We start from the raw sequence: 57,671 nt of genomic DNA, 5'->3' as shown, positions 1-57,671 counted from the left end.
GACTGGCCAACGCACGACCAGAAGACGATGGGCTGAGTATCAAGGAGTGGTTGGTTGCTGATATTCAGGCGGATCTGAAAATTGCGAAGACGCGTAAGGTCGACAGCGATCTATCGGTCACACCACTAAAAACCTTTTCTGCCAAAGGCATGTTTGCGCGCAAACGCAGTAAAGGGCGAAACTTCAGTTACGAATTTGGTCGCTTGCCGAAGTCGGTTCAAGAGGCGTTAGATGAAGCCGTGCACTCAGTGTTGCGCGACTACCAATCGGAAGACTGATAAACAACTCCCCTTAAAGGGGAGTTTTTTATGGGCGGTTGTCAGGTGGCTTTTCCCTCCCCTATTTTTGAACGCATGCTGCATTCGCCCTAAAGCCATAATGTGTGATTTTAAGAGTGACAATGTCACATTTAAGATGTGCTCCTGTCGACACGCCATTTTCATTTTGAGCACGCCGAGTAACCTATGAGTGCATTACATTCAAAGGGTGGTATCCCCTACTGGCGCGATGTATACGTGTCTTGTTGTTACTCATCCATGGCATCTGCCATGACTGATGACTTGTATTTCTATTCCGGTATTCGTAATGGACCATATTTAGGTGACCGAGAGCGTAGTGTGTCGCGAGACGGATGTCGGTGAGGGCGGACTACCTGTTTCGTTGCTGTACGGCCGTTAAGGAGACTCCTTTTATTGGTAGTATCGTTCAGTTCTCACCCTATATTGAGGTGAGCGTGATTTTCATTTCAAGCGAACAAATGTTTGCCATTGGTCTGATGGTATCGCTGCGACGCGTTTATAATTTTAGGACTGCGACTCCCCCTCCCCTCCCCTCCCCTTCCCTTATGACGCCCTCGACTCTACTCTCCTTAGCGCGCATTCTCGACGACTTAATGTATTCCATTGGTTGAAATCACAATGCCATCATTTTTGGGTGACAACGTTCATCTTGTCTGGTTAATCCCGGTTTCTCAAGAGCACACCCGACTAACAGGCTCGACGGAGTTTCTCACTTTACGAGTGTTACCACTAAGTTTGTATCAGTCCTGCGAGCGACTTGCTCTATTCTCAAATAGGTTCACTTTGGCTAACCTTGTGTTTGTTAGATACAGAGAGGGTTATCCGGCTTTCGCTCTATTTGTTTTTAGGTAACTCCCAGTGCAGCCCGTATTGTAAGGAGAGCTTATTTTCTAGAGTGCGTATTCGGCTCAGAGAATTCGTGTGTCTGACGTTGACGAGTCACTGATTTGGTTGGAGAGGGGGTCACCTTATTAAACTCCGGAATTCCCCCTACTGTTGTCAATACTCAGGCTGAGCATCGTTCCTAAACTAGCGGCTCATTGGATTAGCGGGATAGCTGTGATGTGTAATTCACCTATTTAAACCTCAGGACTATCCCTACTGTTGTCAACGCTCAGGCTGAGCATCCTACCCAAACTAGCGATTCACTGGATTGGCGGGATAGCTTTGCTGTGTAATTCACCCTATTTAAACCTCAGGACTATCCCTACTGTTGTCAACGCTCAGGCTGAGCATCGCGCCTAAACTAGCGACTCACTGGATTGGAGGGATAGCCTTGCTGTGTAATCCACCCTATTTAAACCTCAGAACTATCCCTACTGTTGTCAACGCTCAGGCTGAGCATCGTTCCCAAACTAGCGGCTCACTGGATTGGAGGGATAACCTTGCTGTGTAATCCACTTTATTTAAACCTCAGAACTATCCCTGCTGTTGTCAATGCTCAGGCTGAGCATCGTTCCCAAACTAGCGACTCACTGGATTGGAGGGATAGCGGTGATGTGTAATTCACCCTATTTAAACCTCAGAACTATCCCTACTGTTGTCAACGCTCAGGCTGAGCATCGTTCCCAAACTAGCGACTCACTGGATTGGAGGGATAGCGGTGATGTGTAATTCACCCTATTTAAACCTCAGAACTATCCCTACTGTTGTCAACGCTCAGGCTGAGCATCGTTTCTAAACTAGTGACTTACCGCGTTAGATTATCTTGATGAGCTGCTCTCCAGGCCTATTGTCGTTAGCGTTGTACGTGATGGTGGCCTAACAAAGCTCTTGTCAGCGGTAGACGAGAACAGACGCTAAGAAAAAACACAATTAATTCCTAATAAAACATAATGAATATTAATCTACCGTCAGCGTGGATATTATCTCTCGGTACTTATAACCATTAAAACCTTGTTTACGAAGGGAGAGCAACATGCAATTGGACCATGAACAACAACCAACATTCGCGTTCAAGATCAAGACAGTTGAGCCTATCACCCTGCTTCCAAAAGCACAGCGAGAAAATGCATTAGTACAATCAGGCTTCAATCCATTTGGTTTAAAAAGTAGAGATGTTTACATTGATCTTCATACGGACTCAGGCACTGGCGCTTTAAGCCAAGATCAATGGGCGGCTTTAATGATGGGAGACGAAGCCTATTCAGGGAGCCGTAGCTTCGAAGCGTTAGCGGATTCGGTGAAGTTGGTGTTTGGGTACCAGAACTTTGTGCCGACCCATCAAGGTCGAGGTGCTGAAAAGATTCTGCATCCGTTGTTGGTCAAACGTTGGAAGGAAACTCGCGGACATAATCGAAGTGACAGCAAGCCGATATTTGTCTCTAACTTCCACTTTGACACGACAGCAGCGCATGTCGAACTCTCTGGAGCTCGAGCAGTAAACATTGTGGTAGATGAAGCGTATGAGATGGAGAAGGAATATCCTTTTAAAGGCAACGTGTACTTGTTTAAACTGCAACATGAAATCCCAGTGGTGATAGACTTCGCTCGTTTTGCTGAAAACACATACTTTATTAAGCAACGAGAAGAGGGCTATCAACAGCGAACCGTGCAAGAAATTGTACGTGAAATGTATGAGTACAGTGATATGCTGACACTGTCTGCAAAAAAGACCCAATGGTTAATATCGGTGGTTTACTCGCGGTGAAGGACAATGGTGATCTGTTTCGTCAGGTCGAGATGCTCTGTATCGTTAACGAAGGATTTGTGAGCTACGGAGGCTTAGCGGGCAGGGATGTAGAATGCTTGGCAGTCGGGCTGAAGGAAGCCGTGGATGAGAACTATCTAAGCGCGCGTATTTCTCAGGTGGAGTACTTTGGTGAGCTACTGAAAGAGGCGGGGATCCCGATCCAAACTCCTGTCGGTGGACATGCCATTTTTATTGATGTGGGGGCATTACTGCCGCACATTCCAGCACACCAATTTCCGGGTCAGGCGCTGGCCAACGCGCTCTATATTGAGGGTGGGGTATGTAGTGCGGAAATTGGCTCGTTTTTATTGGGAAGAGATCCAGATACGGGGATACAGAAAGAGAGTGAAATTGAGTTGACTCGTTTGGCTATCCCTCGCCGAGTTTATTCCAATGAGCAGTTAACTTATGTGGTTGATGTATTGAAACGGATTAAGGCTGACGCTGCGAATATTCCTGGTTATGAGTTTGAATATGAACCTCCTGTACTGCGTCACTTCTTAGCGAAACTGAGACCTGTTACTAATAAACATTAATAATTTGAGTGCAGGCCGTAGAGCACTACACTTTGGCTTGAGAGCAAATTGTGTAGCCAACAATTGAGCCCTTATTTCAAGCCTAATATATAAAGTATTGCCCTCTCCGGAGGGCTTTTTTGATCCCGAGGGAAATAATAATTAGTGATCGTCGTTTGGGGACGAGCTAAAGATATCAGCTCATTCTTGCTCTCCGTGCCGTGTTTCATCATTTTCTTTCAAAGTGATCCATTACGCTTTTTTAGCGATGAAAAAGTGTTTCGTTGAAGCGAAGTCCGATCCGATAACCTTTCCTATGGCATGTTTCTATCAATGGTTGTTTGATCACGTTGTTAATCTTTTTTCTAGTCCGAAAAATTAAGACACGCAGCGAACTCTGATTGTCAAGGCTGTCGGCTCGAATCGCGCGTGAAATGCTCTCGATCGATTTCGGTTCATCGGTGTGAACAAACAGATACGCCAGCAAATCGAATTCACTGGCGGTAAGAAAGACACGCAGATGGTTGTAGACCAAACTTCGAGAATGAAACTGCAACGTTAGTTTGCCATAACTGATTGAGTGGGCTCATAGCAATTTGCCCACTGACCTACGATATCATGAAGTGTCTGGTTAAGTGCTTCGGTTGAGCAGGGTAGGGATATCCATTGGATCAATGTTTGGCGTTTGACCTTGGATTGAGGGTGCTGAATGGTAGTGAGCCAAATGATAGGGGCGGTAAAATAGGGAATTTGATCTTGAGTTCGCGTAAGCCACTAAGTCAGTGACGAAAAGCTCTTGCCATAAACAATGGCTGAAAATTGGGACAAATGTTCATAATTTGAAAAGTGGCGCTTCTCATGCGTATGGATTACGTCGATGTCCAAGCTCGAGAGTTGTTGTGTGATAGCCTCGGTATGGGTGTTGGTTTCATCGGTGATCAAAAGAAGTTTAATGCGCATCATTAGCTCATATATCTAAAGGGCAGGAGAGAGTTTATGTCAATAAGCAACCTGTTTCTCAATTTATTAGTTATTTTTAAGTCAATGAAACTCAAGGATAAGATTGAGTGAGCATTAGATTTTTATTGTGACAGTGTCACGTAATGTGCGCGATTTTGATGAAGATCGAGGGTTGATAATAATAAGATACCTAACGTTCAGTTAGGTTAGATTTTAATGTGCTGATGAAAATAACGCCGTGTTCTATCTATTATATTTTTGAGACTAGTTTCAGAATCATGAAAAATAACAAGCTTTGTTTCACTTCTAATAACGACCAATTATCTATGAAACAAAGTTAGGACACATTTATCTTTCTATTAATTAAATTGTAATAAAAAATTTTAATAAATTTATGAATTATATTGGTTTTTTACTATAAATTATTACAAATAGAGGGGAAGTCACATCAAGGGGGATTTGAGTCCATGTTGGATATCGAGTGCAAAAAAGTGTCATATGCGCTTTGTCGCGAAGTGAGACTAATTGAGCAAATTGTTAGCTTAAATATAAGATCGAGTAACGGAAAAATGTTTGTTGTTTCTCCATCGGGTCGAATAGGTTGCAGTTATAATGCGATCCGCGCGCTATGTTATTTGTGTCAGAAAAAAGATTTCCTAGTCAGCAAATCAGATTTAGAAGATTACGTTTGGCAAGGTGGTGTCGTCTGATTGAGGTGGGCAATACATTGATGACAGGCAGGGTGTAATGTCGGTTTCTAGGATGCTTGATGGAATGTCATCAGGCGAAGCAAGCTCGTTATGGTCGAAGAGTGTCTGCAATTCAGATTGCTCATTCCACCTGAGATCGACCAAAATCGCTTCATACGGTTGGCTGTGTGCCGTCATCAGAGCTTGGATGGATTGTGTACCTTCGTGGAGGTTTGCTAGGGTGAGCATGGTGACGAGAGCCTCATGAGGTTTCTGTTTTAACTCTTCACTATCTCTATGTTCATCAACATCGAGCATTCGTCCAAAATGAAAGAATTTGAATTTGTTTCTTGAATCAGTTTCCTCAGAACGATCATAAGCTCTAAATATCCAGTGCTCACCGTCATGCAAAATGTTCAAAGGTACAATCGTTCTACTCGAATGGTTCGCACTGTTTTTTGAATAGTATTTACATTGGATAGCGTGGCCGCAACTGATTGCTCGAGTAACACACTCGACATGACTAATGTTCATCTGATGGGGAAGCGTGTTTATTTTCTCGTAGGGTAAGATGGCCTTATCCGAGTCGGTAATTTCATTCTTGCTGAAGAAAGATTTATCAATAGAAGAGAAAGAGGCAGCGTCGAACCGTCTTAAGAGAATGAGTAACAGGTTGTTTATTATGACTATTGTTCTTCCGCTCTTTATTCCAGGAGCGTTAACTATAATCTTCACTGGTGTAATGAGACTCTCGGATGTTAGGGTTGAATTTGCAACTGTGTATAACAAAGAGCCTTACAATGTTTACGCTAAAGAATTTGGTATTCAGGGTGATACTAGTAGTTTTTGGGATAGCTTCATTAAATTTGAAAAAGCCCAAGTGCTATTCAAAGGTATCGGTAGTAATACTGTTTTATCATGGGGGAGCGAGTAAAAATGGTTACTCCAACAGCATCGCTGCACATGCTCCCGAATTAATATCGCCATTTCGATTCGTGTTAAAAGAGGCCCAGCACTGCTGGGCTTTTTCTTTAACAAATATTGGTCTTTTACTATACGTAAACACCCATCCAAAAGGCCTCAAGCTGCGCTTCGACTTCATCTATTTTTACACCATTATGAGTGCGTGTGATAGCCATGATCAACGCGTCGTGTTTTTCCTCTTTTATGTTGATTAGAACTTGCTGGGTGGCATCAGTTAGCAGATCTTTCAAATCAAAACCGAGTAGAAAGGCGGCTTGCTTTTGTACGTCATAATCGAGTTCTTCACTGGGAATATAATCTTCCCACAAACGCCCGTCGTGAATGAGCTCATACTTAGATAACACGGTATAAAAGTCGGTCGCATCTTTATAGCTTTCACCACCTCGTTCGTTCCAAGCCATCAGTTTAAGCATCACGATACCAGGTAACGATGCCACCTTTAGTTCATGATCTTGTAGTTGAACGGTCAGAGCATTTTCGTAAGCTTCCTGAAAACCCACCACTGACATGGTGATGTCATGGCTTGGTGGCCATTGGATTTGACCGTCTGTGTCGGCTAGGCCTCCAAAAGGAATAATATCTATAGGTAGCCCGCTATCGGGTTCTTTCATTCGATGAGCTTGGTCTGTGGCTTCTAACCCTGCTGAGAGCAACCCTTGTTTGATGGTTTCAAATTCATCCCAATTTGCAACAAGTAGTGCCGTATCAATATCGTGAGTCGCGCGAATCGGTTCATGCCCAAAGATTCCGTGTAAAACTATATCTCTCGCGGTAGCACCTGCTATGAAGTATGGCACATTTAACGGGCTCACTGCGTGAGTGACTTTGAGCAGAGCTTGTTCAAAAACGGGATTGAGGGAGTTGCTTAAGGTGTAGATATTGGTCATTGATGATCTCTGCGACTTCTTGGTTACGGCTGTCGTGACTTGCCAGCAATTCAGCGGTACTTAATAGGGCCTGAGCAAAAGGCGTGATATCAAGTGGCTCACCCCAAAATGGGGTAGCTATGGTTAGATTGCCACGTTCGTCCGGTCTTGCGCGATATTGACGGATTTTTTGCTGCAATGGTAAACGTGTGTACAGTAACGCATGCTCTGGCTTTAGGTAGTCGGTGAGTTTGCTTGCGGCTACCTCTCCTCCCCATAAGTCGCCAGATTCGAGTGGCAGTTTTTCCCATGCTTGTGGGGAGCTTAGTCTCATCATTTTGGTTTTGGAGCGCAATGTTACGCTGTAAGCGTTTAGCCATTGATACGTGAGCGCCAACTTGTCGAGCAATCTACGGTTTTCTTTGCTCTCTGGGATATGGTTGTTATCGATGAGGTATTTGATTGCTTTGCTGACCATGCCCAGAGAGATGTTCGATTTGCTCGCGATCTCACTGTATGGCTGGCTGATTAGCTCTTCGTCGACCAGTAGGGCGAATAGGCATTTCATAATGCCGACACTCATCATGGAAGTTTTGCTTTGAGCCGGTTTAGGTTTATTCCCTTGAACTAAAATGTAGATGCCTTGGCCAACAATCCGCGCGTTGCCTGATTCATCAATATAATTGATGTGGTTTTGGTGGCAGTACTCTCTTAAGAAAGTGCTTAGGCCATTACAAATCAGTATGCGTTGGCTCGCCTCAATTTTGGTTGAGAAATGGTTCAAACTTTCTTTGCGGTGAATGGTTTTGCACTCGATGTGAAATTTTGTGGTTCGCTCGCTCAGATTAAGAGCAAGGCAAGTGTCCTCAAAATTTGAGTTGCCGCCCACTACAACAATACTTCCTTTCAGCTCTTCAGGGAGTTGGTTCAGTGCCCTTTCCAATAAGCGGTTATCTAAATTCACGACTTAAATTTTTTCATGATTCATGAAAAAATTATATCCGTGAAGTTAGGTGTTGTAAATAGCTCTTCCATCTAAGCCTTAGGCGGACACTTGAACTCGACTTCAATGCCTGTTTCTCCGCTAGCGCCTATGACGTTTGCTGTTGCCCCAGCTGTGCGTCGTGGCATTCCCTTTACTGTAAAGGTCGATAGCGCTGTGCGCTTTCATGCCTTGGCGGTCTGATACACGGTAAGTAAGATGACTTTACTGTTGCTGTTACCGGCTTTTTCACTGAGTGAGAGCAGTTCATTCGCACTCATTTTGTTTGCGTTATCGACTAAAATAATGTCCTTGTTGGTCAGCGGGTGCTTAGAGTTAAGTAGACCTTGTAAGGTATGACGCTGATCATCTTGAAATAAATGCTTAACCCAAGTGGCAAAGGTGTGGCTTTCTCAGGGGATGTTTTGTTGATTATGGCGGTGGTGTTGGGCAATTTTGGTTCTAGTTTGGTAAAGTGTTTACGTTGGTTAGTTTAAGTGTCGTGTTTGAGTTGCTAGCCGCTTAGCAGAGCGTTATACGTTCAAAGAAGGAACAGTGGATGAAATCAAAGAGCTTTTGAACTGTTCCCCCCCCTGATAAGTCTGACTTTTACTGCGCAGAGTGTAGATGCAGTCGAAACTAAGAAAGCACTAATTAAGGCTCTTTTTACAAATATCGAAGCTCAACTTGGGATTTCACCTGTAAACTATTAAAGAGTAACCGCCACATTGTCGGGGCTTTCGTGGAATGACAGGTGGTGATGTCACCGACCTAACATACAAGGTTAATGTTTAGAGGTGTGGTATGAGTAAAGTAATTTTATCGGGATATATCGAAATCCCAGAAAGCGAACTAGAAACAGTGACTACAGCGCTAGATATGCACATCGAACTAACTCGAGAAGAGGCCGGCTGTTTAATCTTTGAAGTTACTCAAAGTAACGATAACCCAAATCGGTTTTTTGTCTTTTCGTTATGTAAAAAAATGCAGGCCGTTAGGGATACCTATTGCACATAAACATTGTGTAGTTTGGATTATTTAATGATTATATTATTTAGTACTATTCTTAAAGTTGCATAAGATATTGGCGCTTTTATCCACGCGAAGTAGTGAAAGCCGCATTATTTCGCAATGCCGCTGCGGTTATCTTCTACCACAATCGCCCTTCTGGCATTGTGGAATCTAGCCAGAGTGACCGCAGATTCACTCGCCGTCTTATCGATGCATTGGCATTGTTTGATATCCGAGTGTTAGACCACTTCGTTATCTCTCACGAAGTGGTAGTTTCATTCGCTGAAAAAGGATGGATTTAAACGGCTTCGGCCGTTTAATTCCTGAACACTTGTTCAGGCTGCATTCTGCTTTACGTCTAATGGATGCAGAACTAAGTGAGCATGGCCTTTGTCGCCATTCCACTCTTTTATTTCACAAATGAACCAGTGTTGTTGGTTGATTGTGTCAACAAGCAAATTTGGCTCTGATGTTTGGATAAGCATCGATACCGGAGCTATTTGCATTTCATTATTGTCGAAACAATGCTCTATGTGGGATTCCAGCATGTAAAGAATGTTGGGTTGAGTCTCTTGGCCTTCTTTGTACACCTTTGAGTCAATATTCACTTCGTCATTCAGGTAAACAAGTAATTCAATGAGTTTGGCCAAGTCCGTAGGCTTATGGTTTTTCGACAGCCTATTGAGTTCATACAGTCTTTGCTCCAAGTTGCCTTGCTTAGATTTAGCGATGTTTAACATCAAGCGAATGTCTTTTTTGAGGTTAGAAAAGGCTTTCTCTTTCAGTTTTGGCTTCTGGTATTTGGTCAGTATTTCATTGCGTTTTGATACGGGGATAAAACGGTTGCTCATCGATACCGTGGTAAGTAAATGGAGCAGGGCATTTGATATGAGTGTATATCCTTACGTTATATGGGGGATGGTTGGTTGTTTTTCAATCATTGAATCTCTTAAAGGTCTGTTCCTCCTATATGTGTTTCGTTTAGATAAACAAGGATGGGTTTCTCTTGCCACTGAGGAGGGAAGCTTTGGCGCACTTGCCAAAGGTCGTAAGGTGTCCAACCTTGCAGTGGAGGAGAAAAGCGAGCAAGGTGGCGACCGTCAGGGGATTGAATTTTAAGTAGGCTGAATCTGTGTTGAGTGAGGATGGTTTTGGCTTGCTTAGAATCGGTGTCAGTGATGAAGTTCATTGTGTTCCTCTGCGTTGAAATGCATCCCTTTAATGCACTCATTCGATAAGCTTAGGAATCGACCTATCTTCTCTTCTGTTGAGTAAGAGGGAGTAAACGCATGTTCTAATTCTCTACTGAGAAGTTGGTTAATGTCGTCGATAGAGGGGTCACCCTCGATGATTTGGAAATGAACGATATCGACATTTTGATTTAAAGTACTGGTATTAATTACATCTGTGATTAACAGGATCATGGGAAATCTCATTTGATGATTATTTTGTCCACGCAGAGCGTGATACTTCTTTTTTCTCAACAAGAGCTTCGCACCTTATTGCAGTTAAGAGCTAATGCCAACCTCAAGTTAAAGAACCCTCGTGACTAAAGTTGAACGATGATTGTTAAGAAAGGATAATAAGGTCGCTGGGGATAAAGGTCTGTAAGATATTTCTTTCTTTTTGGAGATTATTTTCCGTTGAAAAGAAGTAAAGGTTAGGCCATCGAGCTTAAGTTGTTAGCACTTTTTTATAGCTCATTCATGAGCTTTTGAGCTCCGAGCTCATTGTTGTAGTCACACGCTTATGATCTCTGTGGATTCCGTGGGAGGGTGAGACAAAGCGACACAAAGTGCTCAATATTAATTAGTGCTTATGATGATAGGGGAATACTCTTTAGGCAACTACCTAAACATCATGGAGAACGATTGATTTATGTTAAGGCTGATGGCTCTAATTAGGTAGAACCATCTTCTTTTTATTTTGGAATAGGTTTCATCCAAGTGCTAGGAAGAGTCCGCATTAACCATTTGATAGCGCCTCGCTTTCTATTAAGTCGATAAATCGAGAAGCTAAGCATTAAGTGTGATGAATAGAAAAGAAAACTTGGTAGTTAGTGGAACTGATGAGCCACCTTAGCCTAAATGATACTTGGTTGTATACTCATAGTTAAAGCTCAATAGACTAAGGACAATCCCACTTTTTATACTAAAGACCAACTAATTACTTGACTACAGTATAGAGTACAACGCCAAAAACCGAATAAAAGTGATATATAACAATTTCCTAACTGGTCAATCAGCGTGTATATTAGAGATCGTCGACATTAAGTTTATGATCAACTGTTCATGTAAAGCAATTGGTGAGAGTTTTAAACTCTTGAATTTTTTCTCTCCCGACGTTAATTTTTATCACTTGATGTGATGCCTCCAAGGCTTATCCATAACTGAAATGTTCCAGCCAATAGTGGAAGCATTATAGATATGGTTGAAGCTCCATTAATACCTAATAATAAGGTTATAATGTATAAAAATACAGAAGAAGTTAACATTAGTCTCTGAAGGTTTGTCATAACATACTCCAAGTATAAGTTATTAAATGTTGATTAGGTCGTTGTGAATATCGTTCTATCTATATACTTTAATGTATTTTAGAGAGTATGCGTGTTTTTTCTCAAGGTGTCACTAGTTATATAATAACAATAACAACCTAGTTTAATTTTTCATCTGAATTTCAGAATATCACCTTAATAAAGATCGTTTCAGATTAGAGCTAGGAGCTTATACCTCCAAGGTAATATCCCTTACAAGCATGAAGTTGCTTTCCATTCCAATGCCATTGTTGAGCAACGGCATATAAATAATGTTTGTTCTTCACGAGTACATGGATGATGCGCTCTGGCTTTACTCTGTTATCTTCGTATTGAAATGTACCCTGCGTCGGCTTTCCTCCTTGTTTTTTACTTAGAACGGCTCTAACTTCATTACGTAAAAGTCAATCTTCTTTGTTAGGTGAGCTGAGGTATTGAGCGTCAACATTAAACGAAGGTATTATGATTCAACGATTAGACAAACCTTTCCCATTGAGTTGGGGTATATTCAGTGGTACTTAATGACTCTTTATTAAAAGAATCAATTGTCTTCTGCATAATCTCCTTTGTGTGTAAAATAAACCCATTTAAATAATGGGAGAAAGTTATTTCATCTAGATCTTCAATCTTACGCTGTGTAAGTAAGTATACTTGGTTATTACGCAGTGAAAACCAAGTGCCTTTCATGTCACTTACATTAAAGTTCATCGTTAACAAGGTAGAATAGACTGCAGAATCTTTGATATTTGATAAAGTACTTATATGACTATGTAGTATCAGTACATCGCTATTGGGAGGAACTTCAAGTACCATTACTAAATCACCTTGCTCATCACAGATAGCACAGACGCCTCGTTCGAGAGTAAAGCAAGAAGAATGTGATTGGCTAAATACTTGTAAGTATTTGTTTATTTTCGTATGTATTGGTTCCAAAATAGACCTCTGTTAGGACTTGTTAAACGATAAACATCAGGGTTTGTTCGCTCTGGAATGCACTCCCAAATTTTTTATTAATTTGGTACTTAAGTGCAAACCAGAATCTTCTTTTGGTTTAAAGCTTACGTCTTTCCATCGGCTAGTATGTTTTTCCCACCATGGTTCGACGAGTTGTTCCAGATAACGCTCTAAGCAAAGTCGTGCCGAATTAAAGTTTGCATCAGACTTTTCAACATGAAAGCTATTCATCGCATTAAAGAAAGCTTCTTTTTGGGAGGTTATTTTTAGTTTCTCTGTTTCTGTAACCGCTCGATCTTTCAGTTCTTGAAAGAAAGTTAATATTTCCTGTTTCATTCCTAGAGAACAGCCGGCTGTTCCAAGATTGTCAAACATCTTTTGGTAACCGGATTTATTTTTGTCAAAAAAATTGTTCCAGTTCTCATTATTTACGTTCTTGTCAGCACTTCGATAGAAGCGATTAAAGCGCACAGTCGTATAGGTAAGGTCGTTAGTACCAATTTCCTCACCTATTAATGTTGTTTTACTCTTGTTTGCTCCTAAAGTAATGCCGGAATGGATACCTGGTGATAACATTCCAGAAATTCCCCCATTTAAACCGGCTGAAAAGTTTTTTGTTATACGTAAGAACTGTTTTCGATAGCCGCGCTCTCCAGAGTAATGCTCATCTTGACTGTATTTAGGTTTAAAAAAACGAAAAGTGTATGATCGAGAAGGTCCTGCTTCAATATCAAGAGGAATATCTATATCTGCAGGAAACGTAGCACCGCATTTTTCCGCTAAGTTTTTAATGGTTGCGCTAGGTATTGTTTGTTGTAATGACCCTATTGCTGAGCCGGATATGGTAACATCAATATAACTGCCTTCACGGACTCTACTTGGGTGAATTCTGTCTCTGACAAGTACGCTAATTTGGCCATTGAATCCACTAAATGAAATATTGCTACTGAAAAGTGTATCAGAGTTTTTTAAATAAATTTCTTTCTGAAAAGTTGCGATATCATTTAACCATTTTTTGTTATGTTGGATGCTAGGGTTTCTTAGCAAATCAGACGTTTTATCAATAAGTTCATTTATCTTTGACTCCTCCTCAATGCTTATATCATCAGCAAGTTCCCCATCAGGCATTAAAGTGCTTGTAAATAAAGCGTGGGACGCTGCCGCAAATTGCAAAAACTGGTGTCGGCCCACTGCGTTCCATCTATCTTCAATGGTTTGCTTCTTACCATGTAACCTGTTTAGCTCAGCTTTATCATGATTTGGGGAGGCTTTGAAAGAGTCATAGTTTTGAACGGTATTAATATAGCATTCTAGGTCAGTTTGTAATTGCTTTAATGCACCAATCGCTACTCTAGGTGTATTAATCTTATCTAATATGTGTTGTGCATGTTTGGTGAACTTTGAAGGGAGTTCTGTAATCCTTTTATTATTCTCTTTTACGGCATCTAAAAACTGAGTAGGGACGAATTCATAGATATTGGTGGTACTTTTTGTAATACTAAAATTAGCTCCTGTCCCTTGAAGCAAATTAATAAAAGGTGTGTTAATGTTTATACCGCCATCGAAATCAATAGATGCAGATGTAGTATTAAAAAAACCATATAAAGGCTGAGCTTTCGCCGGCGGTGGAGCGAATATTTTAGCATCAATATTAAGCTCTGATTTTAGTAAATGGTTAAGGCGGTGCTGGTTATCAGTGGACCTTTGCAGCTCTTGCGGTAAGCGTTTTAGGTTGGAGTCGGTTTTACCTGAAATTTTTGTTTTGATTCGTTTAGTAAAAGAATATTGGCTTTCAGTGTTGTTTCTCTGGGTCACCAGTCGATGCCCTTCTTGTTTAACATAGCTTTCCGCATTATCATATTCCTTAAATTTAGTCTTGCTACTTTGCCCATTGGCAGTAACACTGAAGTGGGCGCTTGCCACATTATCTAAGCCTACTTGTATTCCGCCTTTTAGTTTTAGTTTTCTAGCATGAGTCTTTGAAGAAAAATACAACCCTTCATCATCTGCATCTATTGTTGAATTGTTCTTTACTCCAACAGTACCTGAAAGGTAAGGGCCAAGATGGCTATTTACTGTGCTTAATAAACTCCCCGCTACATTCATATCTACATTGAAAGCTGTTGACTTTCCTGTTCCTGGTTCACCGAATTTTTCATACTTTTTTAATTGACCTTCTTGTAAACGAACGCATTCCATTTGCATCCAATCAGATTTGATATGTTGTGACAATAGTCCAATTAGTACTTGCATGTTTCCTTTAGGGGATTGCTTAGCCAATTTTTGGAGCGCGTTGTATAAACGAGCCGTATCATCAAGCGATAACGTTTCTTTCTCATTTAAGTTTGCGTGATTCAGTAAGGGATAAATATCTTTAATAAGGGTATCAAGTTGTGCATATAAGGTTTTAGCCTGAGCGTTTAACTTTGATTTACTTGAAGTATTTTCAGTCTGTGCACATTGAAATTTATGATCAGCTTCCTTTTTAATTTTATCATGTAAGGCGTTGTAAATGACACGAATATGTTTGGTTATGATCTGTTTTTGCTGAGGTTTTTCTTTATTTAATGCACTCAATGTCAAGGAAAGGTGGGAGTTCGCACCTATTTTCTCTAATGATTGAGTAGGTGATTGAGTTGCGGGCTCTCCAGTTCTTTGCCTGAGAGGGCTCGATGATGGTTCTTCAATGGAATGTGGTGTAGAAACTCTAGTCGAGCTTTGGTCGGATTGTATTATACTTGTATTGTTATCAATAGACATAGTGCCTCCTTTGTATCTTACGGTTTGATTTCTTAGGAGCTGGTTGAAGGACAAGAGCGGTCAATGAAACCGCATCGATGAATTTATTCAACTATCTTGTTAGGCCCGTGTGATATTTTTAGAGGTTTGAATGGCCGCAGTCAGGATTTTTTCAAGCTTATCCTTACAGTCTCTTAACATATCTCTGTAAAAATCTACTCTAGCCCTTTCATCGTCCATCGCGGATTCATGGAGTTTTTGATCTGCTTCAAGAAGTTTCCCATCTGCTAAAGCTTGTTTAGCCTGATAATTGAGTTGAGTTGATGCAAACTGTCCAATAGCTGTCATAAGATGGCTAGTACCATTAGTTGCATTGTTAAGAGTTTGTAACTTTGATGAGTTTCTCTGAAGTTGATTCATGAGTAAGTTCTGGGTTACAGAATCTTGACTGTCGTTTACTTTCATTTCAATTTGCTTGGACTCTTTAAGTGTGTGGAAACCTTTAATGGAACCAGCCACTTCTAATGTACCGCTAATCAAAGAAAAGCTAGCGGACATCAATCCAGACAAGCGTTCTTTAGAAGCTTGCTCTCTGATTTTATCTGCTTGCCCTTCAAAGGAGGCTTGTATAGCGTCTCTCTCTGCATGACGAGCTTCCTTAGAAAACTCATATTGAGTAAGAGCAAACTGGTGAAGTAGTTTCATTAGTTGACCTAAATCAACGGCAACACTCTCAGTTTCAATTAAATGATTGAGTTCATGAACAGCATCGTTACTCATCGGAGTATGAGGCAAATCTAGTTTTGGAGGTTGTAAATCCTCCCTAGTAGGGAGGGGAGCATTATGTAGTTTGACTGCGTGAGTTTCGGACTTACTTTTGTCATTGCTAACACTCTGTATAACGTGTTGAGTGTCAACAATGGGGTGATTTGTTTTTGTTGGTTGTATTTCCATGGGGCACCCTTAAGCTCGAATGTTATTGTTAATTAGTTGATTAGATTGAACATTGCTATTTAAGATGGCCATGACATTTGAAGCGCTATTCTGAAGCCTATCGAGTATTTCTTGAATACGTTCTGTATTTTCATTCATAATTGCTTGCATTTTTGCGAGCAATCCTGCTAATTCTTTCGCATCCGCTCGATAGAGATCCGCATCATATTTAGCTTCTGTACTAATAATCTGGCTGGTTCCTTGTCCAACTAGAGCCACACCAGAGGTAAATTTTGCGCCTTGACCGATTATATCTGCGGTCTGGGTGATTTTTGATGTTGAATGTGTGGTTGTGGTCGTTACGTTTTTTGATTGCTTCATCAGGGTTTTCGCCGCGGCTACTGCCACATCATCAATCATATTACTCGTTGCTTTTATTAAGTTAGCTGATGACTTGGCAGCATTAATACCTGCATTCATCAAAGACTTGACCATATTTAGTGCGGTCTTAGAGGCGTTGCTTATAGCGGAGGATATTCCAGAGCCGCATGACAAAGCTATGATAGCCACAGCAAAAGCGATATCTGCAATCATTTGTGCAGCCTTCTCACCGACTAAAGGTTCGAGAAGCTTGGCTATTTCTCCAGTCAGGGAGACGCCGCACTCTGCAGTAATTTGTTGAGTTAGTGTTAATGCTGCGGCAGCAAGGATAGGAGCTGCTGCTCCGCCAGATACGACAGTAGCAACTGCACCTACGATTAAACCAGCAATAGCAGCGATCCAACCAAAAATTTTTGCAAACAAGCCACCTTTGTTTGCTTGTTCCATTTTTTCGATGGTTTCTTCGAGTGCTGAGATTCTTTGTGCATGAACTGCTTCATTTTTCAGGCTGGCAGCTTCGATGTCATTTTTTGAAAATTCCAGTTGTTGCTGATTCATTTTGCTTTGTGCTTCCATTAACGCAATGACAAAATCGACGACAGCTTCTTTTGGCGTATCCAGTACGGGAGGAGCGTTAACAACTTTGTTGCTACCTATCTGGTTAATAACAATAACATCCTGCTGATTTTGCTGTCCCTTTATAAGTTCTTTTTCTACTTCTTTAGTACTGAGTTCAAGCAAGCCGTTCAAGGCTTGTTGTGGGGTGAGATTTAAGATTTCCATACACTTATTCCTGTAACCTTCGATGCCGCATTGCGGCATCGAGACATAAATTGTCAAACTGACTATGTTTTCCTTTATGTAAACTTGCGGCATAAAATCCACTTGATGCTTCTTTTTTTCTCCCTAGCATAAGTTGACATTCCGCAGCATGATAGGGAAACCTTGGGTCATTGCTATCAATCAAACTAGCGTAACTATATGTGTCTATTGCTGTCTGATATTGTCGCTGCATCTGTAGGCATGAGCCGAGCGCAAAAAAATGCTTAACTGTAAAATGATCGAATGTACACAAAAAACGAAAGATCTTTTCAGCATCTTTGTAACTTCCGCCATTATAATATTGATACCCTGCCTGATAGAGTGTTTCCAAAGTCGTCGGACTAAGATCATATATCTCTGCTAAGGTGCCGCCGCCATTAAAAAATTGCATGATTTCTTCTGAAATATCATCATTCTGTTTTGGATTTTCCATGTAGAATACTTTATCTCGCTTATGCCATGTTACGAGTGATAGTCCCTGTTGTACCTGCCATTTTGCTGATGAGGTTGGATAACCATTCAATACTTTGTTCGTACTTTCCCATAACAGATTGCAGGTTTACCATGTCAAGTTGGGATACAGAAGAAAGAGAGTCAGCTTTGCCTTTTAAATTTTCCAGTTGAAGTTCCATATCTGCTCTTTGGTATGTACCATCCTTACTTTTTTCAAAGTCGCTAAACGTGGCTGCGAGGTAAGATTCTACTTCGGGAGATATAGCTCCAGTATCATCAGCCTCTGTACCAATTCCAGTTAGATCATTGCGGAGCTGTGCCATCATTTCATTCAAATCTGCCAATTTGTCATTGTTGTTCTGAACTGCATTTAGTTGATCACGCACTTTTGATTCCAACAGGTTCGATCGCTCTGTCAAAGCAATAATGACTAATCCTCCTAAAGGTAAGTTTTGTGCGTTATTGAGTTGATCAAAAGTGCTTGATGAAACGTTTGCTATTTCAGTCATGCTATTTTCCTTCAGTAATGTTGAGTTGATTCTGTTTAATGATTGTCTCGATTAGTTATTTCCGAATTTTGAAACAAGGGTTGATCCTCATGTTCAAAGCTATTTCGCAATGCTTTCAATTCGCGTTGTTGAATAGGGGATACCTTAGGCTCTAATGTCTTAGCAAATTGAGTGAGTTGATAGTTGTGGACCGTATTACAAATGTTTTCAAACTTGCGACGAAACAAAATAATTAATTGAGCGTTTTTGCGGCATACTTCTACTGGGGTTAGATTTTTATTCACTTGAATACCTCTTATGCCATATTCCGAGTTAGTGTTCCTGTGGTACCTTGGAATTTGCTGATTTCGTTTGATTGCCACTCAATACCTTGTTCAAGCTTGCCCATTAATGATTGAAGCTGAACCATTTCTAATTGGGAAACAGAAGATAAGCTGTCGTTAAATCCTTCCATATTAGTGATAATGCTCTGCCAATCTTCAACAGAGAAAGCTCCTGAACTATTGGTCCTGTCTGGGTAGGCTATACCGTTATCATCGAGGAACTGTTTCATGTCATTACTCATTGTTGGAATGTCTTCATCTTTTTCGTTTATGGTTTGGTTATTACTCATTGCTTGATTGCTTGTGATCTCTTGACCACTAGCAGTGTTCCATTCACTAGCGTTATCGCCCATGTAGAAGATCTGACCGTCATTAGTAGCTGCATCGAGTTCGATACCTTGTAAAGAGACATCTCCAATACTAGGGGAGTTATTTGCAATACCGGATACTTCGATAGCTTGATTTCCTTTAGTGATGGTTAATGAATCTGTAACAGTATTGCGTGCTCCGATATCTTTAGTACCTACGGTAATAGTTGTGCCATCACCTAGTACAAAGCTAACGTCTTCCTTGAAATCCCAATCGATTGAGCCATCGTTATTTTCGTCTACATGTGGGTCTCCCCAGATACGAGTTTCATTACCATCGGGGCCGGTAATTGTCCAAGCCTGTCTATCACCTTCTATATTGATTGAGTAGCCGTTATCTAAATTAATAGTGCTCCCTTCTACTTCCCATGTAGCTTCATCTACAATATCGACAGAGCCAGTCATTGCTGTTCGGGCTTCAGCGAGGTATTGCTGCATGTCTTGCATTTTTTTATTATTAGAATCTACCTGAGATAGATTATCGCGAACTTGGCCATCCAATAGCATATTACGTTGTACCATTACTGCTGTGTAGACGGCTTCCAATGAAACACTAGACATATCTGTTGGTGTATTTACGTTAGTTGGGAATAGTCCATCAATCATGCTCATTATGTTTTCCTTCTTATAAACCTTAGTTAAATTAATACACGGCCAAATGTATGACGTATTGGTTGTTTTCGTAATGTCTCTTCTGAGTCCTCAGAACTTAGCCACTTCAAGTCGTCGTCAAGTAGTGACATGTTTTCTAAAACAAATTTTTTAGCTTCTTCATGAGAAGTATTAATTTGTGTTAAGCTCAATATATTCTCACTATTACTTAAAATATCCTTTGCTTTTGATATCAATATATTTGATGAATCTAATATATCTTGGGAAATATTAGGTTTAATATATGCGGCATCGATAGGCATGTTCACCTCTCTAGTTACTATCGTTTGGTTAAAGTCAAATGTTGGCTTTTAATTTAAGCATGTTATTTTGAAGAATAACTACTGTTTAATCGTTTTTTTATGTTTTTTTTATTGAAAATATAAGGTTCTTTATGTGGCGTAAGTTTGAATTTCTATAGTTAATACTTTAAATGTAAACTATCGATAGAAATCATGTGAACCTCTTTTTTTTCTTCATCTTCTATTTCAACATCTTCATGAAATTTCCCCTCTTCTATAATGAGGTTGGGGAAGGCTTTTTCTACATCCGATTTATACATAATAGGTACGCGTATAACTAAATTTTGCTTTTTTTTAAATGATCTCAGAGCTTGTCGAATTAAAGAAATGGTCAATTCTTTATTATTGTATGTCTTTAATATCTCGTTGACGGCACAAGTGATGATCATCTCGAGCCTTTCTTCTAGTTCATGCAATGTTCTTTTCCAATAAAGCCTTTGTGAATTTTCTAGATTAAGGCTTTTTATAACTTTTCTTGATAATGCTTCTTCTAGAATAGACTCTTTTTCTTTAATTGCTTCAGATATTATTTTCTCAGCATTTATTTTCGCATTTTTAATTTCTAGGTGATCTTCATTATTTTTGTTGATTTTTGAATTTTCAAGTTTAATGTAATTTTTAAACTCTTCAAGAGTGATAATCTTTTTTTGCATAAGTAAGCTAATTTCTTGATCGCTTAATTCTCTGAAAATTTCTCGTGCCATTTGGGAGATACCTTTTCTAAGCAAATTAATAATGTTTGTGTTATACGAGGCTCCAGAAATAAATATGAATCTCTTATCATCTTTTCGTTAATTGTTGATATGTTTTTAGGTGTTTTTAACCTTATAAGATCTTTGTATATATGAGGCCAATTTTCAGATAGTGAGTATACGCCGATTATGAAAGTATCTATGAAATATTCATTTATTAATGAGTTTAATGTAATAGGAGTTTTGTTATCTATTTCGAATAATTTATTTTTTATATCAATCAAATTATTTTTAGGATGTTCATATTTAAATTCGTTAGGTAAAATTAACCATTCATAATTTTCTGATAAGCAATTTTTTATGATGCTTATCTCATTTTTTCCTATGTATTTGATTAAGTCTGATGAGAATATGCAAGCTGACCATAATGTAAAGACACGATCTAATACATCGCAAGGTAGTAATGCTAAATGTGTTATTGGCCAAGGAGGAGCAACTGTTTCTAATACCTGAATACTACCAATATTGAGTTCAAAATATTCAATCAAACATTGGTTGAACAACGCTATATGCTTAGAGGAGCTCACAGATGTTGGGCGAGTAACTTTTAAATCCCTACAGAACCCCTCTAAATGAACTGTATGAATATGGTTGTTGAGGTTTGTAACCTGATTAATTATGTCATTGTTGGGTAACATTCTCGATTACCTCTCTGTAAAGCTTTTTTTGCTTTCTTAACAAAATAAACAGGTAAATAGAAGTAAGAGTGATTAGACTCAATATTGCTGATAATGCGATATAACTAGATGAGTCTTCCTTTTGGTCTACTTTTTGTACATTGGGTGGAGGGTTGCTTGTTTCTACAAGTACCACCCTTACACTGTCGTATTTCAAGCCTTCGATACTGCCTTGTATTAAACTTTTAATTTGAGGGGTTAGTTGAGATATGTGAGCGTTTTGAGTGTGCTTAACAAAAACTGCAGCCGAGGCGTTTAGTTTCGTACGAACTCTTGTTTTTTCCGGGATTACCAAATGAACGCGCGCTGAAATCACGCCATCAAATTGAGTTAATGTTTCTGCAAGGGATTGAGAAAGTGCATATTCAAATCGAGCTTTTTCTTGTGTAGGTGTCGCCACTAATCCATCTTGAGGGAAAAGTTGTTCTACCGTTGCAAAGCGTTGGCGTGGGTAGCCGCTTTGCTTTAATAACTCAACAGCATTAGCGAACTGACTTTGCTCGACTCTGAGAGTAACAGCTTGTCCCTTAATGATTTTTTTGTCTGCATGTATATTATTGTTGAGTAATATAGTGAGCATTTGATTCGCTTCGGTTTCAGAAAGGTTAGAATACATTTCTTCTTTACAACCAATGACTAGAAGAGTCGTAATACATACCATAGCAATTTTTGAAAATACTATGTTACGTTTTTCTTTATCGGAATAGATCATTGTATGGACCCGAGGATTATTGACTTTTGAGCAGAGTATCTAAGCTTTGAGTTGATTTGCTCACTGTCTTTGCCAATATCTCTTCCATTAGCACCAAACGAGATAGATCTGTTTGTATTTTCATTAGTTCTGGTAATGTCATCTCAGAGGCCAAGTCCATACGGTTTTGTATATCAGCAGACTGGTGATTAATGTTTCCCCTTATATTCTGAACTTGCTCTAATATAGCTTCCCCCATAGGTTGTGTTGAAGCTTGTAGATGTTGTTCAAATAGAGCGGCTAAGCTAATATTTGATACTGGTTGAGAAGGAAGTGAATAGCTTTTCTCAATAAAGGATGTTTCATTTATCATACTTATTTTCCTATGTTATTTTTAACTTGCTAACTAAATGAATGAACTGATTTTCATCAGACTTTTTGGGGTTTTCAAGTAATATAATGAAGCCATGTATCAACTGACCAAATTGCGAAGAATTAGTTTTGGTAATCTGTTTTGCTTCGATAAAATTACCTTGGCGGCAAAGAGAAATAGCATAAATGGACTGTGCTATTTCCTTATGTTTATTAGGCTTTATATCTTGACAAGTTACTAAGTATAGTGGCTTGAGTATGCAAATGACGTCATTATGTTTTCCTTTTTCTGCTAAATTCAATGCTATATTTGCGAGATATTTTTCTACATTTTCTGGATAACTCCTTGAATAGCATCTCGTACTGTTTTCACTGTCGAGCTTTGAAGGGAACTGAGTGCTGACCATTCGCTCATTAATTGTTGGAACTTCACTAAATCCTGGACGTTGTTGGGGTCCATGGTTTGAGAGAACTCTTCGATCTGAGTATTCTTTGATTGCATGGAAGCCCCAATTGATTTGTTTATTGTGTTGAAGTCCATCTCGTATTTCCTCATTGTTAGTTAGATAGTTCGTGGCGCATTCAAGTGCGTTTTTCCAAATCTTCAATTTCTCAAATTCAGCAGGAGAAATTAATTTTGACATCTCTGAGTTGATTGCTGATAGCTTGTCATCTAATACAGATTTACAATATTTTAGCTGTGACTCATCTGTAAGCATTTAGCCTCCGGGAGCGATCCATAGTTTTTGTCCATTTTTGCTAAGAGAAATACCATCATCAGTTATAGTGTTGATAATGAAACCATCACCGATTACAGAATTTTCTAGATACTTTTGTCCGTTAGTAAGCTCCACATAAGGTGTATGACTAGTGCTAATTACTTGAAAGGAAGGTATAAGACCTTCAGGGTCAATGAACGGTTGATAAGTTATGGAAATTTGTGTACCAAATTTTTGATATGCATCTTCAATGATTTTCAAGACGTGTTGAATTTTATTTTCTGTTGTTTTACCGCTAATTAAAATATTCTTGTTATTATAAGATGCTGAAACGTTGATAACGCCTGTCTCTTTGATCTTATTGTTTAACCACGTTACAAGTTTATCAATGCTGATAGTATCAATTACTATCTTATTAATGCCGGGTATGTCTTTTTTCATTAAAGGGATAAGTTCTGAGATTACTGATTGATTCGAAACCACTCCTTTTATATAAATAGTTCCGTCTTTATCTACGTCCACAAGATATTTTTTTAGGTTATGCTCATTTAAGAAGGTAATTATTGATGATTTCAGTTTATCAAGTCGATAAACTTTCCATATCAATGGGAGTGAACTTGTTTTTTTTATGTGATTCTGTGCTAAATATGCAGAAGGTAAGTCCTCAATATAACCAGTTACTACTAGATAGTTACCTTCTTGGAGTACATCTAAGTCGAACGTGTTAGTGGCTTCTTTATTACTATAAGATGTTTGAATAAATTGTTTTTCTTCTTTTATACCTACAGAAGTTGTGGTGTTTGAAAAATATAATGATGCGTTTAGGGTACCCATACTTAGAAGGCCGGATACTATTAGTCCTGACCATGAGATATTAAATCTACTTTTAGATATCAAGCTTATCGGTGGCCAATTTTTGTCTTTTGGACCGATCGTGAATGAAATCGGTCCGATTTGAACGACATCAAATGGCATTAGATTTACAATGCGACTTTTTTTAATTTTTCCATTTATATACCATTTTTCATTATTTAGTTCTTTCACTATGATATAATTTTCAGTGGTTGTAATCATTATTGCATTATCAGCCACATCTGTATCTGTTACTACACAATCGGAACTTTTAGAACATGAACCTAAAGTTGTATGTAATCCTTCGATATTAAACTTAGCTCCGGAATGCCTGCCAGTTAGTATTTTAATTGTCCATGTCATAATATTGCTCCACATTACCGACGGCATTGATAATAATATCTAGCTCAGGAGGCAATTTTTTCTTTGAAAGCTTTGATATTTTTTGTGAATCTGAATGATAAGGTTCTAATAATTTTGGCTTAATCAAAAAAAGACGAAGATTTCTTTTGTCATTATTATGACTATACTGAAAAAAACTCCCAAGAACGGGTATATCGCCCATTACTGGAACTTTAGAAACTCGTGAGGAGTAACTTTTAGTATAAAAACCACCTATAAGTAAACTCTGATCTTCCTTAACTGTTGCTTGAGTGATAATTCTACCTTGTGTTATCACCGGCAGGTCAGATATCGTCTCATTTTTGCGTATGCCATCTGTGATGTTGATATCTAGATTGATGGCTAAACCCGATGAAAAAGATATAACACGAGGTATGACTACAAGCTCTGTACCTGCCGATAAAGTAACTAATTGGGCATCTTCTTTTGCTTCGACCTTAGCGTAAAACTCTTCTTTGTTGCTAATTAAAGAACGTGTGTTTTCTTGTGCAAGTATGGTAGGCCTAGCAAGAGTTTTTGCTTTATGTTGTTGTTCAAGAGCTGTAAGAGCAAATTGAAAGTAGTTAACACTGTTACTTGATAGTGTTGTTGTACCAGTTTGCCATAGGCCTTTGATGATACCTTCAAGAGAGTTTGTTTCAATGCTTCCATGTTGCCCTGCAGAACTCCAGTCTACACCTAAGTTTTCCAAAGCGTTTTCAGCGATATCTATTATCGATACTGATATTTCAATTTGATATCGAGGTTTATCCAAGTGCTCTACCAATTGTATAATATTTTTTATAGAGAGCTCTGTATCATAAATTAATAGCTTATTTGATGTTGGAACTGGAACCATATTTCCTAAATAATCATCTTTGTTATAACCTAAAAGATTCTTTAATTGACTAACAATTCCTAACTCTGTTGAACCATTATTTAGTTCTTTATCTTGAACATTGATATGCTTCAGCTTGATCACATAAGGTTTCATTTGTGTGTCAGTTTTATTTTTTATATGTTTATCAAATTCTTTTGCTGCATTAAGAATTATATCCAAATATTTAGGAGGGCCTGAAACTAGTAACATGTTAGTATCAGGGAGTATGCTCAATCCAAATCGATCCAAACTCAGCCCAATTTGATCCATTTTTTCTTGGAATTTAACGGAAGAGGCTGCTTCAAGGCTAATGGTCTTCGTCTGAATCTCATTGAGACAGTTGAAGTAAATGACAGAGTCTATCTTAAACCAAATAAAGTTGTAGGCTGAAGATAGTTTATTCAAAAAATCCTCACCGTTGTTAGAACTCAAGTTACCGTTGAAAGGTTCTTTTAGGCAATCACTAACAACACCAAGAATCTTATAGTGTGCAGAGAAAGCATTTAGTACGTCAAAAAGCGGTTTATTTTGTGCTCTATAGCTATATTTGTTATCCAATGACTTTTCGCTAGCGTTTGTGTTAGAGACAAAACTTATAGTGAAACAAAGCCATGTCAAATACTTCCATATTCTCGAATATCTCATATTAATATAACCCCATGCTTATAATCTACTGGAGATATTCGCACTCCTAGTCTTCTAGCATTAAGAGGCGAAATGAGGCGATGCGCCCATAACAAGTCATCTATTGCTTTAATAAATATGTCAGTTGATTCAATGAATGGTGACATATCCAATAATAAAGAGTAACTATTATCATCTTTATCAAAAACTAGCTCTATTGATGTATCAAAAGCTATTGCAACCATAGATTCGAGGAAATGAGCTCCCACTTGGTCACAGTTTTCATTATCTTCTACGTAGAAACAAATATAACAATTATTAAGTTCAATATTAAATTGAATAACAGACTTCTCTATTACCATTATCCAAAGTGTTTCATTGTACTTATAAATAGGTGATTTTTCTTCCCTAGATAACCAATTAATCAACTTAACTATCATAATTTCTTAAGCAATGTGTTTGTACTCTACCATAAAGAAACAGTTCACAATTTCTTAAAAAAATCACAAATAAATGGTGAATTGAGTATTTTAAATTTTTTTAGATTATTTTTAATTTTTTTTGCGAGGTAATGTTACAGTAAATTAAACTTAATCTAGTGTAAGATACTATGTCTGAAGAAACGGAATTATACCTAGTTGAACTCGATTTTACTCCTCGGTTAGACGAGCTTGAGAGGAAATTTTCTTTTGAAGTTGAGTTGCAAGAAGCAGGAAAAGTTGTAGCTATCACAAGTAATATAATTAAAGCTCAGATGCCTAATGCTTCAATAGGGAATATGTGTTTACTAAGGACGCCCGAGCAACCTGATCTTTATGCAGAAGTTATAGCTATCCAATCCCCTTATACTCTATTAGTACCGTTGGGTGACTCTAGAGGGCTATCAAACTTCACTCGTGTAGTAAATACACAAAGACAGCATGAAATAAAAGTTGGGGCACACTTATTAGGTACAGTGTTAGATGGCTTAGGGCGCCCCATTACTTCTATATCTGGTAACGATCTTTCTATCGACGTTCGATCAAAAAGAAATAAGGAATTAGTACGTTCAGTTTTTCAGCAAGCTCCCGATCCTATGACGAGACCACCAATCAATACCCCTCTTTCTTTAGGTGTAAGGGCGATTGACACTATGCTGACAATGGGCATAGGCCAAAGAATGGGAATTTTTGCAGCAGCTGGCGGAGGAAAAAGCACGCTCCTTTCTATGATTATTTCCAATACAGAGGCTGATGTCATTGTATTGGCGCTTGTTGGTGAACGTGGGCGTGAGGTTCGCGAGTTTATCGAAGTTCATATGGATGAAGTGACTAGGCAAAAGTCGGTATTAGTCATTGCAACTTCAGACAGGCCATCAATGGAAAGAGCAAGAGCCGCAAACATAGCTACTACGATTGCAGAGTATTTCCGTGAAGTTGGACATAATGTTTTATTAATGATTGATTCCATTACCCGCTACGCCAGAGCTCTACGTGAAATAGGGTTAGCTGCCGGAGAACCTCCGACAAGACGTGGCTATCCGCCTTCTGTTTTTGAACAGCTACCACTTTTGCTTGAACGTCCAGGGCTTACAGAGACTGGAGCAATTAGTGCATTATATACTGTATTGGTTGAAGGAGATGACATGAATGAGCCAGTGAGTGACGAAGTGCGCTCTATCCTTGATGGCCATATTGTTCTTTCTAAAGAGCTTGCTGCATCTGCTCATTATCCAGCAATAGATGTGTTACGAAGTACCAGCAGAGTAATGAGTCAAATCACATCCGATCATCACCTTATGGCTGCGAATCAAATAAGATCTTGGATGGCTGCTTATGAGACAAATGAACTTCTTATTAAGTTAGGGGAGTACCAAGTTGGGTCCGACAAAAACTTAGATACTGCGATAACAAAACGACCTTTTATTAATTCCTTGCTTCAGCAAGGTATAAATGAGTCATCTTCATTTTCCGATTCAAAAGAACAGTTAGAAGAAATAGGTATTAACTGATGAATTGGAAAAAACTTGAAGAGATTAAGGAAAAACGGGTAAATGATGCAAGAAAAAAATTGACTATTCGTAAATCTGCTTATCAAAAAAGTGTAAATGAACTTAATCAACAAAAGAAAGTTCATGAAGACTTAAATAATATTCATTATAAAATCATGAACTCTCCATTTGATCAAGCAGTGTCTATTACGACCTTAGAGCTCAATCGATGGCAACAAAAGATAACGATTGTTAGATCGAAAATTTTGGCTTCGGATCATATACTTTCAGAACTAAAAAAAAAATCGGCTGATTGTCTTTCACAATGGGAAGAGGCAGAACTATTCTATCAGTTATCTTTAAGTAAGCTTCAGAAATGCATAGAGGTAAGAAAAAAAAATGACAGTAATACTAGCTCAGAAACCGATGACAAATATGACGAAAATAAATCAAGATTTTAAAAAATTGGAGTGTTGTTATCGGGATTTGGATAAACGTGATTTTAACGATATCTCTGAAATCGATGTATATGATCAAGAATTGTTTACTACAATGTTGACTCATAATATAGCTCTAGGTGAGGGGGGAGGTTCTTTTCACCAACAATCAGAGGTAATTGTATTCCGCTCTACATTATTAAATTCAATACGAAATCATAACGACAATGAACATAAGAAAAGTTCGACTGCCGTTGACATTGTAAGAAATTGGGTAAACAAGCTTTGGCTCAACGAGAGTAGTGAAACCCTCTGTGTTAAGAGTCATTCAAGTGATGCTCCAATTACTATTATCTCGACTTTAAACTATGGAAAAATTATGATTTCAATTTCTAGCCCCGACATCGACTTTACTAACCGAATGAAGCAAAATATCGCGGGACTAAAACGTAAAGAAAGTTTACGGTCGGTTGATATTAATATAATAGATAGTGATGCTGAACTTCAGTTCTTAAAGCAATATAAGGGCTAAAGATATGACAATATTGGGAACAACATCAGCAATGCCATTGCATGTTAAATATCAAGAAGAGTTTGACATGCATTCTGTAACTTGGCAGCTAACAATAGCTTCCATAAAAGCAGACATGGTTATAGACATCTTATGGCAAGGTAAAAAAACTCAATTGCATTGTTGTGCTCAGCAAGTATTAAGTTCTCTATCTACAGTTATTTCTCCATATGTTTTTAATGCTTTACAAAAAAACATTAGACTATTAATTATTCAACCGATATGCGAGCAATGGTTTAGTTTATTAGGTTTGAGCCTTCCTGATGTTGTAGATGCTAAATTACAACAAGAATGCGAATTTGAATCGCAGTTAACGGCGAAAATAATTCTTAATGAAAATAAAGAAGAAAAATATGTTAGCTGGTTATTTAATGTTGATAGTTTTGATTGCTTGCCTTTTTTACCGGTTTTATTGAAAAAATGGCCAGAGAAACCAATAATGAATTATCCTAAACCGCCAATAAAAATTAAGTTTATTAGTGGCATGCAATTGGTTTCCATTAAAGATTTTATGTCAATACATGAAGGTGCCGTTCTCTTACATGGTGATTTTTTCTATCCTAATGTTGCGTTAATAGATTGCACCAAGCCTTGTATTCCGACGTCGATAACTTTATTGGCACGTTCAGGTACTGGACAATTTCAAGGAAAATATAATATCGATGTCCCAGATATTAAAGAAGATTACCTATTGATAGTTTTTGAAATATTGACGGTTTCGCTATCTGAGGATTCGTTTAAATCTTTGATTGAAGATGGAGTTAATGATGAAGCCCTAAATCATCAGTTAGAAGGCAGTAAGGTCAACATTCTAGTTTCTTGTTCAGAAAACTTATTCCAATTTTGTGGGCAAGGAGAGGTTATTCTTATTAGAGATAATGTGTCTGTATTGATAACAGATTGGAAATATTTAGTAAACGGAGAAATGTTAATTGATTAATACACCTGATGTATTTACACTTGTTGGTGGGTTGGCATTGGTTGGACTCATTCCTTTTATTGCGATCATGGCAACCTCTTTCATAAAGTTGGCTGTTATTTTTGCGCTAGTTAGAAATGCATTAGGTGTTCAACAAGTTCCTCCTAATATGGCATTGCATGGGTTAGCTATCATTTTGACTATTTTTATAATGGCCCCAACCTTTCATCAATGTTATCAGCTAGCATCTGAGGTTGATTGGGGTAACAATAGTGAGATTATTGAAGGAATTACAACAACTTTAGAGCCTTACCGTCAATTTTTATTAAATAAAGTCAGTGATAAAGAAGTAGAGTTCTTTACTGATACAGCAGGAATGCTTTGGCCTAAAGAGCAACGAGATGTAATAAGTAGCGAAAGTTTCCTTATCCTAATACCAGCCTATACCGTGAGTGAGCTAACTTCTGCATTTGAAGCGGGCTTTCTTATCTATCTGCCGTTTATTGTTATTGACCTTATTGTTTCGAATATATTGTTAGCAATGGGGATGATGATGGTTTCACCAATGACTATATCTTTACCATTTAAGATTTTAATATTTGTTCTACTTGATGGATGGACACTGCTTACGCATGGTGTTGTAATGAGTTATTTACCAAATGAGCATTAGTTAAATGGAAGACTCTCAAATAATTTCTATGACAGCTCAGGCAATGTATTTGACTTTATTATTGTCTTTGCCAACTATTTTAGTCGCTGCTGTTGTTGGGACGATTATATCTCTCATACAAGCTTTAACTCAGGTTCAAGAACAAACCCTAGCCTTTGTTGTTAAGCTTATTGCAGTCATAGTAACCATGTTTATTACGGGACACTGGTTTGGTAGTCAAATATACAGCTTTAGCTTACTTGCATTCGAGTCAGTAAAAGAGGTTTTATAGTAATAAATGATAGGATTTAATGACATTTTGATTATTTTTAGCTTGTGTATTCCTCGATTAATAGGAGCTATGTTGTTAATTCCCGTTTTTTCAAAAAAACTTCTTGGTGGAACTACAATACGTAACTCTCTCGCAGCGTGCCTCGCTCTTCCATTATTACCCTATGTAATTAATGTATATGATGAAATAAATTCTGGTTTTATCTTGATTGCGATAATTTTAAAGGAAATATTTATTGGTTTATTAATAGGATTCATTACAGCTATTCCCTTTCAAGCAATGGAAAGTATGGGGTGCCTTATTGATAACCAACGTGGAGCTGCTATGGCTATAGATTATAATCCTTTTTCTAGTGAGCAAACCTCTCCATTAGGTGTTCTTTTTAATCAAGTGAGCATTACTATATTTTTCTCCTTTGGTTTTTTCCTAATTTGGCTTGGCGCAATGTATCATTCTTTCTTACTATGGCCAATAGTTCAAGTTTCAATTTATTTACCCGATATTTCTATAATTAATTTATACCAGTTGTTAGAGTATATTCTTGAAATAGCATTGCGTTTAGCCGCTCCGGCAATAATTATTATGTTTCTAGCAGAGTTTGGCCTTGGCTTAATGAATCGTTTTGTACCTCAGATGAATGTTTTTATTCTAGCAATGCCAATTAAAAGTGGGATCGCTATTTTAATACTTTTACTATATATCAACTTGTCATTTAAGATATTTATTGGAGAAATGTTGGTATTTATTGAATTTACAGATTGGCTACATCGATTTATAGGGTGAATTTAAAGTGGAAGAGAAAACAGAAAAGCCAACACTAAAGAAAGTGAAAGATGCTCGTAAAAAAGGGCAGGTAGCTAGAAGTAAAGAAGTGGTCTCACTTGCTCTTATGCTTACAGCTTTATTCTGGGTCGTTATTGACGGTGAAAGGGTCGGAAAAAAAATGGAGAGTTTACTTTCAGTTCCTCCTCAGTTACTTTTTACTCCATTTGAAAAAGCTGTAGAAAGTGCGATTGTAGAGTCTTTTGTTATTATGATGGAAATATTATCTCCATTTCTTATTTTGGTTTTTTTTGTTGCAATTTTTTCTAATATTTTTCAATTTGGTCCTTTATTTTCCCCTGATGCTATTAATCCAGACTTTAAAAAATTAAACCCAATATCCGGCGCAAAAAACATTTTTTCTAAAAAAAACTTTGTTGACTTTATCCTTTCTACATTAAAAATACTAACCTTTAGCGTAGTTTTAATATTAATCATAATTAGTCAAATTTCTGATATTGTTAAACTTCCTTACGTTTCTGTTGATGCAATACTTCCAGTTTCAAGTAGGCTTATAGTGCTCTTATCTCTATTTTTAACAATTCCTCTTTTTGTAATATCCGTATTAGATTTGTTGTTTCAGCGGTATAATCACGAAAAAGAGTTAAAAATGAGTAAGGATGAGGTTAAGCGAGAGTACAAAGATAACGAAGGTAGCCCCGAGATTAAACAAGAGAGAAAGAAATTTTATAAAGATATTCAATCGGGAAGTATGCTGACTCAATTAGATAAAACCTCCGTAGTTATTGCTAACCCTACTCATCTAGTTGTAGGTGTTTATTATGAAAGGAATAGTGCGCCGATTCCTGTTATTTCTTTTAAATATAAAGGCTATAAAGCAAGGGAAATTAAAAGACTTGCCGAAGACGAGAAACTTCCGATTATAGATAATATAATGTTAGCTAGGGGGTTATATAGCGATGCAGAATTATATCAACCCATACCAAAAGACCATTTTGCAGCTATGGCCGAAATTATTAAATGGTTACAAACTTTAGATGATAATTGAAATTAATGCGATTATTTAAATAATAACAAGTGCATTTTTTGAGGTGATAGTCATTATTTTCAGCCTGTTAGGTTGTATAATATGAATCAAATACCTATCAATACGTGGTGTTCACTATCATCAATTATCGCTGTTAGCCGTAGCATCAATGGTTACGATAGTTCTGCCTAAAGTCTTGCAAAGATCGTAGATTTAAGCCTGTTTAATATGAATATTAACTATTTTGTAGTGTAAAGGTAATCGATATCTTGTTTTATATCTTGCAATCTGAATCTTGGTTCGAACGTGCACAATAGAAGCAGTGTGTAGATTTGAGTTTCACGTTTACCTAAATAGAAGGTTTTGATATTAGAGGCTAAATTGTTTAGTGTGCCATATCTAGCCAATGCAGCAACTATTCAACCTGACGGGGCAGTTCAAGCTTGGCGCGTTGATACTCCGATTATTCCCGAAACACATACAGGTAAGTACATAGACAACATTGGAAATAAGGCCACTTTCAATGGATGCCTCCCTTTGGAAGATATTGGAGAGTAGTTAAAAGTAAAACATTTCAACCTGGTGAACGCGGTAATCTAACCTCGAATCAAGCTTTTTATTATCAACGTCTGGTCATTAGAAACTTGAGTAAGGATGAAAAAGCAGAAGTCAATTGTAGGTATTAATTGGTTCATAGTCAGAAAGGCTTTGTTGCTTAAATTGATGGAACTTAATCAAGAAGTGACGATAAAGGGGGTCTGTCGCAAATAGTCGTCAAAATCAAATCGTGGCAGCCCCATCTTTCCAGATACAGTTTCCTGCGAGTGCATAAAATTGTTCGTACGCAGTCTTTCTTGCCACATTTACCTAACCACATTTGAGCATCCTCCACAGCTCTCGCCTGTGTAAACTAGTCTCAGATCCATCTATAGATTTCTAGCCCAAAGCTTTACGAGTTTCCAACTTCACCCTCCGGGGGCTTTGTTCAACAATAATGTTCAGGGACGTCCATTACCTCTATCAGAAATAGATTGAAGAAACCTGTAAGCCTGAGTATTGCATCGATAGCGGCTGCCGTTTTCTCAGGCAGATCTGCCGAGATCGCTCAATTGAGAAAAGCTTTAGCCACCGATTTATTACGGTTGGGACTGAGGTAATAATCAACGACATCACCATAATTTATGAACGGCTTGATAATAGTTGAACCTGACCTTAATGTATGTTTCATCCATCCGCTACGAGCCCAAAACCGCGCTCTTTGTTGGCGTCCACGATGCTCTAGGACAGTAGTAAATTTGATAATCCTGCGATTAGTGGCTTGTTCAACAATCTCACCTCGTTCAAGGTAGTGATGTTACGCCGTCACTCTCTTTCATCGGTTCAGTATTTCCATCGCAAGCCTCGCCGACACAAAACAAAAGAGTTTGTTCCGTGAGTCACTAACTTCTGTTCGAAAAATGAGACAGTTTAGGAAAAGGTTCTGTGGAAACATGCTCAAACCTTCAGCTGCTGGCTGCGATAACCCCCAAATTGGGGTGAAACTTGCTCGGCAGTTTCTCATCGAAACCAATAGCTGTTTACGTAGAGATATCTAAGAAGTAGGAGAACCACTTCGCATAGTTGACCATTATTAGGCAAAACGAACTTTTTCCTGGGAAGAAAAAATTTTATGAATTTAATCGTTATTGACGGCCGACCAAATATTCAAATAACCTAATCAAAAGAGAATTATTGTAATTGTTTGAATCCAATCTAAGTGAACGAGGATCAAGATCAATTGTCAGCCCAGGTCTCAGCACCAGAGGTAACCGCGCAAAGATACCCGACCATTAAAGCCTAGAGCCAAAATCAATATTTTTTTGGGTTAACATAGCTGTCGGTTAGCTTAATCAAGTATTTTCATTATTTTTATAGATCGATATTTTTCGAAGTTTCGACCTTAATTTAATTCGTAGCTTCACGAGCAAAATCTCAGATATTTATCTCACCACCTAAATATCAATTTGATCTAACGGGTGAACGTTTACATGATCACTCAATTCTTGAAAAGAAAGTACAGACAATTCTGGCATCTTAGGTTCTATCAGTTTTTTTACATAACGTCTGATATCCATTGCAGTAATTATAACTGGTAAATGCGGTCTATTATCAAGGTCACCAATAGTTTCTATAAGGTTGTTTAAAAAAGACTCTGACTGACTTGGGTCCATTGCTAAGTAATTGCCAGAAGAAGTTTGACGTATAGAGGAGCGAATAACTTCCTCTGCCTCTGGTGTCAACATAAACGCTATTATAGTATTATTCTCGTTGCTGTATTTATGGCTTATAAAATGGCTTAATGTCATTCGTACATACTCAGTAAGTTGGACAGTCGATTTTTCTTTTTGTGCCCACTCAATCACTGCTTCGAGTATTCCTCTTAAATTTCGGATCGGAATTTGCTCTGCTACAAGCCTTTGTAAAATTTCGGTTAGTTTAAATAGCGGTAACTGTCTTTGCACTTCTCTAACCAGTTCTTCGAATTCTGGTTCAATGTGGTCAAGTAGAGATCTAGTCTCCTGTACGCCGATAAAATTTGAAGCATACTGGAGCAAGTGTTTTTCTATATCGTTCATTAAAGCATCAAGTGGGTTAACAACTTCAATACCCAAACTTTCCATTTCCTTTATATCTGTATCCTTGACCCAAAATAAGTTTGAGTTTCTAAAAGAAGAAGTTTCAAATGATAATTCTAATATATTAAGTTGTTGTTCATCCCCTCGCACAAGCACCCCATTTTTTAATAGACTTCCTGTTACCACAGGAACTTCGTGTACAAGAAGTTGGTAAGGTAGCGTAGTTTCATCCGCTACTGCTTTACTGTACAAATGGATAGTAGGATAAGGGACACCTAAGTCAGATGTGAGTTTTTGACGAAGTTCAGTCAAAAGCTGTATTAGGCAGTCGACGGTTATTCCTTTTTCAGCCACTTCCGTAATTGACAATGACAAGGGTTGTGTTGGAGCAAAGCCGTTTTGGTTCGTATTGTATGACCCATCGCTTTCATTTCCTGAGCTTAGAGAAACATTGTTGCTTGCTTTAGATTCCTTATTTTTCACTGTTAGATGATATGCTATCCCAAAAAGGGTTAAAGAAAGGCCAAGAAAAACAAATGTAGGGAAGCCTGGCAAGGTAGCAAAAAGTAATAATATAATTCCAGCTACCATGAGCGCGTTAGGTTGTTGCTTTACCTGTATTTGAATATCTTTACCTAAATCCGCACTCTCTTTGGTCGATACACGTGTCACAATCATTCCCGATGTAATAGCAATCAACAACGCAGGAATTTGTGAAATTAACCCATCCCCAATAGTAAGCAGTGCATACAAAGAGACTGCATCTCCTGCAGAAAGGTTGTGTTGTGTCATACCGATCGTAATACCACCGATCAAATTTACCACAATGATGATTAAGCCTGCTATCGCATCTCCTTTGACAAACTTCATTGCCCCATCCATTGCCCCATAAAGTTGAGACTCTTTCTCAACTTGCTCTCTCCGAGCCTGAGCTTCTTTTACATCAATGGTCCCAGCTCTCATATCACCATCAATGCTCATTTGTTTTCCTGGCATTGCGTCTAGACTAAAGCGTGCTGAAACTTCTGCTACCCTTTCTGAACCTTTAGTAATAACCAAAAACTGAACAATAGTAATTATCAGAAAAATAACTGCCCCAACAACGAGATTCCCTCCAACAACGAATTCACCGAAAGTGTAAACTATTTTTCCAGCGTCTCCTTGAAGCAGAATTAATCTTGTTGTTGTAATAGAAAGTGATAAGCGAAATAAAGTTGTTAGCAATAATAACGAGGGGAATGCTGTGAACTCCAATGGGGTATGTATATATATTGCCATCATTAATAAAACGACCGCAAATGTTAGGTTGGTAGCAATCAACACGTCAACTAGCCAAGTCGGTAGTGGCAGTATCATCATAAAAACAACTGCAATAAGCAGAACCGCTAGCACTAAATCATGTCTTTGCACTACACGTTGTAATAAGCCTTTTATTCCCATACTCTCTGTCATAGTCCATTGAAATAGTGAGGGTTTAAACTAGAAAGATAAACTTGTTTTGCTAATTCTTGATACCCGAATTCATGAATGATTCTTGCTTCAAGTTGACGCACTCGCACCACCTTTCGTACAGAAATAGGCAATATTACCAATGACTCTAATGCTGCCAAGTTATCGTGCATTCTTAGCATAACTTCAACTTTCACAATCGACGCTGCTACATCGCCTCTTAACACTAACCAATCCGCAATAACACGACTTTTTTTCCATTGTTTTTGCTCTAGTAATACTGCAAGTATTTCACGCATTAACGTAACCTCTAGGTTAGAGTGGTCTGACGGCATTTCTTTATCCCTAGACACCTATACTCCTATTACAGAATCAATCATTAACCTTAACTCTCGTTTTAGCATCCATAGATGCTGAATTTCTTGAGTCACTTGTTTACTGTTTTCATCATCAAGTCCGTTTAACCATTTACCTAAATATTCAAGCTCTGACTCTTGAACATCTTTTTCCTCTAACCCCAGTTGCGTTCGATACCATGCACCAACTTCTAGTGGTAAAGGTGAGTGATTTAAGTTGTTATTATTTATAAAAAAAAGACTATCTGTGGGTGAAACAATGGATTGCTCAAAACGATCATTATTAATTTTTTTTACTTTTGTTACAGGAATGAACTCTGGTGAGACATTATTACCAACAAGAGTCGAAGAGGATGATTTGGTTACCTTATTCATTTTCAATTACCATCCTTAATCTATCTGTCATGAAAATATATCTCTGATATAACTCTTCTTTTCTGACCTCGTGACGCTTTAACTTTGAAATTAAATGTAAGCAACCTTTTTTGTCTATAGCACATTGAGTGTGGTATGGAGAAGGACCCAATAAGCTTTGGTGAGTGTTCGACTTCAAATTAAAATTTTCAACATACAGATCTAGAGAAAGCCAAGTGCTATTCCAAAACAACTCTATTCCTGTTGCTATGAGAAAGTGATTGTTTTCATTAGCGAGTGAGACTCTGATACAGTTGCATTCTTGGTTAAGAATATGCGAATGTTCTAAGGAAGATTGGGCATCAAGTAATTCCAAAAAACCTATAAGTGCTTCTATGTCATTATTGCTCATTCAACCATTCCTCTTCCTTTTGAATTGCGCTATCGATACCATCTTGAAGGCTAGATATCACTCTAAGCCGGTGATCATTAGTTGGGTAAAGCGCATCTGGTAAAGCAATGGCAATTTTCCTCAACTCTTGAATTGCGATAACTTGCGCGTCTGGTGACGAAATTTTTAAACGATTCATAATACTTGACAGTTGATTTTTGGTAACGACTTGGTTATCGGGAAAAGTTAAAAGCTTTTCCATCATTAAATTTTTATCAATTGAGATGAAAAACTGGTGTTGTAGTAATAAAGCGGTGTCTTTTACCATATCGTAAACAGTAGTTAATTGTTTTAATTGAGAAAGGTTATGCATTACTAAACCAAGAATGGATTTCTCACAACTGGGTTCTAGAGCATTGTAATCTGCTGAAAGTGCTTTTTGATGTACATTTATAGCATCGTCAACTGAACCATATCGCTCTACCATGTTTTGTAATTCTCTCCATACCTTGCTATGGCTCTGATAATCTGAAATTACGCGATAATCGAACCTTGCTTGGGCAAGGTTTTCTACTGGAAGGTGATTTGCGAAAACAGAACTTGTGTTCAGTACGATAGAGATGGCTTTATGGTTTTGTGCTCGAAAAGCCTTTAAGGCCTGCTCAAATTGTTGCTTATCCGTCAAGTCACTCGATTCCGCAAGTACTTTTCCAGCAAGGTATTGCAATCCTGGGTCAGCACTAAAGCCTTTTAAGCTTTCAATAAACTCATATTCAGTGTTCGCTCTCCCAAGATTAGCAGAGACAAAAGAGAGCAATTTATTTTGATTTTCAAGGTCAGGCACTTGCACTAAATATTTTTGTACTTTGTACAGCCAATCAACACACTGATTATCCGATATTACTGACGAATTTTTGTCGCTTTTTGTACGTTGCCGGCGTTCAGATACCATGCTTCCTAATTCCTCCATAGCATTAGCCAAAATACTCTGTGTCGATAGTTCTACATTCATTGAGGAATGTGAAGTTCGGTTCGTATTTAGTACGCTAGAACTTGAAGTTATGTTGTTTAAAATTCCTGTCATTATTAAAAACCTTACTAATAAGTATAAATTGCTCTCTTAACATAGGGTTTACACTTAATAAATCCCTAGGTGTTAATGTTATCTTAGATAAAATTCTCCTTACCAAGGATGGGGGAGATCTTTATGAATATGGTAAATTATTAATTAATGAGATTTTTCTTACACATTTATGTGTAGGATGACGCATTTGAATTAGTGTTCATACCCAAACTATTTTGAGAAATAGATATTGTCCACAGAATCTTCCATGTCTAGCATAGTTGTATGGTTCATATAGGATCGTAAGTTGTGCAATAATGAAATTGGATAATTAATGGCCTTAAATGCTATATATCGAATTTTAATTCATTTTTTAGGGAAAATGGTTGATGAAATCGTATCTTTTTGAACTGAGTCGATTGTGTTTTGTTGTTGTTTAAGTAAATTAAACGTATCTGTGATATCAGTACATTTTGATTCTTCATTGTTTAATGTTAGCATTATTTCTTTCGTTCTTACATTGGAGTCATGATATAGCTTTATAGATAATACAGGGACAATAGTTAGAGAAAAAATCATCATAACTATTGTCAACATAGAAAAATCTGAGTTCTTGTCAATTGAGCTTTGTTTGCTAGCATCGTCAGGTGTTTTTACTATTTCACTTTCAAGTATGTAGCCAATCTTCGAGATTGTTTTTAACCATTTTTGTTCTTTACCATTATCATCAATCAATGTTCGAATATTACTGATTGATTGTGTAATTGAGCTATCAGCAACAACCTTGCCCTGCCACGCTTTATCAAGGAGTTGCTCTTTAGTAACGATACTCCCTGCATTCTTACACAACTCTAACAAAACTAGAAAATCATGAGTTCCTATTCTTCTATTTTGGTTGTTTTTTTTATTCGTTATTGAGCATGACTCTTTATTTAGAATGAAATGTCTAACTTGAAAGGATGAAGTCATAGTCTTTCTCCATTTTGTTTGTAAGTACTATCCTTTGATTTTGCATTTAACTTAAAAGTTCTATAAGTATTCTTTCTTGAAATCCACAAATGCATGTAGTTCGCGTTTAATGCGTGTTATAGCATTTAATATTATAACGTCCCCCTAAAAAAATACTAATATTTTTATAAAAAAGAAAAAATATTAATTTGGTGATAAGAAAAGATCTATGTAAGTTAATGCTTTGAGCGCACTTTGATTTTGTCTTTAAGACGTTTTTTGATAACAATATTAGAGTCAAAAATCTAATATTAAGAAAAATTATAGAGCATAGCCTGTGCGCTATTTCTTAAGTTTGTAAGATTATTAATTAGAAAATTCTGAGTGATTCTTTCACAATGCGATCAAAAAACAGGTTGTTGGAATAATAATAGCGAGAGAAGTTTAACTATATTAATTTTTATTTCTTTTTGAAACTTAATATATTTAAAACAATTCATAAAGGCGCGGATTGCTCCCGTGCTAAAACCTTTGTCTCATCCGTAAATGTTGCTGACCTTTATTCAATATCTTGTCGTAACCGACTCTCTTTCTTGAGTAGCGCTATCGTGGAGCAAGAAGAACAATACGAGTGTTTCAGGTTTGTGGCTGAACGATTCACGGAAACTCCACGTTCTTATAGTATACCACCTAAAGTTGGTGTATCTCACCGGTGTGGAGTCACCCCTAAATGCATCATAAGATGATTCTTAGAGCGAAGTGATTCCGTTTAAATTCGTTGGTCATTGATCATCTCTCCGAGTTTGGGACGGTTTATGTTGTACATATGTGTTTTCTTAGTTGAATCTAATGTGTTTTTATTGATGTTTTGCTATCTAAATCCAGTTAATGGCTTATATACTTATCTAGGTATGTAGCATGAAAAATATATGGTAGTTTTATCATTTTATTGTTTCGACATGGCACAAACTTTAACATCGCCACTGGAATTATTTCGTATATCTTTGATAAGTTCCTTGGCGACCTGAAAGTGCTTTACAACTACAAGTGCTAGAGTAGGTGTCACTACTGAAATCAGTATTAAAAAATATCATACTCAACGTTGGCTCGATTAAATAGTCGCGTAATTTACACTGATAACTAGATATTGCCATGTTTATTATTAGGGAGCCTGCTATTGAAAGCGAAAGCCCGATTAAATTTAAGCAAGTATATCTAATATACCATCTAATTATTTTCTAAAATAATTAGAATATATTTACAAAATGGGATATGTATAACGAAATCCACTAGCTATTCTTTACGATTAAAAACCACCATTGACTTTATAATATAATTTCGTATCTTTTAATTTTGTTTATTAAATAGGATTGTCTTATATGCCATATAACTTAATGATATCTCCTGTATTACACAGAAGGACTTATGCTGACAATGCGAATGCTACTCCTTCACAGTTTTCAGAGTCTATTACTCGTATCGGTAATACCAACAAAAACATGCCAGAAGCGTTAATTAAGAGAACAAATTCCTTTTCTGACCTGAATGAGGGACAAAGTAATCTCGAGAAGTTTAGAGGTACTACTTTATCTAATGATATAATTAAAACATATATAGATCCTCGTCCTACAACTGGAATGGTTAACGGACGATTGAGTGATGAGGTTCGCACTGGCGTCATCGGCGAAATGACACAGAGTTTTGTTGAACCTGAAAAGTTCACACTTAGTAGAGAGGCTTGCAATTACCTGAAAAACTCAAGATCAGGCAATGCTTTTTCAGGGCTAGTGCAAATTCACACTGGGACTATATTCCTTTACCCACTTGCACCAACTAAAAGTTCATCCGCATATGACATTGTACCGTATAAGAAAAATACTCATGATAAATTGGAACCAATTGTTCATGTATCTAGTCGAGCTACTGGTGATACTACCAAAACCTCTCATACACAAATGATTGAAAAATTTGCTAAATATGACGAGTCAAGAGAAGACTTCATTGGTTTCACTTTTAAAGACACAAGAGGAGTTGCAGATCAAGAACAAGATCATGTAATTTACGGACGCTCAGCTACCTTAAATACAGATAAGTATCGTATAGCAAATAAGAAAAATGCTGAAGATGAGCTTTTTTCGTATGGGACAGAAAAAGAAACCCACGAACGTAATAAAATCCATACTTCCCCTACATATGATATGCCTGCACAACATAAGAAGAAGATTCTAGAGTCAATGATTAAAATTGATGGGATAAGTCAAGGACTTTTGACGCACCTACAGGAACAAATAAACAACCCCGAATATGGAAACTCGTTATCTATGCCTCAACCTCAACCTCGAAGGTTTTTTGTATGATAACTATGGTGTAGAATATTACTTGAACTAACAATCTATCTATTCACTTAGAATCTTTCCTAAAAAGGACTTACTCCAAACTATGAGGCCACAAGCAAAATGCAATATGGCCTCGTAGTCTTCTATTTTCCTCTTCCCAACGAACGAGCAACTACGATAATGGTTTAACCAACTATGGGTTAGCTCTACAAGTCTAAAATCATCAGATTGTTTTAAGCTTACAGCTTCTTTTATTTGTAATTGAACATGAGGATATTGTTCAAAGTGACCAACCCATCGTGTAACCACTGGCCTGTGTAACATTTACGCTATCAATCATTACAAATGTTGAGTAAGGGTTAGTTGGATGTTTGGTTTGAGAACAGATGAGTAAAAGGCTTTAGCATAGGATCGCTCCACCTGTACAAATCGTTCATACAATATTGAGATGATTTTCAATTAGAATGGAACGTGAATTGGTCGAAGTGTGCTTCTCATTATTGTTTTACAACAAGCCTTTTATTCTCAAATTGAAGTCAATGCTAATCTTTACGTAAGTTAAACAGGCTACATCAAAATGCTATTGATTTTGCATATGAAGAAAACTTGAAAGCATCAAGAACTAATACATTATTAATTGTTCGTAAAGTAACTTTAACGGGAGTTTTCTCTCGGGGGTGGAGTTGACTTGAAGTATTCGACGTTAATTACTCTTCCAAACTCAGTGAGACGAATACTCGATAGTTTTATTTTAAGAGGGTCGTTGTAAAAAGAACCAGAGGTGAGTGGCCATTATGTGCCGATTTATTCTTGAAAACTATCTCTACATCAAACAAACAATTCATAAGGGCAAAGCACTCCCGTGCTAAAGCTCTTCACTCATCCAGTTGCTCTAAGGTAAATCTGCATTAGTTATTTGATAACGCTTTACTTTTTACGATGTGATTTCACAAATGCTATAAACAACGAACTATACACTGGAATAGCAATCACTTCCAAGTTGACATCGTTGATGTCGAGCCATACCGATGAATGCATTATAAAATGACTTTTGGTGTGAAGTGCCCCCACTTGAATTCGTGCGTCATTGATTTTTCCAATCAGTATTGACATCACTCGGCGAGTCAAAGCTTACTGTTAAACTTCGCTTGTCGCTAAAGAACAACCTGAGTCTTGGAGCACTTTGTTATCTCTCACGAAGAAGTAGTGTCATTTGCTACAAGACGTTTTCAGGCTGCATTTCGCACGCCTAATGGATGAAAAAGTAAATGAACATGATTGGTTTCTCTATCCCACTGTTTCAGTTCACAGGTTAGACTATTGAATTCATTTATCATTTTGATGAGCTCTGTAGGGGCTGTAGAGTGGATGAGCATCGAAACGGGTGTTATTTGCATTTCAAGTTCATCGAAGCAATGGTCGATGTGTGATTCTCGCATGTAGAGGACATCCGGTAACGTTTTTTGGCCCTCATTATAAACTTTAGAGTCGATACCCACTTCGTCCTTCAGATAGATAAGTAATTCAATCAGTTTACTCAAGTCAGTTGGCTTTTGGGTGTTCGGCAGTCCATTTAGTTCATACAGTCTTTGCTCCAAGTTGCCTTGTTTAGATTTAGCAATGTTCAACATTAAACGAATGTCTTTTTTAAGGTTCGAAAAGGTTTTGTCTCTCAGTTTCTGTTTTAAATACCTAGTGAGTATTTCATTACGTTTAGGTATTGGTACAAAACGATTACTCATCGAAACCTTTAAGAGCAGGTGAAGTAGGGCGTTCGAAACCAGCACGTGAAGGTTTCGGTGATGGTGTAAGTCTTTAATATCCGACATTAGGCCTCACTAGAAGTATGTGTACCTTCTATCTATATAAAGTTTTCACATGTTTTTCTATACAGAAATATCTGAAAAATACACGTTAGTGTCCCCTTTAATTACCTATATCGATTTTCTCCTTCTCTCATATCGTATTGATGTTGTATGAGTATTGACAATATTCTTAAGTATAGGAGATAAGCTCGTCCTATGTTGAATATATTTATAGTCATTCGAATTCCGAACCTACCAATAAGTTGTCGGCTTCAGGAACATATGACTTACATATTCCTAAGAATCGATGATAAATGACCGAGTAGAACTTTTTTAATCCATTACAAGGCCAGTAGTTAAACCTACCGTGTTAAGGTTTTGCACGTGCATTTGTTAATGCGATGGTGATATTTATGTTTTTTTTATATATTTTTTAGGAAGGTGTTTGTTATGTTTTATTATAAGAAGAGTCTAGAGGAGTGTGTATAGAAGTTTAAATTGTGTTTTTATTTGAATATGAGGTAAATAAATGCTTGATTACTTTTAATGTTATTGTAACCAAACTCAGTTATCACTCTTCTTAGTTACTTAAAGAAATATTACAAACGATATAAGTGGAATGATATTATTGTGAAGTTAACTCGAAATACAGCCAACGTCTTAAACCGTGAACAAACAAAACAACTATCGCAAAAAGAAGTTTGCGACAAGATTGATATAAGAGTTTCAAAAAAAAGGGCAAAAGATGAACAAATTAACAACGAACCCTTTGAGGATATACAAAAATCTGTTGACTATATCGAGGACAGTAATAAGAGTTCTTTAAATAGCCAAGATAAATTAAATAGATATGAAGAACTATATGTAAAATTGGGTTTGCAGCCAAATAATCATTTTCATAAAAAGCAAAAAGATGTTGTTTTAAATCAAGTTGAGCAAGAGGTACCAATAGTATCTAATCAAGAAGATGATATATCAGCGCTCAGTGCAATCTTTTACCATTTACAACAAGCGTATCTTTCTCAAGCGCAAGAGTTTCGAGCGCAGGGTTATAATCGATTTTTACCTCAAGTTGATTTTTCTTTATGCGATGAACTTGAGCTGAGCATTCAACGACTAGAAAATGATATAGAGCAATGCAAAGGAAGTATAGAGCCAAAGTTATGCGATGATGTTCGAATTATTGCAGGAAAGCTTCGCAGCCAATTGGAATGTTTTTCTCAAGATCAAGTGATATCTTGGCTTAAAGAGCATGTAAAAAGTAAGTCAAAAGTAGAAAAGGGAGGAGTATTCGAACAAGAGCACTATGGTAGTCGAAAAATAGCTCAATCGTTAGTTCGCCGTCTAGAGGCGGGGCTAAAAACAATGAACCTAGTCGCACTTAGCTTGAGTGACATTGTAACTAATGGCGATGCTACGCAGTTTGATATCAACATTGAACGGGAGTTAATTCGGGAACTCGCCCATGATTATTATACTGAACATTCAATCCCCCTCACCTCACAACAATGCATACAATTGCGAAATAAGGTAAACGAAGATATTGCAGACGTCAGTAAGGAACAACTCGTTCTTGATCATCAAAAAGTATATCAACAAGCGGAGCAGGCTTACTCTGCTGTTTTATCTGAGCAAACATTAACGTCTGAGCTTGATGCAATTAAACTAAAAACAGAACAAGATGAAAGGAAAGATCTTTGGCTACAAATTTGTAATGAAAGATCCACATCAGTATTAGAGCAACGATTAACACACCAACGTTCGACTTGTCATGATGTCCGGCGTGAGTTGAGCAAACTCAACGAAAAGTTAGGATACTTTCCTTTCCCTTTACGCAAAAGAACTTTAGAAAAAGACGTAAGTGTTTATTTGACAGTGACAGAAGTACTACTTAAAGAAGCGTTAAAAATTATTGAACCAGAAGAGTTAAAGATATCGGAAAGGTTAAGTACACAGGTCAGAACACTTGAGTTGAACTTACCTAATGTTAAAGACAAAGCTCAATCGCTAATGTCGATAGCTAGAATAAAGCAGGCACTTTCCAACTTTGAACAGAAGGTAGAGCACAAAGTTGAACAAGCTAACAGCAACTTAATTGCCGTAGGTAATAAACTGAAGAGTAAAAGTTATGTAAGCTATCGTGTGATAGATGAAAAAATCCAAATAAGGAATGAAAATCAACGGATCAGTGATTCGATTGTTAGAAGTGCGCTGTGGCAGATGCAACAATCTGTAGCCAATCTGCAACAAGCTGCTCTACCGTTATTGGCTAGTTCTAAAGCATTATCAGATATGAAAAGTACTTTGCCAGAAACGTTTAAGGACGACTTTCAGCCTCTCCCTCCAACTACTTTGAAAGAAATACTTCTTAATAAACGTAACCTTGAATCACCGATAATGAAAGCATGGTCGAAACAAAAAACACTTGACGATCTTATTGAAAAAAATATCGAACAGGTCACAAAAGCTATTAATAAGTTTGAGAATAATGAGATAAGCGATATTGATGTACGTGCAGCTCTGAAACAGTCTTTCTATAAAGAGTTCAATAAGTTAACTCAAGAGTTGGCATTTGCTTTAGATTTGACAACGACTATGCGTAATGAACTGACAGACCGATGCCATGTACTGTTAATGGAAGGAAGTCCGCCCCTTCTTGAGGTACTTTCTCAGGCTTTATTTGATGTTATCGAATTGCTGAAACAAGCGGTTGAAAAGGCATCTTCCTCTCAAGACTTTTCGAAAGTTAAGGAATTGACTGAAAGAGCAGTACAAAAAGCTGGATTAATGAAAGCGAAGTTAGCAGAGTGTTCAGCTCAAGAAACAGGGCGAGACTTAGATGATACTTCTCGTGGTGCTCGACTCGCTAAGTCATGGGCGATGGCGCTAATGGAAAAGATAGAACCAGAACAAGTTCTGCCTTCGACAGGAAGAATTCTATCACTTATACAAGAATGTGGGTTGGATAAGGAAACGCTATCGTCAGGGGACCCAGTAGGTACTTTGATTGCCACGCGTCTAGCAACCAACCTAATGAAAGCTCAAGAAGGTACTTTGTCCCCTTTTATGACCCCAGAACAATACGCTGACCATGAAAAGGATTTAGTGGAATTTATGGTAACTTGGGGACAGCGGCGATTTACGCATGGGTTAGCTGGGTATGCTTTTGAATTGGCACTTAATATTCCAACAGCATTTACGTTTAGTATTTTCAGCTCACTTTACCGTTTACCTCTAGCTTCAATAAAAATTCCTTACAAAGTTTATAAGACCAAGTCACTTACTATGCCAGGGAGTGACCAACCTTACAAAGCCATTAATATGATGGTTAAGAAGCGCATGAAACAATTGGGCTTTCATATGATAATGTCCCCCCTTCCTACGCCTATTAAATTGGCAGGGGGAGCGGCTTTTGCAGGTTATGGTTACATGTTTAACGGTCATATAGCTCCACAAGAGAAAACATTGGACTCAACCTTTGATCGACTTGTTAATGGAGTGAAGAGTCAGAAACTACAAATGGAAAGTGTAAGTTCGCTTGCAATGCGTTCTGTGACAGCATTGACCACTTCAGGTCTTAAAAATATTCACAATCAAGTGAGTACCTTAGAAAACCGTGAAGAAATTAATATCAATGTGCCTGGTGATAAAGAATTTCAAAAAGAGACACATAAGGTATTGGGCAAGTTAAAACGTACAAAAGTAGGGGAGATGCTATTAAATGAGTTGCATGATAAAGGCGTTACTATTAGCTATTCCAACAACAAACACAATTGGCTTCGTAGAGAAAGTGAACATGATTATTACGCAAGCGAGACTAATACGCAAAGCCGTACGATTTTCTTTGATCCTTGGAATACATTATCAAGTGTTGATGAAACAGATCTTCCTGAGCGACCTTGGTTAAAACGAGATCCCTCCATCGTTTTGTTTCATGAAATGTTACATATTTATTATGCTATACATCCTGTGAAGATTAAATATGAAGATTCTTGGTGGCCTATAGAACAATTAGGAGAGGTATTGGCGCCAGAAGGAACAACGGAAGAGCAGAAGCAAGCTCTAAGCCAAAATGTGCTCGAACACTTTATGTCAGGTGCAGATTATGAGCATCATAACGTAACTCTTTCTTTCTCTTTACCTGAGTTCATTGCTTGTTGTGTCGATGTTAAAAATGGCACATATATGAGTGAAAATCAGTATCGTAATGAATATTATTTACGATTGGGAGAAGAGGTGATACTTAGAACAGATTACGGAGATAGTAACTTTGTAGGACACCATACCCATCGTTATGCACCATCACGACCAAAAAATCTTGAAGCGCTCTCTTCAGAAGAGTTTGAAGAGATTATAAGTGCCACATTTAGTCACTCACCAAAAACAGATCAACTAAGAGTAGATGCTCTGAAATGGTTACTGGCAGTAAAGTGGAAAGAACATTTTAAAGAAACCGATCTTCCTGATGGTGAAGTAATATATTTTGATAGGCAACACAGTACTCAACATCGTGTAGCAATATCTAATGGAGAATGGATTTATTTTGGTCGTGTATATGATGACCAAATTAAACCTTCAACGAATGGGAATTTGGTCTATATAGGAGCTCGTAGTGGTTCTGAATACCGAAGCATTACACGTTTAGAGGATGGGCGTTTCGCTCTTAGTGACTCTCGAGTATTACAAGATTATATCCATCACGAATTACTCAATCTTAACGGGTTCCCAGAAGAAGTGAAAGATGTTATTGAAGTAGAAATGTCTAAATTGAGAGAGCATGGTTTAGATGAGTCAGAATACTTACTTAGGCTGCATGCTTGTTTGGAAGCTCTTTATCAAAAGAATAAAAAGATAAAAAGTAGCTTCCTTCTGTATCTTATGAAAGCTAAAAATGTTGTTGCAGATACCTTGATAGAAATGTCTGTTCCTAAGAGTAGGCTAACAGGTGTTTCGACTAGCAAATACGACTTAAGTGATGAAGATATAGCACTCTTTGATGCATTCAACCTTCCGAGTTCTAATCATCCCTCATTGTTCAAACCACTTGTTAGTTATCAAAAGTATCTATTGGGGGGTTATTTGGTTAGAAGTCAAGAGGAGTTTGACACTTTTCTTAGGAATGAATTAAAAAATGCAAAACGACTAAGTCGAAATCGTTCTCTCAAAATCTCTGAATTTGGTCATAGTGCTATTTACATCATTAAACGTATGCAATCTGAACGAGGTAAAATCCTAAACGAAAGCGTGGTCAACTTGATGGATATGATTAAAGCGAGTTGCAACATAGACGATGATCAATTGACAGAAGAAAGCAGCTATCGTGCAGCAATTCAAGAGATAAAAGTAAGACAATCATCTCACCTATCCCCCTTTGATAAAATTATGTACAAATACTGTGAGCAAGCCTTCTTAGAGGAGCTTGAAAAAAAACACATGTATTCAGTCATTAAGGCAATATCTACGGATCAACGTTTTAGTACCTTTAGAGTAGGTCTTCTCCCAAGTGAAGTATTATACATTCAAAGTCATCCTCTAGTTAATTCTGAAGTTCTTATTTCAAATATTCTTGAATACCGTACAGGGGAAAGAAGTACTCTTCATGAGGATATTGGTGATATGGAGCAAGCGCACTTCGACTCACTCAAAGATCGACCTTTACCTAGTGGTGAGATTTACTCCCGACAACAGCAGATTGATGAAATTAAACACCATGGGGGCCTTATTGAATATGAACGAGAAGTCATAAGGGCGAACCGAATTATTCATGCGATGAAAGGGATAGAACTTAATTCATTAACTAGGCAGTTTTGGAATGAGCAAGGGATTTCCGAGCCAGATAAAGTAAAATATATTTATAACTACCTTCCTTTACCAGCAAATAACTTGTATACCATGCCTGATGAAGAATCTACTCGAGCTGAACAGGTTAAAAGATTAAATGTTATTGGTAAAGGAGATGTAAGTTACTATCGAATTATTGGCTCAAAAATGGGGCCTCATTATTTGCACTCAGTCAATAGAGAAGAGCTTAGTCAGGATAATATTAACTGGGATATAGGCAGTTACTATAGGCACCTAAAAGTGCGCTTAAACGCTTTAGTTGAATCACAAAGTGTTGATAGAAAGGAATATCTTGACAGGGTATTACCGGATGCCTTGAATCCTCCTCGTTATACTACATCAAGGGGGGTTCCTCCTTACTTTATCAAGCCCCACATGTATGACTATCCTCTCGAGAACATGTTACTTCTAAAAGATGGTGAAAAATATACGTTAATCAGTTTACTACCACCCTCTGGGCAAATAGAAGTGTTTGATGGTAGAGGAGAGCTAGAAGCATTCTTTACTAGCCCTAACAATCATGAGTTTATTCTTTCTCATGCAAGTATGGCAAATCAAATGGATGATGCCTTCAAGTCTGGCTTGGAAAGTGCACTTAAGGGTTCTACAAGTACAGGCGATAATGAAGAGGTTGTACCCGATAACTCTAAATATCGGATGAATGGGCAAAATATACTATTTAACATTGCTCGCTCATCGGTAGGGGAGCATGGCCGTGGACACTTTATTAAAACTGACCTTGGACAAGCTGCTGGAGCAAGTTATTGGGAAGGCATATCTGGTTCACATGAAGTTATGGTTTCTGGTGGCTATGAGCTTCCCAGCAAATATAAAGACTCAGAGGGGAACCCGTCATTTGAAAAGCTATATGAAGTTCAAAAAAATGCAGATATACAAAGATTAGCTGAGCGTAACATTCAGCAGTTTAAAGAAGAGCATTTTGATACTTACTCTGCCCACCTGCGGTCGAAATTTGAACAGTTGGTTAGAAAAGCAAAGCATAATCGAGAGCTCAACCCTTTTGGTGGGGAGAAATTAATTCAAAAAATGCTTGATGAACCAAGTAATGTGAATGTTTCTATCCCCGGCCTTATGGGGAAATTTGGAGAACATGTTCCTTTAGAGGGAATGCTTCTAGTTAATGAATCTGGCTCTGGACGTTACGTGATGGTCAGCCTTCTTGGAAATGGTGCACTGATAGAGTTTGATAATAAAGAAGCGGCTTATCATTTTTTTGCAAACCCCGCTAATCGAAGATTTATTCTTTCACATATAAGTGAATATGATAAACAACCTGCGCTCCTGCGAGAAGGAGAAACCCCAGTAGATACATTGAACTATCTAGAGACAGTGTCAGAAAAGTACCCTCTCCATGAAGGGGTCGGTGTGTTCCCCGCTTGGACAAATACAACTAGACTTTATAGAGGAAAAGACCGTGTTTCAATTATTCCCCCTAGTCTTACCCCGACCCATCATACGAAGGAAAGTCTAGAATTTAACTTTATCCCCCTTTCTAGTAATAGTCATAAGATAATATTTGATACTGTGGCCGACAGAAACTTAAAGAGATTGTCGGAAGACGCGGATGCACTGTTTAAATCTCATGCTGAATGGAAAGCCGAAAAGGCACTTGAAATTACTGGTGGAGTATTGGCTGTTCCCGCAGCAGTACTGACTATAGCTTCCGTCATCGCCAGTGGAGGCACTGCCACACCGGCCATAGCTACGAGTATCGCAGCTATGGCATTGGCTGTAGATGTTGCAAGTTTTGGAGTGAATGTCGCCGAGGGTATATATCTCTTGACTCAAACAGATACCCCTGAAGAACAAATGATGGGTTTTCTACCACTTTGCTTGGCTCCAGTGGATCTGTTAGGCGTTACGTCAAGTGTCGGGGATTTATTAAAGGCAGCAAAAATAGGAACTAAAACCGTCCAAGTAGCTGACAAAGTTAGTGACCTCACAAAAGTGGGGATTGAGGATTTAAGCAATTCAAGAATTGCGATAACCCATTTTGGTAAAGTAACGGAAGACACTATAGAAATACCATTAACCAGTCCCCCAAAACACAGGTCCTCTGAGGCTATTAGATTAAGTGATTCCATCAATCAACAATTGAACAATATTAGGCGTGGTTTGGATGAGTTGGACCAAGTTGAACCTGAAGTAAACAGGGCTGTAGTAGGTAGTACTCAAAGAGCAATGCCGTTGTCGCATTGTTTGGAATTAATGCATAGGCCTTCGCGTATGGAAAAAGTAAACAGAGCAATTGAAAGTGGTCCTCCTGAAAAGGCAATGAAAAAAATACTTGCTTTGAAAGAAAAACTCGGCCTTACAAAGCAGAAAAACAGGGAAAAGTTGACGATAGTTGTTGGTAATTTTATCGAGAAATATATTGGAGATAATGTAAATGAAATGTCTTTCACTGAGATACAAGAAAACTGGTTAAAAAACATTGATATACCTTTACGAAACAACCAGACCATGTCTGTTGAAGAAATCATATCTATGAGACAACACTTTCCTTTGCTGATTAGGCAAACGTCAGATGACATCAGCTTAAGAAAGATAAAAAATGCACTAGACGAACTACCAACAACAAAATTATGTAGATATGGAGATGTTGAGTCTGAAACGCATCATTATCCGGTTACCACGATTACTGGAGAACCACTAGGAACCATTAAACTTGTTGGGCCATTGGAGGCGATTAGAGAAACGCATCGTGCACTAGAGGATATTTATTCAACGTCTTCAGGAAAAACCTTATTGCAAGATCTAGCTAAAGATAACATTCGGATACAGCTGCCGACAATGGCGGAAGTTAACCGTGTGGATGAAAATGGAAGGTTGTATGCAAAAAACTCTGCTGCTGGTCGGGTAGTCTCTTTTGACCCTGAGAATAGAATTTTGGGTAGTAATATTGAGGAAGTTAGAGATTTCCCCTTCAAAGAGCGAAGTCCATCTGTAGCACTGTTTCATGAATTGCTCCATATCTATAATGCTAAGTACCCACTAATTATCCCAAAATTTGACGGTAGGCATACTAAGGTATCTGGAGGAGGCTCCCTTTATGAAGAAAGCAGGATAATAGGAGGTAAATACATGGAAGGAAGTGAGATATACGACTTCAGTTCGGAGGCCTATGTAGATAGATACCGCCAAAATGGGGGAGTCTACCTTACGGAAAATATATACAGGAAAGAGCTTGCTCAAAATAAAGGAGAGGCTCCTATTTATAGACCGTATTACGGAGATGGACTGAGCCAAATCCCTGTAGAGATATTACCTTAAGAAATTTAGTTTCTATGAGCGCATCGTTTAATAGTTGGTCAACAGCTTGGCGTTTAGTTGCTGAGTTGTGCTTAATCAATGTTCGAGGTGATAGTGTTATCACTAGTAGCGAAAGGTAAACAAATGACACTACCAAGAGCTTGGGCAAGAAGGTTTTCTACCATCCGCGTATCTAGTTGATATTGATGACTACGAGTTTATGCAAAATCGTTTGGCTATTCTTGAGGGTATTGCACTAGGTGAACGTGTATTAGCTGACGGTAAAGTGGTAAGTCATAATGAAGCCAAGGACAAAATGTCAAAATCGCTGAAATAATCTGGACTGAGCCAGCGTTATCTGACCTCAACGATATCGTTGAATACGTCGCGCTTGAAAATGTTGTAGCTGCACAGCAATTGGTATGAATGTTATTCTCTAAAGTTGAACGCCCTGAAGCTTTTTCTGAGTCGGGCCGCATTCCACCCGAACTAAGGAGTTATCGTGAACTTGTCGCTAATCCGTATCGTGCCTTCTTTAAACGAGATATTATTCTATATGCGATGCGCACTGAGAGAGATTTACATAACTTTCCGTTAAGTATTTACCATAATGCACATAATGCGCATTTGGCTATGGCTTAATTAGGGCTACCAATCTACAACATCACCGCAAACTGTTGAAATTCCTTGCAAACCACGCCCGTTAAACTTTTTTGCAATGCTTTCCCATAGCGCTTGATTCTCTTTAAGAAATGAACGGCCTTTTCTGATTTCTGTAATCAACGGTTCAACGTGGTTGTTATGAGTAACGTTCTTAGCTCTAAAGTACTAATGATTAGAACCAAGTTCGGCGATAGATTTTTCTCTCGCTTTGGTAAAGGCGGATCTGTTCAGACTGCGTGGTCGTTTAGCTGGCGCCTGTCATTTTTGCTTTCTACGGATTTGATAGAGTTCGCTGCAAAGAAAAAACACTACTAGGTTCATGAAATCGTTTGTTCGACTATTCCTGCAAACGACCAATTGCTTCATTTTGGCTGGGGATTAATCATGTTGCACACTGCGGGAACATCACCGGGTAACTTTATGACATTGGACTTCATTCCGATGTCGGACTCAAATCGGAATGAGTTCGAACAAGACTTCTTGTACTCGAACCCAACAGGCTACGACGAGTCGACGCGCAAACTCCCTTGATTTGAGTATAAGCTTGAACATGTCCAGCAGACCCAAATTGTGGACAACAAGCGATTAGGCCTAGTACTAAAGTCTACTCAACAACAAGAAGAAGAATTCGAGATACAGCGGAAGTAAAAAAAGATCCTAAACACAGAGCGTAACAAAGAACGCTTCAGGAATAACTAAGAGCGATAAACCCAGCGCTCATCAACCCAGGCACCTTTAGGGGTTTGAGCCCCAATGGAACCGAAAACAACGTTAAGAGGGTTAAGTGTCTGTATTTAAAATAAAAAGCGACACCTATTACAAGAAGCGCTGATATCGATACACTTTCGTAATTAGTTAATACAATCTTTCGTATTCTGACTGGCGTTTTGTGTAAGCACATCTAGTGACATGTCGGACGATCACTCTACCTTACTACTTGGTTGGTCAGTAAAAGGACGATTTGTAAGCTCTACCGCAAACTTCCAATAGACTGCACGCATATTAAAAGACCAACTTTGCCTTGTTCTCTCAATGCAAAGAAATCCTCGTTGCTTTCGTTCGCTGGATCACTATCTAGGTAAAAAACCAGTCGACGAATTCTTTCATGAGTTTTTTGGTTAACTTTTGAGTGTCACCCATGGCTAGTTTTTCTGGTAGAGAAAGGACTCCATCAATCGCAAAGACTAAGAGAAATAGCAATTGAATCTGGTCAAAAAACGTTCATGAAAACACCGTGATGAGCACTATTAGGTCGTTGTTTATGAGCGAGCAACGAATGACAGGACCTTTTGTTTAAACTCTGCCGTATAAGCTCAGCCCGTTTTTAACACTTCGATCATTGGATTATATTCCATTATCGAAGTACTAAAACAGGGAAGGTTATAGGGATCTCCTAAGTACCTAACTTTAAAAGGATGATAGATTTTTGTTGGAGAACGTAACACGGGCATGGGACTTTCGAATAAATATTTCATTAGTATTATCCGAAGAAGGCATAGCAACGGCAAAGTGGGTCCCAAGGGTTTTGGATTTACAAAGCACTCCATCTTTCACATCAGCGAGAACTACTCCTTGATAACCTTGAACGACACCAGAAAATGATGGAACTCTTTCGATTAACTCCTGAAAGAATGTACCCATAAAACTTTCTTTAGGATCTCCTACCACCTGCTCTAACTTACTTGTAAAAAATAACTCATTTATCTCATCAGCTTTAGCGGATGAAGAAGATTTACTTGCAGCACTCCAACAAAAATCTAGTTTGATCTTTGCATCTAAGGGAAGCTGTGCTTTTAGCAAATGTGTCACAAGCTCAAAGTCAAATATTTCTTTCTTCATATTCGACGTAGGTGTGGGAGAGATAGTATCAACACCAGGAGAGCCATGACCAATTACATAAATATTAGGTGATGGATTATTTATCTCATCAAAACTATACTTTGGATTATTATATGTATACTTTTCACAAAAATTATTTACCAATGAGTCTACATGCTTTTCACTTAAATTAGGTAATTTTTTCTTTACAAACTCTGTAATTATCCATTTTTCACTTTCAATCTGTTTACAAAAATTGTCAAATTGAACTTTATTCTTAAAAATTATTTCAGTGTCATTCTTTTTGAAAATGAACTTAGATAATGTATCATAAATTAGCAGGTCAGTATTATTAAATGGAGAGTATATATAGTTACGTTTCATATTTTTATTAGGAGAAATGTTTTTACTATTACCAATGTAATTAATATCATTGGAAAGTGAATTTGCGTTTATACTGATACTTTCTATTTGAGAATTTAGGCTTATTAAGCCATGTCGAGATGTAATATGCATATAACAACCTTATATTATTATAACTTAAATTATACATTTCCCTTTACTTAATAAAATAAAAGATAAAAAATATATAAATTAACTTTGAAACTTAAGATTAATTTCATTTGGTATTCCTATTGTTTTATATAATAATTAGTTAGTTTCCAGTAGAGATTAATTTAATTAACCCTCTACGCACTAAAATATTCCTCGGGAACTCAATCCCACTTTTCAAAACTTGGTACTTTACGTAGACCGTCAAAAATTAAATCTACAAACGAACATTGCTGATAAAAAGTGGACCAATGATATGTCAGAAGCAACTCGAAACCATCGAAAACTATAGGACTAACGTTACGAGAAGCGGATTTAATCGTTTAAATTTCAGTCTTATATGCCTTTGAATACCGTTTTAAAGGTCAGATATATTAATATTGTTTAACAATAGTTAATACCGCATAATTTATGCATATCATATAGATATATAAGCACAAACAGTTGTTTTCAGATTTGATGCTTTAGAAATGAAAGATAACTTTGATATAATTCAATCTAATTATTTGGGACATTTCTCTGATTAGAGAATAAAAATCATCAATAGTTTTTGCGAAACAATAACGATCTTCTAAGATATCAATCTTTATTAGTGCTTTAATATAAACTCTATTATCAGACGCTCCTAAGACAGGAAGGTTCATTTCTATTCCGTCTATAGGCTCAGAGATTAACTCTAATATTTCTTTAGAATTGAGCGTTAACGACGATAACTCTTGATTAAAATGCGACCAAATACAAAGTCTTTCTTCCTCAACTGAAAGGTTAATGCTATTAGTATTAGAAATACTCTAATGTTAGAGTCGAAAAACTGTCTAATTTATTTAAGTAAGAATCTTTGTACCCCAATGAACTTAGAGCTTCTTTTACCAAACAAGCTAAGCTTTTATGTGAGTTACTTAAAAATGATAGTGGATTTTCATACATAGGTTTAACTTTTTCCTAACTTCCTATTTTCGCCATCTATAACGCCAGAACAACATGCTCCTAAGGCGTTCATACCTGCTCCAACCGCTCTTTCCACTCTTTCATCAACGCTGTTTGAATTTGGTATCTCCTTTAACCAACCATAACAAGAGGATATAAATGAATAAACAATTGAATTTTAATACTTATTTACTTTTGTCGTTAAATCTATATATTGCACAGATTTGCATATGGGCAAACCAATATGTCCATTAGACATTAACTTTCATTTGTATGATATACCTTATGCACAAAGTGAGTATTCAATCTACTATTACTGTTTCTTATTCATTAAACATATTGATGTAGTTCTAACCTTTATTTTTGGCTCGCGTGTATGAACCGTGTTAAACATCAAAGCATCTTGTAAGGTCTTACTAATAGTAACCTAAATATCCTGATTCATTTGTCATAACTGCCCTCTCTTATTATGTTAACGCTATGTAAAAATCATGTTTTACAGCTAGTTGTAATGATATTATTGATAATAACGATATATGAACAGTAAAAAAATATTATTTATAATTTTATTATCCTAAATTACCTTCACTAGTAAGGTTAGAGCACAAGTCTTTTTTGGCTAATCTATAACCAAAAAAGACTTGTGGGCTCCGTTGCAAATTTTGACCATTCAGGCATCCTAAGCTTAAAACCTGAATGGAATGGGTAAGATGTCTGAT

47 protein-coding genes and 6 pseudogenes (1 of these 53 running past the window's edge) are annotated in these 57,671 nt (G+C 37.6%); 21 read left to right on the top strand and 32 right to left on the bottom strand.

The features are described from left to right. Together AAFX28_RS23485 and AAFX28_RS23480 are read left to right on the top strand one after the other, a co-directional pair. Positions 1 to 278, top strand: partial view of a ParB family protein gene (locus tag AAFX28_RS23485; RefSeq protein WP_408690980.1) — the 3' end only. The gene continues 808 nt to the left of window position 1, outside the view; 278 of the gene's 1,086 nt are visible here — the last part of the coding sequence; its start codon lies beyond the left edge, outside the window; it ends in the stop codon at positions 276 to 278. Positions 279 to 2,217: 1,939 nt separating this feature from the next. After that, positions 2,218 to 3,527, top strand: a pseudogene (locus AAFX28_RS23480) (tryptophanase). A gap of 241 nt (positions 3,528 to 3,768) precedes the next feature. Here the strand turns inward: AAFX28_RS23480 and AAFX28_RS23475 are convergent. After that, the gene (locus AAFX28_RS23475; RefSeq protein ID WP_408691055.1) at positions 3,769 to 3,993 is read right to left on the bottom strand and encodes a helix-turn-helix domain-containing protein; all 225 of its coding nucleotides are present in this window, start codon (positions 3,991 to 3,993) and stop codon (positions 3,769 to 3,771) included. A gap of 1,147 nt (positions 3,994 to 5,140) precedes the next feature. Next, positions 5,141 to 5,689 (bottom strand): WYL domain-containing protein, encoded by a 549-nt coding sequence (locus AAFX28_RS23470; protein WP_408690979.1) that lies wholly within the window; start codon positions 5,687 to 5,689, stop codon positions 5,141 to 5,143. A gap of 148 nt (positions 5,690 to 5,837) precedes the next feature. On the opposite strand from AAFX28_RS23470, the gene AAFX28_RS23465 reads away from it, so the two are divergent. Then, positions 5,838 to 6,089 carry a hypothetical protein gene (locus tag AAFX28_RS23465; RefSeq protein WP_408690978.1) on the top strand — a complete coding sequence of 84 codons (252 nt, stop codon included), beginning with the start codon at positions 5,838 to 5,840 and terminating at the stop codon, positions 6,087 to 6,089. A gap of 118 nt (positions 6,090 to 6,207) precedes the next feature. Here the strand turns inward: AAFX28_RS23465 and AAFX28_RS23460 are convergent, their stop codons facing one another. Both AAFX28_RS23460 and AAFX28_RS23455 read right to left on the bottom strand, forming a co-directional pair. After that, positions 6,208 to 7,026 carry a nucleotidyl transferase AbiEii/AbiGii toxin family protein gene (locus AAFX28_RS23460; RefSeq protein ID WP_408690977.1) on the bottom strand — a complete coding sequence of 273 codons (819 nt, stop codon included), beginning with the start codon at positions 7,024 to 7,026 and terminating at the stop codon, positions 6,208 to 6,210. Next, complete coding sequence (locus tag AAFX28_RS23455; protein ID WP_408690976.1) at positions 6,980 to 7,969, bottom strand: type IV toxin-antitoxin system AbiEi family antitoxin; 990 nt, start codon at positions 7,967 to 7,969, stop codon at positions 6,980 to 6,982. Before AAFX28_RS23455 ends, AAFX28_RS23460 begins: the two co-directional genes overlap by 47 nt. Positions 7,970 to 8,619: 650 nt before the next feature. Between AAFX28_RS23455 and AAFX28_RS23450 the strand changes: the two are divergent. From AAFX28_RS23450 to AAFX28_RS23440, 3 genes and pseudogenes are all read left to right on the top strand, one after another. After that, positions 8,620 to 8,782 (top strand): annotated as a pseudogene (locus AAFX28_RS23450) (tautomerase family protein); the annotation flags it as partial. 9 nt (positions 8,783 to 8,791) lie between these two features. After that, on the top strand, positions 8,792 to 9,004 hold the full coding sequence (locus tag AAFX28_RS23445; RefSeq protein ID WP_408690975.1) for a putative quinol monooxygenase: 213 nt from the start codon (positions 8,792 to 8,794) through the stop codon (positions 9,002 to 9,004). A 77-nt stretch (positions 9,005 to 9,081) separates the two neighbouring features. Next, a pseudogene (locus AAFX28_RS23440) lies at positions 9,082 to 9,300 on the top strand (JAB domain-containing protein); the annotation flags it as partial. A gap of 33 nt (positions 9,301 to 9,333) precedes the next feature. Here AAFX28_RS23440 and AAFX28_RS23435 read toward each other — a convergent pair. Beyond that, the gene (locus tag AAFX28_RS23435; protein WP_408690974.1) at positions 9,334 to 9,849 is read right to left on the bottom strand and encodes a DUF2913 family protein; all 516 of its coding nucleotides are present in this window, start codon (positions 9,847 to 9,849) and stop codon (positions 9,334 to 9,336) included. 37 nt (positions 9,850 to 9,886) lie between these two features. Here AAFX28_RS23435 and AAFX28_RS23430 point away from each other — a divergent pair, with 37 nt between their 5' ends. Beyond that, positions 9,887 to 10,117 carry a hypothetical protein gene (locus AAFX28_RS23430; RefSeq protein ID WP_408690973.1) on the top strand — a complete coding sequence of 77 codons (231 nt, stop codon included), beginning with the start codon at positions 9,887 to 9,889 and terminating at the stop codon, positions 10,115 to 10,117. 53 nt (positions 10,118 to 10,170) lie between these two features. Here AAFX28_RS23430 and AAFX28_RS23425 read toward each other — a convergent pair whose 3' ends face one another. The 17 genes from AAFX28_RS23425 to AAFX28_RS23345 form a co-directional block, all read right to left on the bottom strand. Then, on the bottom strand, positions 10,171 to 10,422 hold the full coding sequence (locus tag AAFX28_RS23425; RefSeq protein ID WP_408690972.1) for a hypothetical protein: 252 nt from the start codon (positions 10,420 to 10,422) through the stop codon (positions 10,171 to 10,173). 1,583 nt (positions 10,423 to 12,005) lie between these two features. Continuing rightward, positions 12,006 to 12,464, bottom strand: a complete 459-nt coding sequence (locus AAFX28_RS23420; protein WP_408690971.1) for a type III secretion system chaperone — start codon at positions 12,462 to 12,464, stop codon at positions 12,006 to 12,008. Between the two features lie 36 nt (positions 12,465 to 12,500). After that, positions 12,501 to 15,245, bottom strand: coding sequence for a hypothetical protein (locus tag AAFX28_RS23415; protein WP_408690970.1), 2,745 nt, complete (start codon positions 15,243 to 15,245; stop codon positions 12,501 to 12,503). Between the two features lie 99 nt (positions 15,246 to 15,344). Further along, a complete protein-coding gene (locus tag AAFX28_RS23410; RefSeq protein ID WP_408690969.1) occupies positions 15,345 to 16,178 on the bottom strand; it encodes a hypothetical protein in 834 nt (277 codons plus the stop codon). A gap of 9 nt (positions 16,179 to 16,187) precedes the next feature. Next, a complete protein-coding gene (sctE, locus tag AAFX28_RS23405; RefSeq protein ID WP_408690968.1) occupies positions 16,188 to 17,321 on the bottom strand; it encodes a type III secretion system translocon subunit SctE in 1,134 nt (377 codons plus the stop codon). A gap of 4 nt (positions 17,322 to 17,325) precedes the next feature. After that, complete coding sequence (locus tag AAFX28_RS23400; RefSeq protein ID WP_408690967.1) at positions 17,326 to 17,793, bottom strand: SycD/LcrH family type III secretion system chaperone; 468 nt, start codon at positions 17,791 to 17,793, stop codon at positions 17,326 to 17,328. Positions 17,794 to 17,812: 19 nt separating this feature from the next. Continuing rightward, positions 17,813 to 18,322: a hypothetical protein gene (locus tag AAFX28_RS23395; RefSeq protein ID WP_408690966.1), complete on the bottom strand. Its 510-nt coding sequence runs from the start codon at positions 18,320 to 18,322 to the stop codon at positions 17,813 to 17,815. 295 nt (positions 18,323 to 18,617) lie between these two features. Next, positions 18,618 to 19,625, bottom strand: coding sequence for a DUF1521 domain-containing protein (locus AAFX28_RS23390; RefSeq protein WP_408690965.1), 1,008 nt, complete (start codon positions 19,623 to 19,625; stop codon positions 18,618 to 18,620). Between the two features lie 26 nt (positions 19,626 to 19,651). Next, positions 19,652 to 19,927, bottom strand: coding sequence for a hypothetical protein (locus AAFX28_RS23385; protein ID WP_408690964.1), 276 nt, complete (start codon positions 19,925 to 19,927; stop codon positions 19,652 to 19,654). A 158-nt stretch (positions 19,928 to 20,085) separates the two neighbouring features. Continuing rightward, positions 20,086 to 20,670, bottom strand: a complete 585-nt coding sequence (locus tag AAFX28_RS23380; protein WP_408690963.1) for a hypothetical protein — start codon at positions 20,668 to 20,670, stop codon at positions 20,086 to 20,088. After that, positions 20,643 to 21,356, bottom strand: coding sequence for a hypothetical protein (locus AAFX28_RS23375; RefSeq protein ID WP_408690962.1), 714 nt, complete (start codon positions 21,354 to 21,356; stop codon positions 20,643 to 20,645). The genes AAFX28_RS23380 and AAFX28_RS23375 overlap by 28 nt, the downstream gene beginning before the upstream one ends. Beyond that, positions 21,340 to 22,107, bottom strand: coding sequence for a type III secretion system inner membrane ring lipoprotein SctJ (gene sctJ, locus AAFX28_RS23370; RefSeq protein ID WP_408690961.1), 768 nt, complete (start codon positions 22,105 to 22,107; stop codon positions 21,340 to 21,342). Before sctJ ends, AAFX28_RS23375 begins: the two co-directional genes overlap by 17 nt. Positions 22,108 to 22,123: 16 nt before the next feature. Continuing rightward, on the bottom strand, positions 22,124 to 22,459 hold the full coding sequence (gene sctI / locus AAFX28_RS23365; RefSeq protein WP_408690960.1) for a type III secretion system inner rod subunit SctI: 336 nt from the start codon (positions 22,457 to 22,459) through the stop codon (positions 22,124 to 22,126). 324 nt (positions 22,460 to 22,783) lie between these two features. Further along, positions 22,784 to 22,960, bottom strand: a complete 177-nt coding sequence (locus AAFX28_RS23360; RefSeq protein ID WP_408690959.1) for an EscF/YscF/HrpA family type III secretion system needle major subunit — start codon at positions 22,958 to 22,960, stop codon at positions 22,784 to 22,786. A gap of 217 nt (positions 22,961 to 23,177) precedes the next feature. After that, positions 23,178 to 24,392 carry an FHA domain-containing protein gene (locus AAFX28_RS23355; protein WP_408690958.1) on the bottom strand — a complete coding sequence of 405 codons (1,215 nt, stop codon included), beginning with the start codon at positions 24,390 to 24,392 and terminating at the stop codon, positions 23,178 to 23,180. Beyond that, complete coding sequence (gene sctC, locus AAFX28_RS23350) at positions 24,376 to 25,848, bottom strand: type III secretion system outer membrane ring subunit SctC (protein WP_408690957.1); 1,473 nt, start codon at positions 25,846 to 25,848, stop codon at positions 24,376 to 24,378. Before sctC ends, AAFX28_RS23355 begins: the two co-directional genes overlap by 17 nt. An 83-nt stretch (positions 25,849 to 25,931) precedes the next feature. Then, a complete protein-coding gene (locus tag AAFX28_RS23345; RefSeq protein ID WP_408690956.1) occupies positions 25,932 to 26,354 on the bottom strand; it encodes a hypothetical protein in 423 nt (140 codons plus the stop codon). A gap of 170 nt (positions 26,355 to 26,524) precedes the next feature. Between AAFX28_RS23345 and AAFX28_RS23340 the strand changes: the two genes are divergently transcribed. From AAFX28_RS23340 to sctU, 8 genes are read left to right on the top strand one after another with little or no spacing between them, the layout of a single operon-like run. Then, a complete protein-coding gene (locus tag AAFX28_RS23340) occupies positions 26,525 to 27,904 on the top strand; it encodes a FliI/YscN family ATPase (RefSeq protein WP_408690955.1) in 1,380 nt (459 codons plus the stop codon). Then, a complete protein-coding gene (locus AAFX28_RS23335) occupies positions 27,904 to 28,344 on the top strand; it encodes a hypothetical protein (RefSeq protein WP_408690954.1) in 441 nt (146 codons plus the stop codon). The genes AAFX28_RS23340 and AAFX28_RS23335 overlap by 1 nt, the downstream gene beginning before the upstream one ends. Then, on the top strand, positions 28,283 to 28,852 hold the full coding sequence (locus tag AAFX28_RS23330; protein ID WP_408690953.1) for a hypothetical protein: 570 nt from the start codon (positions 28,283 to 28,285) through the stop codon (positions 28,850 to 28,852). The genes AAFX28_RS23335 and AAFX28_RS23330 overlap by 62 nt, the downstream gene beginning before the upstream one ends. A 4-nt stretch (positions 28,853 to 28,856) precedes the next feature. Further along, a complete protein-coding gene (locus AAFX28_RS23325; RefSeq protein WP_408690952.1) occupies positions 28,857 to 29,831 on the top strand; it encodes a hypothetical protein in 975 nt (324 codons plus the stop codon). After that, the gene (gene sctR / locus AAFX28_RS23320) at positions 29,824 to 30,480 is read left to right on the top strand and encodes a type III secretion system export apparatus subunit SctR (protein ID WP_408690951.1); all 657 of its coding nucleotides are present in this window, start codon (positions 29,824 to 29,826) and stop codon (positions 30,478 to 30,480) included. The genes AAFX28_RS23325 and sctR overlap by 8 nt, the downstream gene beginning before the upstream one ends. Before the next feature lie 4 nt (positions 30,481 to 30,484). After that, positions 30,485 to 30,751 carry a type III secretion system export apparatus subunit SctS gene (sctS, locus tag AAFX28_RS23315; protein ID WP_408690950.1) on the top strand — a complete coding sequence of 89 codons (267 nt, stop codon included), beginning with the start codon at positions 30,485 to 30,487 and terminating at the stop codon, positions 30,749 to 30,751. A 6-nt stretch (positions 30,752 to 30,757) separates the two neighbouring features. Continuing rightward, entirely contained in the window at positions 30,758 to 31,534 is a 777-nt protein-coding gene (gene sctT, locus AAFX28_RS23310) for a type III secretion system export apparatus subunit SctT (RefSeq protein ID WP_408690949.1), read from the top strand. Between the two features lie 7 nt (positions 31,535 to 31,541). Next, on the top strand, positions 31,542 to 32,582 hold the full coding sequence (sctU, locus tag AAFX28_RS23305) for a type III secretion system export apparatus subunit SctU (RefSeq protein ID WP_408690948.1): 1,041 nt from the start codon (positions 31,542 to 31,544) through the stop codon (positions 32,580 to 32,582). Positions 32,583 to 34,552: 1,970 nt separating this feature from the next. Here the strand turns inward: sctU and sctV are convergent. The 6 genes from sctV to AAFX28_RS23275 form a co-directional block, all read right to left on the bottom strand. After that, positions 34,553 to 36,616, bottom strand: coding sequence for a type III secretion system export apparatus subunit SctV (sctV, locus tag AAFX28_RS23300; protein WP_408690947.1), 2,064 nt, complete (start codon positions 36,614 to 36,616; stop codon positions 34,553 to 34,555). 8 nt (positions 36,617 to 36,624) lie between these two features. Next, positions 36,625 to 36,978, bottom strand: coding sequence for a hypothetical protein (locus AAFX28_RS23295; RefSeq protein ID WP_408690946.1), 354 nt, complete (start codon positions 36,976 to 36,978; stop codon positions 36,625 to 36,627). Further along, positions 36,979 to 37,356 (bottom strand): hypothetical protein, encoded by a 378-nt coding sequence (locus AAFX28_RS23290; protein WP_408690945.1) that lies wholly within the window; start codon positions 37,354 to 37,356, stop codon positions 36,979 to 36,981. Then, positions 37,349 to 37,747, bottom strand: coding sequence for a hypothetical protein (locus AAFX28_RS23285; protein WP_408690944.1), 399 nt, complete (start codon positions 37,745 to 37,747; stop codon positions 37,349 to 37,351). The genes AAFX28_RS23290 and AAFX28_RS23285 overlap by 8 nt, the downstream gene beginning before the upstream one ends. Further along, positions 37,737 to 38,810: a TyeA family type III secretion system gatekeeper subunit gene (locus AAFX28_RS23280; RefSeq protein WP_408690943.1), complete on the bottom strand. Its 1,074-nt coding sequence runs from the start codon at positions 38,808 to 38,810 to the stop codon at positions 37,737 to 37,739. Before AAFX28_RS23280 ends, AAFX28_RS23285 begins: the two co-directional genes overlap by 11 nt. Positions 38,811 to 39,155: 345 nt before the next feature. Next, positions 39,156 to 39,758 carry a transcriptional regulator gene (locus AAFX28_RS23275; RefSeq protein WP_408690942.1) on the bottom strand — a complete coding sequence of 201 codons (603 nt, stop codon included), beginning with the start codon at positions 39,756 to 39,758 and terminating at the stop codon, positions 39,156 to 39,158. A 1,358-nt stretch (positions 39,759 to 41,116) separates the two neighbouring features. On the opposite strand from AAFX28_RS23275, the gene AAFX28_RS23270 reads away from it, so the two are divergent. Continuing rightward, the gene (locus tag AAFX28_RS23270; protein WP_408690941.1) at positions 41,117 to 42,094 is read left to right on the top strand and encodes a hypothetical protein; all 978 of its coding nucleotides are present in this window, start codon (positions 41,117 to 41,119) and stop codon (positions 42,092 to 42,094) included. Between the two features lie 39 nt (positions 42,095 to 42,133). Here the strand turns inward: AAFX28_RS23270 and AAFX28_RS23265 are convergent. Together AAFX28_RS23265 and AAFX28_RS23260 are read right to left on the bottom strand one after the other, a co-directional pair. Further along, positions 42,134 to 42,399, bottom strand: a pseudogene (locus AAFX28_RS23265) (IS5/IS1182 family transposase); the annotation flags it as partial. Positions 42,400 to 43,302: 903 nt separating this feature from the next. Continuing rightward, positions 43,303 to 43,902 (bottom strand): DUF2913 family protein, encoded by a 600-nt coding sequence (locus tag AAFX28_RS23260; protein ID WP_408690940.1) that lies wholly within the window; start codon positions 43,900 to 43,902, stop codon positions 43,303 to 43,305. Positions 43,903 to 44,508: 606 nt separating this feature from the next. Between AAFX28_RS23260 and AAFX28_RS23255 the strand changes: the two genes are divergently transcribed. The 3 genes and pseudogenes from AAFX28_RS23255 (at position 44,509) to AAFX28_RS23245 (ending at position 53,634) form a co-directional block, all read left to right on the top strand. Beyond that, positions 44,509 to 53,013, top strand: a complete 8,505-nt coding sequence (locus tag AAFX28_RS23255; protein WP_408690939.1) for a M91 family zinc metallopeptidase — start codon at positions 44,509 to 44,511, stop codon at positions 53,011 to 53,013. Positions 53,014 to 53,173: 160 nt separating this feature from the next. After that, positions 53,174 to 53,329 (top strand): annotated as a pseudogene (locus AAFX28_RS23250) (prevent-host-death family protein); the annotation flags it as partial. Then, positions 53,317 to 53,634 (top strand): annotated as a pseudogene (locus AAFX28_RS23245) (type II toxin-antitoxin system RelE/ParE family toxin). The pseudogenes AAFX28_RS23250 and AAFX28_RS23245, both read left to right, overlap by 13 nt. Before the next feature lie 6 nt (positions 53,635 to 53,640). Here the strand turns inward: AAFX28_RS23245 and AAFX28_RS23240 are convergent. After that, positions 53,641 to 53,775 carry a DUF3693 domain-containing protein gene (locus AAFX28_RS23240; protein ID WP_408690938.1) on the bottom strand — a complete coding sequence of 45 codons (135 nt, stop codon included), beginning with the start codon at positions 53,773 to 53,775 and terminating at the stop codon, positions 53,641 to 53,643. Between the two features lie 18 nt (positions 53,776 to 53,793). Between AAFX28_RS23240 and AAFX28_RS23235 the strand changes: the two genes are divergently transcribed. Further along, on the top strand, positions 53,794 to 53,970 hold the full coding sequence (locus AAFX28_RS23235; protein ID WP_408690937.1) for a hypothetical protein: 177 nt from the start codon (positions 53,794 to 53,796) through the stop codon (positions 53,968 to 53,970). 69 nt (positions 53,971 to 54,039) lie between these two features. Beyond that, positions 54,040 to 54,186: a hypothetical protein gene (locus AAFX28_RS23230; protein WP_408690936.1), complete on the top strand. Its 147-nt coding sequence runs from the start codon at positions 54,040 to 54,042 to the stop codon at positions 54,184 to 54,186. Between the two features lie 876 nt (positions 54,187 to 55,062). Here the strand turns inward: AAFX28_RS23230 and AAFX28_RS23225 are convergent. Continuing rightward, positions 55,063 to 55,989, bottom strand: coding sequence for a hypothetical protein (locus tag AAFX28_RS23225; RefSeq protein ID WP_408690935.1), 927 nt, complete (start codon positions 55,987 to 55,989; stop codon positions 55,063 to 55,065). Positions 55,990 to 57,671 lie beyond the last annotated feature (1,682 nt).

It is taken from the genome of Vibrio sp. TBV020 (genome assembly GCF_046056895.1).
Classification (GTDB): domain Bacteria; phylum Pseudomonadota; class Gammaproteobacteria; order Enterobacterales; family Vibrionaceae; genus Vibrio.
The sequence above is the reverse complement of the archived record's forward strand: the minus strand, read 5'-3'. Positions and strand labels throughout refer to the sequence as shown.

What these genes read in the sequence shown, in the direction of transcription:
- AAFX28_RS23235 (WP_408690937.1), top strand. Translation starts at nt 53,794, where the DNA reads ATGAGTAACGTTCTTAGCTCTAAAGTACTAATGATTAGAACCAAGTTC.
- AAFX28_RS23415 (WP_408690970.1), bottom strand. Translation starts at nt 15,245, where the DNA reads ATGTCTATTGATAACAATACAAGTATAATACAATCCGACCAAAGCTCG.
- AAFX28_RS23225 (WP_408690935.1), bottom strand. Translation starts at nt 55,989, where the DNA reads ATGCATATTACATCTCGACATGGCTTAATAAGCCTAAATTCTCAAATA.
- AAFX28_RS23345 (WP_408690956.1), bottom strand. Translation starts at nt 26,354, where the DNA reads ATGATAGTTAAGTTGATTAATTGGTTATCTAGGGAAGAAAAATCACCT.
- sctE (WP_408690968.1), bottom strand. Translation starts at nt 17,321, where the DNA reads ATGGAAATCTTAAATCTCACCCCACAACAAGCCTTGAACGGCTTGCTT.
- AAFX28_RS23340 (WP_408690955.1), top strand. Translation starts at nt 26,525, where the DNA reads ATGTCTGAAGAAACGGAATTATACCTAGTTGAACTCGATTTTACTCCT.
- AAFX28_RS23230 (WP_408690936.1), top strand. Translation starts at nt 54,040, where the DNA reads ATGTTGCACACTGCGGGAACATCACCGGGTAACTTTATGACATTGGAC.
- AAFX28_RS23380 (WP_408690963.1), bottom strand. Translation starts at nt 20,670, where the DNA reads ATGGCACGAGAAATTTTCAGAGAATTAAGCGATCAAGAAATTAGCTTA.
- AAFX28_RS23335 (WP_408690954.1), top strand. Translation starts at nt 27,904, where the DNA reads ATGAATTGGAAAAAACTTGAAGAGATTAAGGAAAAACGGGTAAATGAT.
- sctV (WP_408690947.1), bottom strand. Translation starts at nt 36,616, where the DNA reads ATGGGAATAAAAGGCTTATTACAACGTGTAGTGCAAAGACATGATTTA.
- AAFX28_RS23330 (WP_408690953.1), top strand. Translation starts at nt 28,283, where the DNA reads ATGACAGTAATACTAGCTCAGAAACCGATGACAAATATGACGAAAATA.
- AAFX28_RS23470 (WP_408690979.1), bottom strand. Translation starts at nt 5,689, where the DNA reads ATGAACATTAGTCATGTCGAGTGTGTTACTCGAGCAATCAGTTGCGGC.
- AAFX28_RS23435 (WP_408690974.1), bottom strand. Translation starts at nt 9,849, where the DNA reads ATGAGCAACCGTTTTATCCCCGTATCAAAACGCAATGAAATACTGACC.
- sctT (WP_408690949.1), top strand. Translation starts at nt 30,758, where the DNA reads ATGATAGGATTTAATGACATTTTGATTATTTTTAGCTTGTGTATTCCT.
- sctI (WP_408690960.1), bottom strand. Translation starts at nt 22,459, where the DNA reads ATGATAAATGAAACATCCTTTATTGAGAAAAGCTATTCACTTCCTTCT.
- AAFX28_RS23360 (WP_408690959.1), bottom strand. Translation starts at nt 22,960, where the DNA reads ATGCAATCAAAGAATACTCAGATCGAAGAGTTCTCTCAAACCATGGAC.
- AAFX28_RS23445 (WP_408690975.1), top strand. Translation starts at nt 8,792, where the DNA reads ATGAGTAAAGTAATTTTATCGGGATATATCGAAATCCCAGAAAGCGAA.
- AAFX28_RS23275 (WP_408690942.1), bottom strand. Translation starts at nt 39,758, where the DNA reads ATGACTTCATCCTTTCAAGTTAGACATTTCATTCTAAATAAAGAGTCA.
- AAFX28_RS23410 (WP_408690969.1), bottom strand. Translation starts at nt 16,178, where the DNA reads ATGGAAATACAACCAACAAAAACAAATCACCCCATTGTTGACACTCAA.
- AAFX28_RS23290 (WP_408690945.1), bottom strand. Translation starts at nt 37,356, where the DNA reads ATGAATAAGGTAACCAAATCATCCTCTTCGACTCTTGTTGGTAATAAT.
- AAFX28_RS23260 (WP_408690940.1), bottom strand. Translation starts at nt 43,902, where the DNA reads ATGTCGGATATTAAAGACTTACACCATCACCGAAACCTTCACGTGCTG.
- AAFX28_RS23280 (WP_408690943.1), bottom strand. Translation starts at nt 38,810, where the DNA reads ATGACAGGAATTTTAAACAACATAACTTCAAGTTCTAGCGTACTAAAT.
- AAFX28_RS23325 (WP_408690952.1), top strand. Translation starts at nt 28,857, where the DNA reads ATGACAATATTGGGAACAACATCAGCAATGCCATTGCATGTTAAATAT.
- AAFX28_RS23390 (WP_408690965.1), bottom strand. Translation starts at nt 19,625, where the DNA reads ATGAGCATGATTGATGGACTATTCCCAACTAACGTAAATACACCAACA.
- AAFX28_RS23400 (WP_408690967.1), bottom strand. Translation starts at nt 17,793, where the DNA reads ATGGAAAATCCAAAACAGAATGATGATATTTCAGAAGAAATCATGCAA.
- AAFX28_RS23375 (WP_408690962.1), bottom strand. Translation starts at nt 21,356, where the DNA reads ATGTTACCCAACAATGACATAATTAATCAGGTTACAAACCTCAACAAC.
- AAFX28_RS23270 (WP_408690941.1), top strand. Translation starts at nt 41,117, where the DNA reads ATGCCATATAACTTAATGATATCTCCTGTATTACACAGAAGGACTTAT.
- sctJ (WP_408690961.1), bottom strand. Translation starts at nt 22,107, where the DNA reads ATGATCTATTCCGATAAAGAAAAACGTAACATAGTATTTTCAAAAATT.
- AAFX28_RS23355 (WP_408690958.1), bottom strand. Translation starts at nt 24,392, where the DNA reads ATGACATGGACAATTAAAATACTAACTGGCAGGCATTCCGGAGCTAAG.
- AAFX28_RS23465 (WP_408690978.1), top strand. Translation starts at nt 5,838, where the DNA reads ATGACTATTGTTCTTCCGCTCTTTATTCCAGGAGCGTTAACTATAATC.
- sctS (WP_408690950.1), top strand. Translation starts at nt 30,485, where the DNA reads ATGGAAGACTCTCAAATAATTTCTATGACAGCTCAGGCAATGTATTTG.
- AAFX28_RS23430 (WP_408690973.1), top strand. Translation starts at nt 9,887, where the DNA reads ATGAGTGTATATCCTTACGTTATATGGGGGATGGTTGGTTGTTTTTCA.
- AAFX28_RS23460 (WP_408690977.1), bottom strand. Translation starts at nt 7,026, where the DNA reads ATGACCAATATCTACACCTTAAGCAACTCCCTCAATCCCGTTTTTGAA.
- AAFX28_RS23395 (WP_408690966.1), bottom strand. Translation starts at nt 18,322, where the DNA reads ATGACTGAAATAGCAAACGTTTCATCAAGCACTTTTGATCAACTCAAT.
- AAFX28_RS23285 (WP_408690944.1), bottom strand. Translation starts at nt 37,747, where the DNA reads ATGAGCAATAATGACATAGAAGCACTTATAGGTTTTTTGGAATTACTT.
- AAFX28_RS23425 (WP_408690972.1), bottom strand. Translation starts at nt 10,422, where the DNA reads ATGATCCTGTTAATCACAGATGTAATTAATACCAGTACTTTAAATCAA.
- AAFX28_RS23385 (WP_408690964.1), bottom strand. Translation starts at nt 19,927, where the DNA reads ATGCCTATCGATGCCGCATATATTAAACCTAATATTTCCCAAGATATA.